The organism is Serratia sp. Sp408 (genome assembly GCF_057180665.1).
Map to the genome: position 1 here is coordinate 796,336 of NZ_JBXUFT010000001.1, position 57,671 is coordinate 854,006.

Genomic DNA, 57,671 nt, shown 5'->3' on the forward strand with positions numbered 1-57,671 from the left:
GGAACGTTGCAGGCGAAGAAGCAGTTCGTGAATACAAGAAAGGCGACGAAATCGCAGCTGTGGTTCTGCAAGTTGACGCAGAGCGCGAGCGTATCTCCCTGGGCGTGAAGCAACTGGCTGAAGATCCGTTCAATAACTACCTGTCTATGAACAAGAAAGGTACTATTGTTACTGGTAAAGTCACAGCAGTTGACGCTAAAGGTGCTACAGTTGAATTAGCAGGCGGCGTAGAAGGTTACCTGCGTGCATCTGAAGCCTCTCGCGACCGTGTTGAAGATGCAACTCTGGTTCTGAACGTAGGCGACGACGTTGAAGCCAAATTCACCGGTGTTGACCGTAAGAACCGCGTTGTAAGCCTGTCCGTACGTGCTAAGGACGAAGCTGACGAGAAAGATGCTATCGCTACTGTTAACAACAAGCAGGAAGAAAGCAACTTCTCCAACGCTATGGCTGAAGCCTTCAAAGCGGCTAAAGGCGAGTAATGACGGTGGGGCGGTCTCTGACCGCCCTGATACGGTAGTTTAGCTGCAAAGCTTGGAGGAACAATGACCAAGTCTGAACTTATTGAAAGACTTGCTGGCCAGCAATCTCATATCCCGGCGAAAGCCGTTGAGGATGCAGTGAAAGAGATGCTTGAGCATATGGCTGCGACATTGGCCGATGGCGAGCGCATCGAGATCCGCGGATTCGGCAGTTTTTCTCTTCACTACCGTGCTCCGCGCGTAGGTCGTAACCCAAAAACCGGTGATAAGGTTGATCTGGATGGCAAGTACGTCCCGCACTTTAAACCAGGTAAAGAGTTACGTGACCGCGCCAATATCTATGGCTAATGTCTGATTGACCATAGAGTTGTTGCTTGTAAAAAATATAAAACGGTGCCCTTGGGCGCCGTTTTTTTTCGCTGAAATTTATCCCTGCCTTATTGGTCGCCAATCGCGCACGCACCGTTGTTTATGCGACACGGCAAGCATTTCCCTGCTGCAAGCCACGCTAGCAGCTAACGGTTTGCGCAGCGCATTCCGTGATTGGTTTTATCCCCCTGCACATCAGCTCGTCCCGACGTAACATCCGGTTATAGCGACCTTTTGTCAGGGAGAAACCTATCAGACTGTCAATGGATATTGCCGCCGCCGCCGTAGTGGTCGGCATGTTGCCGATCTTGTTTATGTCGCAATTGCCCACCTGGCAAATGCTGTTGGGGTTGGCGACGCTGATGGTTGGCTTGTGGCGTCAAACCAGTAGCGCGTTATGCCAGACCATGGCGTGGGCGCTTTGTGGGCTGGTATTGGCGTGCTTGAGCGCAAACGTCGTCATGCAGCAGATCGCCACCCTCAGCGAAAAAACCGTCGAGGTAGTCGCTACCGTCAGCAGCGTGAGACTGACAGGCAGCGAACCGGCCAAAATTCAGTTCAGGATTGAACAGCACGATCGACGCTGGCTTTTCCCTGCGCTGTCATTCAATGCCCGTTTGAAAACGCCCGACTGGTGCGCCGGTCAGCGGTGGATGCTGAGGGTTGGTTTCAGACCGGTACACGCTAACCTCAATCAGGGGGGATTTGATAGCCAGCGTTGGGCCATTGCCCGCCGTCAGCCGCTGACCGGTTACATTCACGCTGCCAGGCCGCTTGATACGCAGTGTGGCTTGCGGCAACGTATCATCACGGCGGTAGAACGACGCATCGGTGCCCTGGAGCATCGCGGCACCATGCTGGCACTGGCCTTTGGCGAACGGGCGCAGGTTGCTCAACGGCTGCGTGAACGGTTGCAAAAAACCGGCATTGCTCACCTGATGGCAATTTCAGGCCTGCATATTTCTCTGGCCGCCATGATGATCTGGGGGCTGGCGCGTTTAGGGCAGGCTTTACTGCCCGCGCGCTGGATCGGCTACCGTTTGCCATTGCTGATTGGCACCGGGGTGGCGTTGGGATACGCCTGGCTGGCCGGTGGCCACCCGCCGGCGTTGCGTGCTGCGATCGCCTTGACGCTATGGGTCATATTACGCTTGCGCGGCATATGCTGCTCCTCCTGGCAGGTGTGGCTGTGGTGCATTTGTCTGATACTGCTGAGCGATCCGCTGGCGATACTATCCGACAGTTTTTGGCTATCGGCACTGGCGGTTGCCGCGTTGATTTTCTGGTTTGAATGGGCACCGCTACCTCGGCGTTTTAGCGCAGCCTGGTATTGGGCGCCGTTACGCTGGCTGCACATCCAACTGGGGATGACGCTATTATTGCTGCCAATGCAGTTTGGTCTGTTTCACGGGGTGTCCTGGACCTCGTTGCCGGCCAACCTATGGGCGGTACCGATCGTTTCGTTACTGTCGGTACCGCTGATTCTTACCGCCGTGGTGTTGAACAATGTGCCGATGCTGGGCGAGTATTTATGGTTGGCAGCCAATCAAACGCTGGTTTGGGCGCTTTGGCCGCTGCCCTGGTTGGAGCAGGGGTGGGTACGCATCAGTTCGGGGCTGATGCAGTTCAGCGTACTGGGGTGGCTGAGCGTGGCGGCCTGGCGTTTCGGCTGGTGGCGCAGCTACCCGACGGGGTGCGCTGCACTATTTCTCATATTCCTGGTGTGGCGCGAACGTCCACCGGAACACCGTTGGCGGCTTGATATGTTGGATGTGGGCCATGGTCTGGCGGTGGTAGTCGAGCGCAATGGCAAGGCAATCATATATGATAGCGGCAATCGGTGGAATACCGGCAGCGCGGCGCAGCGCATCATATTGCCGTATTTGCGCTGGCGAGGCTTGCAACTGGAACATATCTTTATCAGCCATAGCCATCTGGATCATATTGGCGGGCTGCCGGAGTTGCTGCAGGCGTTCCCGCAGGCCAGTGTCCACTCGCCCCTGAGCGAGGCGGGGCACTTGCCATGTATACAGGGGCAGCAGTGGCATTGGCAGGGGTTGCGCATTAAGGCGCTGTGGCCACCACGGCGGGTGAATTATGCCACCAATGATGACTCCTGCGTGATTCGCCTGGATGATGGGCAACACAGCGTTTTACTCACCGGCGATCTGGAAGCCAAAGGGGAAGCGGCGCTGCTGCGTCAGCGGGCCAATTTGCCCGCCACCTTACTGCAGGTGCCGCATCACGGCAGCAAAACGTCGTCAACGCCGTCTTTTTTACGGGCGGTGGCACCGAAAGCGGCGTTGGCTTCGGCTTCCCGCTATAATGTTTGGCGCTTACCCGCAGAAAAAATCATCAGTCGTTACCGGAAAAATAATATCAGTTGGCATGATACGTCGCGTGCCGGACAGCTCAGCGTACTTTTTTTCGACAATGATTGGCAAATTAATGGCTTTCGAGAGCAATTAATGCCCCGTTGGTACCATCAGCGGTTTGGCGTAGAGAGGGATAATGAGTAAAATAGGCCGCTATTTCTTCCAATGCTGGTATTTGCATGATGAATGATAAAGATCTCTCGACCACGCAGACCTTCCGTCGATTGTGGCCGATGATCACACCTTTCAAGTCAGGGCTGATTGTGGCCGCCATCGCGTTGATTCTGAACGCCGCCGGGGACACATTGATGTTGTCCCTGCTTAAACCTCTTTTGGATGATGGTTTTGGTAAAACCGACAGCAGCGTTTTACTCTGGATGCCGCTGGTGGTGATTGGCCTGATGCTGATGCGCGGCATAACCAGCTTCGTTTCCAGTTACTGCATCTCCTGGGTATCCGGCATGGTGGTGATGCAAATGCGCCGCCGTCTGTTCGGCCACATGATGCGCATGCCGGTGGCATTTTTCGATCAGCAATCGACCGGTACCTTGTTGTCGCGCATTACCTATGACTCCGAGCAGGTCGCCTCGTCATCATCCAGCGCGCTGGTGACCGTGGTGCGTGAAGGGGCCTCGATTATCGGCCTGTTCATCATGATGTTCTACTACAGCTGGCAGCTGTCGGTAATTCTGATTATCCTGGCGCCGATTGTGTCGTTTGCCATCCGAATGGTATCGAAGCGTTTTCGCAATATCAGCAAGAATATGCAAAATACCATGGGGCAGGTTACCACCAGCGCTGAACAAATGCTGAAAGGGCACAAAGAAGTGCTTATCTTCGGTGGCCAGCAGGTGGAGACCGAGCGCTTCAACTCCGTCAGCAACCGCATGCGTCAACAGGGCATGAAACTGGTTTCCGCCTCGTCGATTTCCGATCCGATCATTCAGCTGATTGCGTCGCTGGCGCTGGCGTTTGTGCTGTTTGCCGCCAGTTTCCCAAGCGTAATGGAAACGCTGACCGCCGGTACCATCACCGTGGTGTTCTCGTCGATGATTGCCCTGATGCGTCCGCTGAAATCGTTAACCAACGTCAACGCGCAGTTCCAGCGCGGTATGGCTGCCTGCCAGACGCTGTTCTCCATTCTGGATATGGAGCAGGAGAAAGATACCGGCACGCGCGAAGTACAACGTGCCAAAGGCGATATCGAATTCCGCAACGTAACCTTCTGCTATCCCGGCAAGGAAACGCCAGCGCTGCGTGATATCAACCTGAGCATCTCAGAAGGCAAAACGGTGGCGCTGGTGGGACGTTCCGGTTCGGGCAAATCGACCATCGCCAATCTCCTGACGCGTTTCTATGATATTCAGCAGGGCGAAATCCTGATGGATGGCCACGATCTGCGAGAATATACCCTGGCCTCGCTGCGCGATCAGGTGGCCCTGGTGTCGCAAAATGTGCATTTGTTCAATGACACCATCGCCAACAATATTGCGTATGCGCGCGAAGATCGTTACAGCCGTGAAGAAATCGAAAAGGCCGCGCGTATGGCCTATGCGATGGATTTCATTGAAAAAATGGACAATGGTCTGGATACGGTGATCGGCGAAAACGGCGTGATGCTCTCCGGTGGTCAGCGCCAGCGAATTGCCATTGCCCGCGCACTGCTGCGCGATTGCCCGATCCTGATCCTTGATGAAGCGACCTCGGCACTGGACACCGAATCCGAGCGTGCAATCCAGGCTGCGCTGGACGAGTTGCAAAAAGACCGTACTTCGCTGGTGATCGCACACCGTCTGTCTACCATCGAAAAAGCCGATGAAATTCTGGTGGTGGAAGACGGGCGTATCGTAGAGCGTGGCGAACATCATGAGTTGATCGCCAAACAAGGCGCCTATGCGCAGCTGCATCGTATGCAGTTTGGTGAATAATGATCGATCGCATCTGGTCAGGCAGTTCGCTGCTCTATCTTTTACTGTTGCCGCTCTCCTGGCTGTATGGCCTGGTGAGCGTACTGATACGGCTCAGTTATCGTGTTGGTTTGCGTAAAAGCTGGCGTGCGCCAGTGCCGGTGGTGGTGGTCGGTAATCTGACCGCCGGCGGTAATGGCAAGACGCCGATGGTGATCTGGCTGGTTGAACAATTGCAGTCGCGTGGCTATCGGGTAGGGGTGGTGTCTCGGGGTTATGGCGGGAAATCACCGGTCTACCCGCTGTTGCTGGATGCACAAACCACAACGCAACAGGCCGGTGACGAACCGGTGCTGATTTACCAGCGTACCGGCGCCCCGGTGGCGATTGCGCCGAAACGCGCCGCTGCGGTACAGGCTTTGCTACAACGACACCATCTCGATCTGGTGATCACCGATGACGGCTTGCAGCACTATGCGTTGCAGCGTGATTTTGAGCTGGTGGTGATTGACGGTGTGCGTCGGTTTGGCAACGGTTGGTGGTTGCCGGCTGGGCCAATGCGTGAGCGGGCCGGGCGGTTGGACACGGTAGATGCCCGTATCGCCAACGGCGGCGTGGCGCAGCCGGGTGAAATCGCCATGCGACTACAGGCGCGTGAAGCGGTAAATATGGTCAGCGGTCAGCGCCTGGCGGCAGAACAATTACCACGGGTGGTGGCGATGGCCGGCATCGGTCATCCACCGCGCTTCTTTGCCACGCTTGAAAACCTGCGGGTCAACGTCGAGCGGGAGGTGTCGTTTGCCGACCATCAGCAATATGACCTGGCACAACTGTCCGAGCTGACTCCTCAGGGGCAAACCCTGTTGATGACCGAGAAAGACGCGGTTAAATGTCGCAGTTTTGCGCAAGCGGATTGGTGGTACTTGCCCGTCGATGCGGTGTTGCCGAACGAGCAGGCAAATTCCCTGTTGCAGCGTATTGAAACCTTGCTGAAAAACTAACTTACAGCGCCAGCGCATCAAGTCCCAACGCTTGCGCGCAGGCCTGTACAGAACGCTGCTGCGTTTGCTGATATAACGTCAATTCATCGATCACTTGCGCACCCAGCGCCATCTCAAAGGCCGAGCGGCTCGACGCTGCATTATATTGTGCGTGCTGATTGTCTCCCAGATTTGATTGGAAGATGCCCGCCGCGCTGACCGGCAGAAAATCCTCGTATACCAGCGGTTGGAAACGCACATAATCTTGCGCGATCAGCTGTTCCAGCGAGCTGTGTTTATCAAGGCTGTCTTTGGCCGCCAACCCGCACTCGGTGGGGAAGTAGCGGAACCATGCCAGTTGCTGTTCGCGCAGGGTGGTATAATCGTCGGGAAACGATTGGAAGTTATCCTGTAATAACTGGTTATACCGATCGGCATTTTTTTCGCTCGGCGCCGCCTGCAAGGCATGGTTGGTGGCTTGCAGCAAACGGTCGTACAGCGCCCGGCCTTTCGGCGTCAGTGCGACGCCGCGTTGTTCAATTTCGCCAAAGCGTGCGGTGTGGTGGCCGGCAACCGTAGTGCCGTTGTGTTCGACAAATGCCACCGGCTCTTCAAGCGCCTTGAAGCTGGTTTGCCGTAACAGGATCGGGCATTTACGGCGAGGCGGGCCTTCAATCACCGCCTTCGGCGTAATGCCACGCTGCGGCATGCCGTCTTGCACCAGGTCGATATCCAGCGTACGCGGCGTCAGGTGGTTGATATGCGGGCCTTTAAAGGCCACCACGTCGGCGATTAAACGGTGTTGGTCGTGCAGTTGCCGATACTCGGCTGCGCTGACAGTCGCCTGGGAGTGCCAACGAAAGGTTTCCAGCGCCTGTTCGATAAACTCGCTTGCCTGTGTGCGGTCGAGACCGCCTTGCGCCTCGTGCAGGGTGATGAGCTCCAGCGCTCGCTCGGTGAAGATCTGCCGGCGGCCCAGCAGTCGTTCAGCCAGTGCGCGCAGTTCGGGCTGTTCAATCAATTCCAGACGCAGCAGTGAGGTAAATACGCGAAACGGACTGGTTTGCAGATCTTTTTCATGTACCGCACGAAATGCGGTGGAATGCACGGGGACACCAGCGACCGCCAGATCGTAATAACCGACCGGCGCCATGCCCATAACGTTAAACAGTCGCCTCAGGGTAGCCAATTCGTGGGCGGTACCAACCCGAATGGCGCCATGGCGTTCCATTGCCAGCCGCTCAATCTCACCGGTAATTTGCAGTTGATGCGCCAACTCGGCGTCATTACTCAACAGTTCCCGGTTGGTTTCGGCCACCAAATCAAGCAGAGCGCCGTATAACGGCACTTCCTTTTGATACATATCAGACATGGCATGCGAGAATTTGGCACGGATTTCATTCGGTGAGATGAACTGCTGGGCGGTCATGCGCATAGCTCCTTAATTCAGCATAATCTGAAATTATTATTTTCGGCGATCGTACTGGCCAGGCGGCCATCTGCCTTGTTTTCAACTCAAGTTTAGCTATCTGACCATGGTTTTGTTATAACCGGCTCAAACATATTAGATTTTTATGCGTTAGCTCTCATTTGCTGACGTTTGCGCGCTGCATATGGGTATCTGGAAGCGGAGAAGGCTTGCCGATGGGCAGTTTTTTATAAAAATAAAACCAATGTAATCATTGTGATAAAATTAAACTGTGGGTTAAATTAAAAATGGTTTGATAAACCACTTGTGCTTGTCGTTGTTTTATGAGTAAATGCAAGTCGGCCTGTGATACAGACCTATTTATGTTCGAGTTTAGATTTAGATGTTGAGTTATGCAGTTCCTTCAAAGTCGTTATCTTTCGATTCCGCTTCAAAGACGAACCTTCTAAGTATCTCCCATAAGTAATGTTTCTGAAAACGGCCACCATTGCCTTATGGCAGATTTTGTAAATATATTTAAAGGTAAAAGTAATGTCTAAGAAGACTGGTCAAGTTAAGTGGTTCAACGAGAGCAAAGGTTTTGGTTTCATTGAGCAACACGACGGCGGTAAAGACGTATTCGTACACTTCTCCGCAATCATGACCGACGGTTTCAAGACTCTGGCTGAAGGCCAGCGTGTCGAGTATACCATCCAGGACAGCCCGCGCGGGCCGGCTGCCGCCAACGTTGTTGCTCTGTAATCACAGTCAATAGCGTAAACGTTCTTAATACAACCGGGACACGGGCACTATTGCCACTCCCTGCGGAAGATATTAAGTACACCAAGCCCGCCGTAGTGCGGGTTTTTTAATTTTTTGCTCACGAGAGGTTTGTTACGAAAAACTTTAGGATGGGCTGGTAGCGTCCCGACAATAATAAAAATGACGTTGTCATGGATGCTCAAGTAAAAGGATAGAATCTATGTTTAAAAATACCGTGTTAAAAATGGGCCGAGTGAAATGGTATGACCAAGCCGAAGGCTATGGCGTTATTTCTCCGGTTGATGGTAGTGACGAAATTTATGTTAGCCGCCGTGCTATCGCCAATACCAAAAATAAATCGTTAAACGAAGGTCAGAACGTCGAGTTCTCGATCTACCGCAGCTCTCACGGGCTGTCCGCCGCAGACGTCATCGCGTTCTAAGGCACTCCTTCCTCGCCAGTGCCGGTGCCGCCACCCCCAAGCACTGGCGAAGAAAAATCCCCCAAATTCCACTATCATCAGGCGATTGCCAAATCACCTGGATGTCCGCATGCCAATACCACAAATTTCGCTCGCCGCTGCCCGCTCGCTGCATCTTGCCGCTCAGGGCCTGCTGGTTCCCAGCAAACGCAAAGCCAGACCTGACGATGTGATTGCCGCCATTCGGCGCATGGGATTATTGCAGATCGATACCATCAGCGTGGTCGCACGCAGCCCGTATCTGGTGCTGTTCAGTCGATTGGGCGCCTATTCTCCCGAGTGGCTGGAGCAGGCGTTAGCGGGGCGCCAGCTGTTTGAATATTGGGCGCACGAAGCCTGTTTCCTGCCGATTGAAGATTTTGCGTTATTGCGCCACCGCATGCTGGATCCGCAGGGTATGGGCTGGAAATATTCTCAAGCCTGGGTCGACAAACATCAGACTGCGATTGACGATTTGCTGGCATACGTGGCTGAGCAAGGCCCGGTGCGTTCAGCCGATTTCAACGCCGAAAAAAAGGGCAGCAACGGCTGGTGGGACTGGAAACCAGAAAAACGCCATCTGGAGATTTTATTTACCGCCGGCCGGCTGATGGTGGCCGAACGCCGTAATTTCCACCGCGTTTACGATCTTACCGAACGTCTGTTACCGGATTGGCACGATGCTACCCAGGCACTGCCCGCGGCGGCGGCACGTGAGGAGATGTTGACTCGTAGCTGCCGTTATCTGGGCATTTTCAAGCCGGAGTGGCTGGCGGATTACTATCGCCTGAAGCGAGTATCGCCGCAAAAACTACTGGATCGCCTGACGCGAGCTGACGAAATCATGCCGGTACAGGTCAGCGGGCTCGACGGCACATGCTATGTGCACCATTCGCTGGCGCAGCAATTGGCGCTGGCGCAACAGGGCAAATTGAAATCTAGCGTCACCACGTTACTGTCGCCCTTCGATCCGGTGGTGTGGGATCGCCGCCGCGCCCAGCAGCTGTTCAATTTTGAGTACCGGCTCGAATGCTATACGCCGAAAGAAAAACGGCAATATGGCTATTTCACGTTGCCGGTGCTGCAGCGTGGTGAATTGATTGGGCGTATTGATGCAAAAATGCACCGTCGCAAAGCGGAGTTTGAAGTCATCAGTTTTCATACCGAGCCACAGGTACGTATGGGGCGGCAGCGTTGTCAGGATGTTTTTCAGGCGATCGAGCGAATGGCCAAATGGCATGGCGCCACGCGGGTCACGCTGGGGGAGATACCGGCTTCGGTCCGTAGCGAATGGGGCAGCGGTTGGGACGTGGGATAACGAACGACGTTGTTATGGGGGGGTAAAACGAGTGACAGCGCCGTTCGTTACAAGCTGAGCCTCAGTTGCTGAAATTGGCAAACAGGGCGATGATTTTGTGAATACGTTTCATCATTTGCAGGTATAATATTAATTATGTGATGCGTGTCACATAATTTACACCGATGCGGTGCGTAATACAACCGTAAAACCCGCTTGGGGAAAAGAGCAGCAGTTGCATCACCGATGATTAACCTGCCGCTGGACGATATGCTATTCTGTTGCACTTTCCTGATGTCACATTCCCCGCATGGAGGAAGCATGGATCACCGTTTACTCGAAATCGTTGCCTGCCCGGTCTGCAACGGAAAGTTGTACTTCAATAAAGAAAATCAGGAGCTGGTGTGTAAGCTGGACGGTCTGGCCTATCCGTTACGCGACGGTATCCCGGTGCTGCTGGAAAATGAGGCGCGTACGCTGCCACTGGACGAGAAACACGCATGAGTTTTATCGCTATCATTCCTGCTCGTTATGCATCCAGCCGTTTGCCGGGCAAACCGTTGGCAGACATCCACGGTAAACCGATGGTGGTACACGTGATGGAGCGCGCGCGCGAGTCCGGCGCCGCTCGCGTGATTGTTGCCACCGATCATCCCGACGTTGCCCGCGCGGTAGAAGCTGCCGGCGGTGAAGTCTGCATGACCAGCCCGGATCACCATTCCGGCACCGAGCGTCTTGCAGAGGTGATCGAGCATTACGGTTTTGCCGACGATCAGATCATCGTCAACGTGCAGGGTGACGAGCCGCTGATCCCGTCGGTGATTGTTCGGCAGGTGGCCGAAAACCTGGCCAGCAGCAGCGCCGGCATGGCAACCCTGGCGGTACCGATCGAAACGGCGGAAGAGGCCTTTAATCCCAATGCGGTCAAGGTGGTAATGGACGAGAAAGGCTACGCGCTGTACTTTTCACGGGCCACCATCCCGTGGGATCGTGAGCGTTTTGCCCAGAGCAGGGAACAGATCGGCGACAGCCTGCTGCGACATATTGGTATTTATGCCTACCGCGCCGGGTTTGTACGCCGTTATGTCAGTTGGGCGCCGAGCCCGTTAGAACAGATCGAACTGTTGGAGCAGCTGCGAGTGCTGTGGTACGGCGAAAAGATCCACGTCGCGGTGGCCAAGGCCATTCCAAGCGTCGGCGTCGATACGCCGGACGATTTACAACGCGTGCGCGACAGCCTACGGCGTTAAGTCGCTATGCCCAGCGCCGTCGGTACGCCCGTGCCGGCGGCAGATCCCCCTGCGTTATCCCCGTTTTATTGATCTGCGTTGAGGAATTTTCCCGTTCATCGTTCGATGATGTAAGGCGTTCTCTACGATTTCGTGAGGTTTAGCCTAAGTGGAACAGTTACGTGCCGAACTGAGCAGAGTACTGGGTGAGCCAGTCAGCCGGCTGGAGCGTGTCAGTGAACAGCCGTATGCACACCTGTATTCGCTGTACGATCGGCAGGGGCATGCCATCCCATTGGTGGCGAAGAGCTTTGTCTGCGCGGGTATTGCCCAGCAGGAGGCCTACAAGCTGTCGATGCTGGCACGGGAAGGTGACGTGCGCCTGCCGGCGGTATTCGGCGTGATTTACACCCAACAGGCGCCATACTCTGAGGTGTTGCTGATTGAGCGCTTGCGCGGCGTTGCCGTTGAAGCGCCTAGCCGCACGCCGGATCGTTGGCATATGCTGATGGAGCAGATCGTCGACGGCATGCTGGCCTGGCATCGCATCGACAGCCACGGCTGCGTCGGCACCGTCGACAGCACACAGGAAAACGATTGGTTCTGTTGGTATCAGCAACGGATAGAAGTGCTGTGGTCCACCCTTAACAACCAGGATTCTCGCCTGCTTACCATGGCCGACCGCCGATTGCTGTACCGCACGCGTGAGTCATTGACCCATTTTTTCGTCGGATTTGACGACCCTTGCGTGCTGGTACACGGCAATCTGTCGCTGCGCAGCATGCTCAAGGATGCCAAAACCGATCAACTGTTGGCGATGATTAATCCCGGCATGATGCTGTGGGCGCCGCGAGAATATGACCTGTTCAGACTGTGCGAGGCGGGGATGCCCAGCCAGCTGCTGTTCCATTACCTACGGCGAGCGCCGGTGGCGGAATCCTTTCTGGCGCGGCGCTGGCTGTATGTCATCTGGGAAGCGATGGGGCGCATGATTCACACCGGTAAACTGGATCGGCCGCAGTTTGACGTTGCGTCGCAGCAGTTAATGCCGTGGCTGGCCGGCTGACGAGCCTTGATCCACCGCCGGCGCTGCATCCTGTCCCTTTAATCGCTGCCACAGGCTGCCGAGCGTTTCATACCAGGCGCGCTCGCTGTGTCCGAGGAACATGGCCGAAGGCATCACCCGATCCCAGATATTGAGCGGTGAGGCGATCGCCAACTGATTGGCCGGCGCCGGGATCGGTTGCAATCCCTGTGCTTCAAAGAAACGCATCGCACGCGGCAGATGATTGGCCGAAGTCACCAGAATAAACCGCTGCTTGCCAACCAGTTGCGCCACCTGCATCGCTTCCTGTTCGGTGTCGAGCGGCCGATCCAGCACCACTATATCGCTGCGTGGCACGCCAAGGCTGGCCGCAACCCGCGCCGCGGTTTCCGCATTGCTGAGGGTATTGGCGCCGCGCGCGCCGGTAAACACCATTTTTGCCCCCGGGTGGCTCAGGTAAAGCCGCACCCCTTCGGTAACGCGCGGTAAACTGTTGCCAATCAGATTGGAGCTCGGCGCCCATTGCGGATTGAAAGTATAACCTCCCCCCAAAACCACGATATAATTCACCGGGTCATTACCGTTATAGGTAACATATTCTGACTCAATAGGTCGCAGCAGTCGATCGGCCACCGGTTGCAGACTGAAAAGCAGTAAAAATAGCCAGCTCAGACTGAGAATCACTTTGGCGCTTTTTTGCCAACGGGTAAACCACAGCAGCAATAAGGCCAGAGCCATCAGCAGCAAGAGCGCGGGCAACGGCATCAAAATGGCGCCGATAAACTTTTTCAGGGTAAACAGCATCAGAAATCAGGTCCTTTTGGGCGAAAAAACGACATCCGGGCGCAATCAGGCCGCAAGAAGATTTATTCTATGCCAGTCTGTGCCAAAATAGCAGGTTTGAATGGGCGGGTGCGTTGCCCCACGCCAAAAGAACATCAGCGGAGCCGTTGTCCAATGCACGATCGCAATTTTGACGATATTGCTGAAAAGTTTGCGCGTAACATTTACGGCACCACCAAAGGGAAGATTCGCCAGGCGGTGGTGTGGCAGGATCTGACCACGTTGCTGGCGCAGTTGCCGCCGCGGCCATTGCGCATCCTTGACGCCGGCGGCGGCGAGGGCCATATGGCCTGCCAACTGGCAGAATTAGGACATCAGGTGTTGTTGTGCGATCTTTCTGGTGAGATGATCCAGCGCGCGGCGCAGTTGGCCGAGCAAAAAGGTGTGAGCCAGAACATGCAATTCATACAAAGTTCGGCTCAGGAGATCGGCCAACATTTGGAACAGCCGGTCGATCTGGTATTGTTCCATGCTGTGCTTGAATGGATTGCCGAGCCGCAGGCGGCATTAAAAGCGCTGTACGACTGCCTGCTGCCCGGCGGCGCGCTGTCGCTGATGTTTTTCAATGCCAACGGCCTATTGATGCGCAATGTGGTATTGGGTAACTTTCAGTTGGTCAACCCGGAAGTCAGACGCCGCCGCAAGCGCTCGTTGTCGCCACAATACCCGCACAGCCCGCCGCAGGTTTACGGCTGGCTGGAGAGCCTGGGAATGCGCATCGGCGGTAAGACCGGGGTGCGGGTGTTCCACGATTATCTGCAGAGCAGGCAATTGCAGACACAAAAATTTGAAGAATTACTGGCGCTTGAACAACACTATTGCCGGCAGGAGCCGTATGTGAGTTTGGGGCGCTATATTCACGTCATGGCGCATAAACCAAACCTGAAGGACGAACTATGAGTGAATTTTCCCAGACTGTACCCGAACTGGTCGCCTGGGCACGGAAAAATGATTTCTCTATTTCGCTCCCTACGGAGCGTCTCGCGTTTCTGCTCGCCATCGCCACCTTGAACGGCGAGCGACTGGACGGCGAGATGAGCGAAGGTGAGCTGGTTGATGCATTTCGCCATGTCAGCAAAGGGTTTGAACAGACGCATGAAACGGTAGCGATCCGCGCCAACAATGCGATAAACGACATGGTGCGCCAGCGCCTGTTGAACCGGTTTACCAGCGAACTGGCGGACGGCAACGCCATCTACCGCCTAACGCCGCTCGGTATCGGTATTACCGATTACTATATCCGTCAACGCGAGTTCTCTACCCTGCGTCTGTCGATGCAGCTGTCGATCGTGGCGCAGGAGCTGAAGCGCGCCGCCGACGCCGCCGAAGAAGGCGGAGATGATTTCCATTGGCACCGCAACGTGTTTGCACCGCTGAAATATTCGGTGGCTGAAATCTTTGACAGCATCGACATGACCCAGCGAGTGATGGATGAACAGCAGCAGGGGGTAAAGGAAGACATCGCCGCGCTGCTCAACCAGGATTGGCGCGCCGCGATCTCCAGTTGCGAAATGCTGCTGTCGGAAACCTCCGGCACGCTGCGCGAACTGCAGGATACGCTGGAAGCGGCAGGGGACAAGCTGCAGGCCAATCTGTTGCGCATTCAGGATGCCACGCTGGGGGAGATGGAGCTGGGCTTCGTCGACAAGCTGGTGTTTGACCTGCAAAGCAAGCTGGATCGTATTATCAGTTGGGGTCAGCAGGCGATCGATCTGTGGATCGGCTACGACCGCCATGTGCACAAGTTTATCCGTACCGCGATCGACATGGATAAAAACCGCGTATTCGCCCAGCGTCTGCGTCAATCGGTGCAAAACTATTTCGACAATCCGTGGACGCTGACGCATGCCAATGCCGACCGTCTGCTGGACATGCGCGATGAAGAGCTGGCACTGCGCAGCGATGAAGTGACCGGCGAACTGCCGCCGGATCTGGAGTTCGAAGAGTTCAGCGAGATCCGTGAACAGCTGGCTGCGATGATCGAACAGGCGCTGAAGGTTTATCAGGAACAACAGTTGCCGCTCAATTTAGGGGCGGTAATGCGCGATTATCTGGCGCAATATCCGCGTGCGCGTCATTTTGACGTAGCACGCTTAGTGGTCGACCAGGCAGTGCGCCTTGGTGTGGCTGAAGCTGATTTTTCAGGGTTGCCGGCGCAATGGCAGGCAATCAATGATTACGGAGCCAAGGTACAGGCCCATGTCATCGACAAATATTGAACACATCATGCCAGTGAAACTGGCCAAGGCATTGTCTAACGCGCTGTTCCCGGCGCTTGACAGCCAACTGCGTGCGGGTCGTCATATCGGCATCGATGAGCTGGACAACCACGCCTTCTTAATGGATTTTCAGGACGAGCTGGAAATATTTTACGGCCGCTACAGCGTGGAGCTGATCCGCGCGCCGGAAGGGTTCTTCTATCTGCGACCGCGCTCCACCACGCTGATCCCGCGTTCGGTACTGTCCGAGCTGGACATGATGGTGGGCAAGATACTCTGCTATCTCTACCTGAGCCCGGAGCGCCTGGCGCATGAAGGTATCTTCAGCCACCAGGAACTGTATGACGAACTACTGAGCCTGGCGGATGAAAACAAACTGTTGAAGTTCGTCAATCAGCGCTCAACCGGCTCTGACCTGGATCGCCAGAAACTGCACGAAAAAGTGCGCACCTCGCTGAACCGCCTGCGTCGTTTGGGCATGGTCTATTTCATGGGCGGCGACAGCAGCAAATTCCGTATCACCGAAGCGGTGTTCCGCTTTGGCGCGGACGTGCGCAGCGGAGACGATCCACGTGAGGCGCAGTTGCGCATGATCCGTGACGGTGAAGCGATGCCGGTGGAAAATAGCCTGCTGCTGAATGACGAGTCGGACAGCGAAGATCCATCGACGGACCACACCCCGGACAGTGCAGAGGATGAACAGGAATGATTGAACGCGGTAAATTTCGCTCACTGACGCTGATTAACTGGAACGGTTTCTTCGCCCGCACTTTTGATCTGGATGAATTGGTCACCACGCTTTCCGGTGGCAACGGCGCCGGTAAATCCACCACCATGGCGGCGTTTGTTACGGCATTAATCCCGGACCTGACGCTGCTGCACTTTCGCAATACCACCGAAGCTGGTGCCACCAGCGGTTCGCGCGACAAAGGCCTGCATGGCAAATTGCGTGCCGGGGTGTGTTATTCCACCCTCGACGTGGTTAACTCGCGTCACCAGCGGGTGGTGGTGGGGGTTCGTTTGCAACAGGTTGCCGGCCGCGATCGCAAGGTCGACATCAAGCCGTTCACCATCCAGGGGCTGCCGACGTCGGTCCAGCCGACCGAAATTCTGACCCAGACGGTGGGCGAGCGTCAGGCACGCGTACTGTCGCTACAAGAATTAAAAGAACGCGTCGAAGAGATGGAAGGGGTGCAGTTCAAACAGTTCAACTCGATCACCGACTATCACTCGCTGATGTTTGACCTGGGCGTGATCCCGAAACGTCTGCGTTCCTCGGCGGATCGCAGCAAATTCTATCGTCTGATCGAAGCCTCGCTGTACGGCGGGATTTCCAGCGCCATTACCCGCTCGCTGCGTGATTACCTGTTGCCGGAAAACAGCGGCGTGCGCAAGGCGTTTCAGGATATGGAAGCCGCATTGCGCGAAAACCGCATGACGCTGGAAGCGATTCGCGTCACCCAATCCGACCGTGACCTGTTTAAGCACCTGATTTCCGAAGCCACATCCTACGTGGCGGCGGACTATATGCGTCACGCCAATGAACGGCGCATCCATCTGGATGGCGCGTTGGTGCTGCGCAACGATTTGTTCGGTAGCCGCAAGCAGCTGGCCGCCGAGCAGTATCGCCACGTGGAAATGGCACGTGAGCTGGGTGAGCAAAGCGGTGCCGAATCGGATTTGGAAACCGACTACCAGGCGGCCAGCGATCACCTGAACCTGGTGCAGACCGCAATGCGCCAGCAGGAAAAGATCGCGCGTTACGAAGCCGACCTGGAAGAGCTGACCTACCGGCTGGAAGAACAGAACGAAGTGGTGGCGGAGGCCAGCGAACAGCAGGCGGAAAACGAAGCACGCGCCGAAGCGGCCGAGCTGGAAGTGGACGAGCTGAAAAGTCAGTTGGCCGATTACCAGCAGGCACTGGACGTGCAGCAAACGCGTGCCATCCAGTATCAGCAGGCGTTACAGGCGTTGGAGCGCGCGCGCGCGCTGTGCCAATTGCCGGAGCTGAGCGCCGAAAACGCCGAGCAGTGGCTGGAAACCTTCCAGGCTCGCGAGGAGGAGGCAACCGACGCCTTGCTGAAGCTGGAGCAGAAGCTGAGCGTGGCCGATGCCGCTCACAGCCAGTTTGAGCAGGCCTATCAGCTGGTGTGCAAGATCGCCGGCGAAGTCAGCCGCAGCGAAGCCTGGCAAACCGCGCGCGAGCTGTTGCGCGATTGGCCTTCACAGCAGCATCAGGCGGAACGCGTACAGCCGTTGCGCCTGCGCCTGAGCGAACTGGAACAGCGCCTGCGTTCGCAGCAGGACGCCGAGCGTTTGTTGCAGGAGTTCTGCAAACGCCAGGGGCGAGATTACCAGCCGGACGAGCTTGACGCCTTGCAGCAAGAGTTGGAGGAACGACTGGAGTCGCTGTCGCTGAACGTCAGCGAAGCCGGCGAACGGCGGATGGAAATGCGCCAGGAACTGGAGCAGATCCAACAGCGTATCAAAGAGTTGACCGTGCGCGCGCCGGTATGGCTGGCGGCGCAGGATTCACTGGGCCAGTTGAGCGAACAGAGCGGCGAGCCGCTGGAAAACAGCCAGCAGGTTACCGAGTACATGCAGCAGTTGCTGGAACGCGAACGTGAAACCACGGTTGAGCGTGATGAAGTGGCTGCCCGCAAACGCGAGATCGACGCACAAATCGAACGTCTCAGCCAGCCGAGCGGCGCGGAAGACCAGCGTCTGGTGACCCTGGCTGAACGCTTCGGTGGCGTATTGCTGTCTGAAATTTATGACGATGTAACCATCGACGATGCGCCGTACTTCTCGGCGCTGTACGGCCCGTCACGTCATGCGATCGTGGTACCGGATCTGTCGCTGGTTCGCGAGATGCTGGAAGGTCTGGAAGATTGCCCGGAAGATCTCTATCTGATCGAAGGGGATCCACAGTCGTTCGATGACAGCGTGTTTGCCGTTGAAGAACAGGAAAAAGCGGTGGTGGTGAAAATCGCCGACCGCCAATGGCGTTATTCCCGCTTCCCGGAAGTGCCACTGTTTGGCCGCGCGGCGCGTGAGCAGCGTCTGGAAGTGTTGCACGCAGAGCGCGAATCGTTGGCTGAACGTTATGCCAACCTGTCGTTCGACGTGCAGAAAACCCAGCGCTCTCACCAGGCATTCAGCCGGTTTATCGGCACACACCTGGCGGTGGCGTTTGACGCCGATCCGGAAGCGGAAATTCGCACGCTCAACGGCCGTCGCAACGAAATCGAACGTGCGCTGAATAATCATGAAGCGCAGAACCAGCAGCAGCGTCAGCAATACGAGCAGGCAAAAGAAGGCATTTCGGCGTTGAACCGTCTGACGCCGCTGGTTTCCTTGCTGAATGACGACACCTTGCCGGATCGGGTGGAAGAGCTGCACGAAGAGCTCGAGGAAGCGCAGGATGCTGCGCGTTATCTGCAACAGCATGGCGTATCGCTGACCAGGCTGGAACCGCTGGTATCGGTGTTGCAAAGCGATCCCGAACAGCACGAGCAGCTGCAGCAGGATTACCAGCAGGCGCAGAGCGTACAGCGTCAGGCCAAGCAACAGGCGTTTTCCCTGACTGAAGTGGTGCAGCGTCGTGCACACTTCAGCTACACCGATTCCGCCGGTATGCAAAATGCCAACAACGATCTTAACGACAAGTTGCGTCAGCGGCTGGAGCAGGCAGAAGCGGAGCGCAGCCGTGCCCGCGATCGGCTGCGCCAGTATCAGACCCAGTTTACCCAGTACAGTCAGGTGCTGGCGTCGCTGAAAAGTTCCTACGACGCCAAACGCGACATGCTGAAAGAGCTGAGCCAGGAACTGGTCGACATCGGCGTACAGGCCGATGCCAACGCCGAAGCGCGTGCGCGTCAGCGCCGTGACGAACTGCATGCTGCGCTGAGCAATAACCGCGCCCGTCGTAACCAGCTGGAAAAACAGCTGACCTTCTGCGAAGCGGAAATGGACAGCCTGCAGAAGAAACTGCGCAAGCTGGAACGCGATTATCATCAGTTGCGTGAGCAGGTGGTGACCGCCAAGGCCGGCTGGTGCGCAGTGATGCGCATGGTGAAAGACAACGGCGTCGAACGCCGTCTGCACCGTCGTGAACTGGCTTATATGGACGGCGACGAACTGCGCTCGATGTCGGATAAGGCGCTGGGTGCATTGCGTCTGGCGGTTGCGGACAACGAGCATCTGCGCGACGTGCTGCGCCTGTCGGAAGATCCGAAGCGGCCTGAACGTAAAATCCAGTTCTACATCGCGGTGTATCAGCACCTACGTGAGCGTATTCGTCAGGATATCATTCGTACCGACGATCCGGTCGAGGCCATCGAACAGATGGAAATCGAACTGGGCCGATTGACCGAAGAGCTGACGGCACGTGAACAAAAACTGGCGATCAGTTCCAAGAGTGTGGCGAACATCATTCGCAAAACCATTCAGCGCGAACAGAACCGTATCCGCATGCTCAACCAGGGCTTGCAGGCAGTATCCTTTGGTCAGGTGAAGAGCGTACGTTTGAATGTCAACGTGCGCGAAGCCCACGCCACGCTGCTGGATGTGCTGTCAGAGCAGCAGGAACAGCACCAGGATCTGTTCAATAGCAACCGGCTGACCTTCTCCGAAGCGCTGGCCAAGCTGTATCAGCGCCTGAACCCGCAAATTGATATGGGTCAGCGCACGCCGCAAACCATCGGCGAAGAGCTGCTGGATTACCGTAACTATCTGGAACTGGAAGTCGAAGTATTCCGTGGTTCCGACGGTTGGCTGCGGGCCGAAAGCGGCGCCTTGTCTACCGGTGAAGCGATCGGTACCGGCATGTCGATCCTGGTGATGGTGGTTCAGAGCTGGGAAGAAGAGTCGCGCCGCCTGCGCGGCAAGGATATTTCGCCGTGCCGTCTGTTGTTCCTGGATGAAGCCGCGCGTCTGGATGCCAAATCCATCGCTACGCTGTTCGAACTGTGCGACCGACTGGAAATGCAGCTGATCATCGCGGCGCCGGAAAATATCAGTCCGGAAAAAGGCACCACCTATAAACTGGTGCGTAAGGTGTTCCAGAATCAGGAACACGTCCACGTGGTCGGCCTGCGCGGCTTTGCCGCAGAACCGCTGGCGGTGGGGACCAACCCGGCGGAGGCGCCGCAGGCATAAGCCAAAAGCGTCCTTAAAAATCTGAAAATAGCCGCCTTGGGGTGGCTATTTTTTTTCGGGACGAGGATGATAGTGCGTTTTTGGCCGCCGACAACCATCGGCTAGCTTAATGAAATAAACAGTAATTCTGTGCTGTCTGAGAGCAAAGCAGCCTTTCTGTTTGTATACTTGGATTAAGCAGTAAACTTTGATGTATTTTTGTGAGCATACAGGGGGCAAGGGATGTTGCTTATAAAAGGAAGCACTGTACGACGTCTGGCGCTGAGTTGCGCAATTGCAGGTAGTTTTGCCGCGTCGTTACCCGCATGGGCCACCGTGCCGGCGTTTCCCGCCGCGTCCTCCAGCATGTCGGTCGCGCAAAGCCGTTCCGAACTGGTTGCGGCGTTGCCTGGCGGCGTGACACCGCACTACCTTTCAACCTTGGCGCCGTTGTATGCGGCCAATCAGATGCAGCCGATGTGGCAGGATCGCGAGGCGGTGCAGCAGTTCCAGCAACAATTGGCGGAACTGGCCATTTCTGGCATACAGCCGCAGTTTACCCAATGGGTCAGGCAACTGACCGATCCGGCCATCAGCGATATGGGCCGGGATATCGTCCTGTCCGACGCCATGCTCGGTTATCTGCAGTTTGTGTCGTCAATCGGCGCCAACGGCAACAACTGGTTATACAGTAATATTCCGTACAAACTGGCCACGCCGCCGGGTACCGTCATCAACCAGTGGCAGTTGGCGGTGCGGCAGGGCAAGGCGCAGGCGTACGTTGAGTCGCTGGCGCCACAGCACCCGCAATATGCCAAAATGCATCAAGCGCTGCGTGACATGTTGGCCGATAGCCGCCCCTGGCCGCGACTGGCTAATGGGCCGAGCCTGCGACCGGGCGAGATCAGCAACGATATCCCCGCGCTGCGTGAGATACTGCAGCGTACCGGCATGATGAGCGATATTCCCGCCGCCAGTCTGCCTGCGCAACAGCCGACGGTGGTTAATCGCGCTGCCGCACCGGTGGCGGATGACGATTTATCCGTTGATGAAGAAGCGCTGCGCGAGAACCGCGGCACGGTGGTCAGCCCGTCGGCGGCGCCGGTGGATAATATCACTGCGCCCACCGACGGCGCGCTATTGCAGCAGCCGCCAGCAGCGGCATCGATGGCTGACAATCTGTATTCCAGCGAACTGGTCGAGGGTGTGAAGCGCTTTCAGAAATGGCAGGGGCTGAGTACCGACGGGATCATCGGCGTGCGGACGCGCGAATGGCTGAACGTGTCGCCGCAAATGCGAGCGTCGCTGCTGGCATTGAACATTCAGCGGCTGCGTATCCTGCCAGGACGCGTCAGCAACGGCATCATGGTCAATATTCCCAACTATTCACTGGTCTATTACCAGAACGGCAATGAAGTGCTGTCGTCGCGGGTGATCGTTGGTCGCCCCAGCCGCAAGACGCCGATGATGAGCAGCGCATTGAATAATGTGGTGGTTAACCCGCCGTGGAACGTACCGACCACGCTGGTGCGTGAAGACATCGTGCCGAAAGCGATGCGTGACGCCAACTATTTCCGTAAACACGGCTATACCGTGCTTTCCGGCTGGAGCAACGATGCCGAAGTGATTGATCCGTCAATGATTGACTGGAATATGGTATCAGCGCGCAACTTCCCGTATCGCATTCGTCAGGCACCGGGCGCCACCAACTCGCTGGGTCGTTTCAAATTCAATATGCCCAGTTCGGATGCCATCTATCTGCACGATACGCCGAATCATAATCTGTTCCAAAAGGATATCCGTGCGCTCAGTTCCGGTTGCGTTCGGGTAAATAAGGCGTCCGATTTGGCCAATATGCTGTTGCAGGATGCCGGTTGGAACAATAGCCGCGTTTCTTCAACCCTGAAACAGGGAAATACCACCTATGTCAATGTACGTCAGCATATCCCGGTTAAATTGTATTATTTAACCGCCTGGGTATCTGATGACGGAAAGCCACAATTCCGTACAGATATTTACAATTACGATAATACGGTGAGATCCGGCGCACAAATTTTGGCTCAGGCCGAAAAATTAATGCAATAAATGCAGTAATTATAAATAAATAACGGTCAGAATATCGGACCATATGGCCGGCGCCCAGACTCTGGGGGCCGGTAAACCGCGGGACATCACGGGTTGACTCAGCCTGCGTAGGCGGTTATGGTTCGGGCAGTGCGCTTTTTTGTGCATATTTTTTTGATATTCTTGCCGGGTTTGACAGAAACATGGACAAAATAGATCATCACCGCCGTAAGTGGTTAACGTTAGGTACGGCTGCCATGGGTATAGCGCTGCTCCCAGGGCAAGCATTTGCCAGCCTTTCAACTTCTCGCCCACGTATTCTGGTAGTAAATAACCTGCATACCGGAGAATCGCTTAAAGCCGAATTCTTTGATGGCAAAGGTTATAATAAAGAAGAGCTGGCTCGTCTAAATCATCTTTTCCGCGATTACCGTGCAAATAAAGTGAAATCGATAGACCCGCGTCTGTTCGATCATTTATATCGTTTGCAGGGCCTGCTCGGAACCAGCAAACCGGTTCAGTTAGTCTCTGGTTATCGTTCTCTGGGGACCAATAATGAACTGCGATCGCACAGCCGCGGTGTGGCCAAGCACAGCTACCATACCAAAGGGCAGGCGATGGATTTCCATATCGAAGGTATCCAACTGAGTAATATCCGCAAGGCCGCGTTAAAAATGCGTGCGGGTGGTGTAGGATATTACCCACGTAGCAACTTTGTACACATTGATACCGGCCCGGCTCGGACCTGGTAATCATGCAGTACGCTGATTGACGCGCCGGCCGGCAGGTTCGGCGCCGTGGCTGTTGGAGCTTTATGAACTATAAAATTATTCCCGTTACCGCGTTTAGCCAGAACTGTACGTTGATCTGGTGTGATGAGACACGTCAGGCGGCGTTGGTCGATCCCGGCGGCGAAGCGGAAAAACTGCAGGCGGCGGTGGCGGAGGCCGGCGTGACGCTGACGCAAATCCTGCTGACGCATGGTCATCTTGACCACGTCGGCGCTGCGGCGGAGCTGGCTGAACACTATCAGGTGCCGATCTACGGCCCTGACAAGGAAGACGCCTTCTGGCTCGATGGCTTGCCGGCGCAAAGCCGCATGTTTGGGCTGGAAGAGTGTGTGCCGCTAACGCCAACCCGCTGGCTGGCGGAAGGCGATACGGTACAGGTTGGTGCCATGACGCTGAAGGTACTGCATTGCCCGGGGCATACGCCGGGGCATATCGTTTTCATCAACGATGAAGCTCGTCTGGCACTGGTGGGCGATGTGCTGTTCAACGGCGGAGTGGGGCGCACGGACTTCCCTCGCGGCGATCATCAGGCACTGATCAACGCTATCCATAGCAAATTACTGCCGCAGGGCGACGATATGGCGTTTATTCCCGGCCATGGCCCTATGTCGACCTTCGGTCAGGAGCGCCTGCATAACCCGTTCCTGCGCGAAGAACCGGCAGTCTGGTAATCTGCCAGCGGCAGAAAACCAAAGGGGCGCATTGGCGCCCCTTTTTCGTTCGTTACCGGCCGGTGATTACAGCACGGCGACGATGGCTTCACACAGTGGCGCCATATTGTCTGGCGTCATGCCTGCCACGTTGACGCGACCGGAGTTTACCGCATACACGCCAAACTCATCGCGCAGACGCAGCACCTGTTCTTTGGTCAGGCCGCTGAACGAGAACATGCCGTTCTGGTTGATGATAAAGCTGAAATCCTGCTCCGCTCCCTTTTCCTGCAGGGTATTGACGAACAGCTGGCGCATGCGATGGATGCGTTGACGCATGTCGGTCAGTTCCTGCTCCCAGATGGCGCGCAATGCCTCATTGCTCAGGATGGTCGCTACCACCGCGGCGCCGTGTGAAGGCGGGTTGGAGTAGTTGGCGCGAATCGCCGCTTTTACCTGGCTAAAGGCACGATCGGCGGTGTCGGCATCCGCAGCGACGACGGTGCAGGCGCCTACGCGTTCGTTATACAGGCCAAAGTTCTTCGAGTACGAGCTGGCGACGATCAGTTCCTGATGCTTGGCCGCGAAAATACGCAGGCCCTGAGCGTCTTCTTCCAAGCCGTTGGCAAAGCCCTGATAGGCGAAGTCGAACAGCGGCAACCAGCCACTTTTGGCGGAAAGCTCGGCCAACTGGCTCCATTGTTCCGGCGTTGGATCGATGCCGGTCGGGTTGTGGCAGCAGCCGTGGAATACCACTACGTCGCCAGCTTGCGCCTGTTTCAGGCTGTTAATCAGACCGTCAAAGTTCAGCGCATGGTTGTCGGCATCATAATAATCATATTCCAGCACTTCCAGGCCGGCAGCACTAAACACGTTTTTGTGGTTTGGCCAGCTTGGGTTGCTGATCCAGACGCGCTTGGCGCTGGTCTGGTTGGCGATGAAGTCACCGGCAACGCGCAGACCACCGGTGCCGCCTGGCGTTTGCGCGGTGCGGGCACGCTTGTCGCTGATGATGGCGCTGTCTTTGCCGAACAGCAGTTCCTGCGTGCAGGTGGCGAACGCCGGGATGCCTTCAATACCGAGATAATTTTTGGTGGTTTCGTTTTCCAGCAGGTACTGCTCGGCTTTTTTCACGCTGGTCAGCACTGGCGTTTTGCCAGTTTCGTCTTTATAGACGCCGATACCCAGGTTGATTTTGTTCGGACGGGCGTCCGCGCGGAAAATATCGGTCAAACCCAGAATGGGATCGGCTGGTGCAGCGGTGATCTTTTCAAACATGTCAGATGCTTCCATGGCTTAGAGTTAAGCAGTCAGAGGCATCAGGGTAGCGCCAGTTATGCGCTTTGCCAACCGTTTGCGAGAAAAACACCTCGATCTTGTGATGGGCGCATATTCAGCACAAAAAATGACGGAAAAAGGCCTTCAGGCAGGATAAAAATTTAAACGGTGGCAACAAACAAAAACAGGGCCGAAGCCCTGTTTGATTAACTTGTCCGGCAGCGAACCGCCGTTAAGCGAGTAACGAATTAGAACTGGTAAACCAGACCAACAGCAACAACGTCGTCGGTAGAGATGGCGTTGGCTTTGGTGAATTCGTTTTCGTCCAGCAGGTTGATTTTGTAATCAACGTAGGTAGACATGTTTTTGTTGAAGTAGTAAGTGGTACCTACAGAAACGTATTTAACCAGATCTGCATCGCCGCCATTGAAGGTTGCGTTGTTAGCAGAACGGCCAGCCAGTTGCTTGCCTTTGGACTGCAGGTAAGACACTTCTGGACGCAGACCGAAGTCGAACTGGTACTGTGCGGTGACTTCGAAGTTCTGGGTTTTGTCAGCGATGGTGTTGTACGCTTCGCCGTAAGGAGTCATGTTACGGGTTTCTGAGTACATGGCTGCCAGGTACACGTTGTTAGCGTCGTATTTCGCGCCCACGGTCCATGCATCAGCCTTGTCACCACGTGCGGTAGACTCACGGGTCTGGGCATCGGTACGGTCGGAAGATGCGTATGCCGCACCCACGCTCACGCCGGAATCCAGGATGTCATAAGTAGTAGACAGGCCCCAACCGTCGCCGTTTTGTTTTTTCAGCTCGCGACCGTCGTTTTCGTTTTTGCCCTGGTACTGAACGGCAAAGTTCCAGCCGTCAACCAGACCGAAGAAGTTGTTGTTACGATAAGTCGCAACGCCGTTGGTACGGCCGGTCATGTAGTTGTCGGTAATGGTGTAGGTGTCGCCGCCGAACTCTGGCAGCATATCGGTCCAGCCTTCCACGTCGTACAGAACGCCGTAGTTACGGCCGTAATCGAATGAACCGTAGTCAGCAAATTTCAGACCCGCGAAGCCCAGACGAGTCTTGGTGCCTTCGGTGCCTTGAGATTCAGCGTGGTTAGCCTGAACGTTGTATTCCCACTGGCCGTAACCGGTCAGTTGGTCAGTAATCTGAGTTTCACCTTTGAAGCCGAAACGAACGTAAGATTGGTCGCCGTCGTCGCCTTTGCTGTCAGAGAAGTAGTGCAGGCCGTCAACTTTACCGTACAGATCCAGCTTGTTGCCGTCTTTGTTATAGATCTCAGCTGCGTTTGCTGCACCAGCAGCCAACAGAGCTGGAATTACCACTGCAAGAATGTTGCGCTTCATCATTATTACCCTCATTGGTGTTATTCGGACACCTTGCCACTGCCGCCAATAATTCTTTTGGAACTATTGTTGATAGATTGGTGTCGTCCTGTGTCTGCACGCAGTGTTCCATTCACCGTCGGGTTAATCTAGAGCGAAAATGCTACTAATATCGCAATCAGGTTTCAATAGGAAACAATGTGTAACAAGATATTAATGAAAGGGAACTTTGTGACGCAGGTCAATAATAAAAAATGCGAAAGGCCAGCGAGGCTGGCCTTTGTTTTGTAACAAAATGGTGTCGAAACTGTTTAGCGTCGTTAATTAGAAGCTGGCGTTTCGTGGCGTGCGTGGGAATGGAATCACATCACGAACGTTCTGCACGCCGGTCACATAGGCGATTAAACGTTCAAATCCGAGGCCGAAACCGGAGTGCGGAACGGTGCCGTAACGGCGCAGATCGCGATACCACCAGTAGTCTTCCTTGTTCAGACCCATCTCTTCCAGACGCTGATCGAGCACATCAAGTCGCTCTTCACGCTGCGATCCGCCGATGATTTCGCCAATTCCCGGCGCCAGAACATCCATCGCCGCGACGGTTTTGCCATCTTCGTTCATACGCATATAGAAGGCTTTGATGTCCTTCGGATAATTCTTGACCACTACCGGGGCCTTAAAGTGTTTCTCGGCCAGATAACGCTCGTGTTCAGACGACAGGTCAATGCCCCAGGATACCGGGTTTTCAAAGGTTTGACCGGACGCCAGCAGGATCTCGACGGCGTCGGTATAGTCAACCTGGGCAAAATCAGAGGTAACAAAGCGTTTCAGACGTTCAACCGCGTCTTTATCTACCCGCTCGGCAAAGAACTGCATGTCATCGGCACGTTCATCAAGCACGGCCTGGAAGACATACTTCAGCATACTTTCCGCCAAGCCGGCAACGTCATCCAGCGAGGCGAAGGCCACTTCCGGCTCGACCATCCAGAACTCGGCCAGGTGACGGCTGGTGTTGGAATTTTCCGCACGGAAAGTCGGGCCGAAGGTGTAAACTTTTGATAACGCGCAGGCGTAGGTTTCGCCGTTCAACTGGCCGGAAACGGTCAGGAAGGCCTCTTTACCGAAGAAGTCCTGGCTGAAGTCGACAGCGCCCTTATCGTCGCGCGGCAGGTTTTCCAGATCCAGCGTGGAGACGCGGAACATTTCGCCGGCACCTTCGGTATCGGACGCGGTGATCAGCGGCGTGGATACCCAGAAATAGCCGTTTTCATGTAAGAAACGATGGATCGCCTGTGCCAGCGTATGACGGACGCGTGCGACTGCGCCGATCAGGTTGGTGCGTGGGCGCAGGTGGGCCACTTCGCGCAGATACTCAATGCTGTGACGTTTGGCAGCCATTGGATAGGTATCCGGATCGTCCACCCAACCAACCACCTTGATGGCGGTCGCTTGCAGCTCAAAGCTCTGGCCTTCGCCAGGGGAGGCCACCACCTTGCCGGTCACTTCAACCGAACAGCCTGTCGTCAGGTGCAGCACTTCATCCTGATAATTCGGCAGAGAATTATTAACGACGGCCTGTAACGGATCAAAGCAGGAGCCGTCATAAACGGCGAGGAAGGAGATACCAGCTTTAGAATCTCTCCGGGTACGTACCCAGCCGCGCACGGTGACTTCACTGTCAACCGCAGCACGACCTTGCAGCACGTCGCATACAGGCACTACGCTCATAGATTTCTCTCTTTAATTGATTTGATGAAGAAATAGCTTACCACCCAAGAAAATGGGGATGAGACTATGTTACTTGCCGCGGTGCAGAGCACAAGCAGAAATCACCGGATTGGTGCAACATTTCTTGCATCGCGGCATGGGTGTCGTTGCAGGGAATAAAGAAGCAGGAAAAAGCCGGCCTGAGGGGCTGCCGGCTGTAGTTCAACTGGCCTTTTTCACCAGCGGCAAGTCAAAGGCCTTGCGCAGCGCCTTGACAAACGCCTGGTCCTGGCAAATGGTCTTGCCCGGGCTGTCGGACAGCTTGGCGACCGGTTTGCCTTTGCACTCCACCAGTTTGATAACGATATTCAGCGGTTTGACGTCAGGAATATCGCAGGTGAGGCGGGTGCCGATGCCGAACACCAGATTGATGCGCTGATAAAAGTGGCGATACAACGCCAGCGCTTTGTTCAAATCCAGATTATCGGAAAACACCAGCGTTTTACTCATCGGATCGATGCCGAGTTTCTGGTAATGGGCGATGGCTTTTTCGCCCCATTCGAACGGATCGCCCGAGTCGTGACGCAGCCCCTGATAGCGTTCGGCAAACTGCGGGCCGAAATCGCGCAGGAAGGCATCCATGGTGATGCAGTCGGTGAGCGCAACGCCCAACTGATCCGGATATTCATCCAGCCATGCTTGCAGCGCGGCGCGTTGACTATTGGCCAGCACCGGACTGATCTGCTGATGCGCCTGGAACCATTCGTGTGCCTGGGTACCGACCGGCGTCAGGCCGAGCCGGTGCGCCAAGTCGTAGTTGCTGGTGCCGACGAGATAAGGAAATTCCTGTTTTAGCGTGCTGACTATTGCCTGCTGTACCCCTTGCGAGAAGCGCCGGCGGCTACCAAAGTCCATCAGTCGGAAGCGGGAAATATCCAGATCGCCTGCCAACTGCTTGAACTGTATCAACTTGGCGCGCAATTGTGCGACCGCATCGTCCGGCGTCACCTGCGGGGAGCGGTGACGGTGCACCACTTCGCTGATCACCGCCAGCAAGGGGACTTCCCACATGATCACTTCACGCCATGGTCCGGCAATGCGGATCTGCAGGTGCCCATCGTGGTCATCAATGCTGACCTGCTGCGGGTCATAGCGGAAGTTGCGCAGCCAGTTAAGGTAATCCTGGCGGAAAAACGGCAAACCGGACAGATACTGGTATTCGGCATCCGTTAGCGCCAACTGACTCATCAGCGCGACTTGCGCACGGATCTCGTCGGCATATTCACCCAGCAGCTCGTCTCCGCGGCAGCGGAACTCGGCCGCGACGGTGATCGCGGGATAGCGATGGAACACTGCTTGCTGCATATGAAGCTTGTAGGCATCAGTATCAAGCAGTGATGTCAAAATCGGGGAGGCGTATTGAGTCATAGCGCGTTACAGCATCCTCGTCAGGCGCGTGTCCAAATCTGGATATACCCATCATGTCTCAAGCGTTTTCTCTCTATATAGAGGAGAGCGGCGATCGTTGCGTTTACCCTGGTCACAGCCCGTGCCGTGCCCTTGAGGATCCGCCCGCTCGCTATTGCGATGCTGCTTGACGCCATGGGGTATGCTCACAAAAGAGCGAGGAGTATACCCGGATTATCCTGTTATTGAAGCGCCATCACACCATAAATTACCGCACAGGGTCGAGGATTAAACGTGCGCTTGCCGGGCACCACGACGCGGCAGCAAAAGTAAAAGCCAGATAAACCAATAAAGTGAGTAACTTAGTCGAATTAGCGATAGAAATTATAAGGTTAATTATTTTAAACAACTGATTTTATCCGCCGTACTGGCGTGGCATTTTTTGTGCCAAGACGCAACATCGCTGTAATGCTGTTGCAGGGGGCTCTGGTAGTGCCATCGCTGCGACATTAAATGCTGCATATTGCGCAAAGTGCCGATGACACCGCTAGCAGGGGGATGATGAATGATGATCCGCTTCTAATTTCTGCTTGCCATCGCGGGTCGTCTCTGGGTTTTTTTTGTGGCTGTGATACAGTTTATTCACAATCGGGCCTGCGGGGTTCCCGTACGTCGCTGCCGTCACGCCGAGCGACCAGGCGTCGGCCCGCCACCTGTAACTCACTGAGACGTCAAAGGGTTTGTATGACACAACAGCCACAGGCGAAGTATCGCCACGATTATCGCGCGCCGGATTACACCATTACCGACATTGATCTGGACTTTGAACTGCATGCGGAAACCACGCGCGTGACCGCCGTTAGTCAGCTCAAGCGCCAGGGGGCGGCCGGTGCGTCACTGGTACTGGACGGGGAAGATCTGACGCTGGTGAGCCTGCAGATCGATGGGCAGCCGTGGAGCGCCTACCGTATTCAGGATAACCAACTGCATATTGACGAGCTTCCAGAGCAATTCACCATGACTATCGTCAACGATATTCATCCGGCAAAAAACAGCGCGCTGGAAGGGTTGTATCTGTCTGGTGAGGCCTTGTGTACCCAGTGTGAAGCCGAAGGCTTCCGACACATTACCTATTATCTCGATCGCCCCGACGTGTTGGCGCGTTTTACCACCCGTATCGTGGCGGACAAACAGCGTTATCCTTTCCTGTTGTCCAACGGCAACCGTATCGATCAGGGCGAACTGGCTGACGGCCGCCACTGGGTAAAATGGCAGGATCCGTTCCCCAAACCGTGCTACCTGTTTGCGCTGGTGGCCGGTGATTTCGACGTGCTGCAGGACAATTTCATTACCCGTTCCGGCCGTCAGGTGGCGCTGGAACTGTTTGTCGATCGCGGTAATCTGGATCGCGCCGACTGGGCGATGACCTCGCTGAAAAACGCCATGAAATGGGACGAAACCCGTTTCGGGCTGGAATACGACCTCGACATCTATATGATCGTCGCGGTGGATTTCTTTAATATGGGTGCGATGGAAAACAAAGGGTTAAATATTTTTAACTCTAAATATGTGCTGGCCAAGGCCGAAACGGCCACCGATAAAGACTATTTGAACATTGAAGCGGTGATTGGCCACGAGTATTTCCATAACTGGACCGGCAACCGGGTAACCTGTCGCGACTGGTTCCAGCTCAGTCTGAAAGAGGGGCTGACGGTGTTCCGCGATCAGGAGTTCAGTTCGGATCTGGGGTCACGCGCGGTAAACCGTATCGACAACGTGCGGGTGATGCGCGGCGCGCAGTTTGCCGAAGACGCCAGCCCGATGGCACATGCCATTCGCCCGGACAAAGTGATCGAAATGAACAACTTCTACACCCTGACGGTGTATGAGAAAGGATCGGAAGTGATCCGCATGATGCATACCCTGTTGGGGGAGCAGAATTTCCAAAAGGGCATGCAGCTGTATTTTGAACGTCACGATGGCAGCGCGGCCACCTGCGATGATTTTGTGCAGGCGATGGAAGACGCCTCCAACGTCGATCTGTCGCTGTTCCGTCGTTGGTACAGCCAATCAGGCACGCCAACGCTGACGGTGCGCGACGAATATAACGCCGAGCATCAGCAGTATCGTTTGCACGTCAGCCAGCACACGGCACCGACCGCCGATCAACCTGAGAAGCTGCCGCTGCATATTCCGTTGAACATCGAACTGTATGACGCCCAAGGGCAGGTGATTGCGCTGCAAAAAGATGGCCTGCCGGTTAACAATGTGTTGAACGTGACCGAAGCGGAACAGACTTTTGTCTTTGATGGCGTCGAGCATCCGCCAGTGCCGTCGCTGCTGCGTGAGTTTTCGGCGCCGGTGAAGCTGGATTATACCTACAGCGACAAGCAGCTGACCTTCCTGATGCAGCATGCGCGTAACGATTTTGCCCGTTGGGATGCCGCGCAGAGCCTGCTGGCCACCTACATCAAACTGAACGTCGCCAAATATCAGCAGAAGCAGCCGCTCACCTTGCCGTTGCATGTGGCCGACGCGTTCCGCGCGGTATTGCTGGATGAAAAACTGGATCCGGCGCTGGCGGCGCAGATCCTGACCCTGCCGTCAGAAAGTGAAATTGCCGAGCTGTTTACGGTCATCGATCCGAGTGCGATCGCGGCGGTGCATGAGGCGATTACCCGTTGTCTGGCGCAAGAAATGACCGACGAATGGCTAGCGGTCTATCACCACAACAAGACCGACGGCTATCGCGTTGAACATGGCGACATTGCCAAACGCGCGTTGCGCAATACCTGTCTGCACTATCTGGCCTTTGCCGATGAGCAACAGGCTGACCGTCTGGTGGCCGAACAGTTCAAGCATGCCGATAACATGACCGACTCGCTGGCGGCGCTGGCAGCGGCGGTGGCGGCGCAGTTACCGTGTCGTGATGCGCTGATGGCCGCGTTCGACCAGCGTTGGCATCAGGATGGTCTGGTGATGGACAAATGGTTTGCGCTGCAGGCTACCAGCCCGGCCGCCGACGTACTCGCCACGGTGCGCAGCCTGCTGCAACACCGTTCATTCAGCCTGAGCAACCCGAACCGTACCCGTTCGCTGGTGGGCGCCTTTGCCGCAGCCAATCCATCAGCGTTCCACGCCGCAGACGGTAGCGGTTATCAGTTCCTGGTAGAAATCCTCAGCGATCTGAACACCCGCAATCCGCAGGTGGCAGCGCGTTTGATCGAACCACTGATTCGTCTCAAGCGTTACGATACCGGGCGCGAGGCGCTGATGCGCCAGGCGTTGGAGCAGTTGAAGGCGCTGCCAAATCTGTCTGGCGATCTGTTTGAGAAGATCAGCAAGGCGCTGGACGCCTAATCGACGCCATCAAACGGCCTGATTGAGCGTAAAAATGCCGTTCGGTTAACCCTGAACGGCATTTTTTATTGATGGCTATGGCCAATATTTCAATTCGCTGCGTGCCGCGGGAGCTGCTGCGCCGCTGGCGGCGACAGTACCCGCTCCAGTAGCTGCGCTTCAAGCTCCGCCAACTTTGCCGATCCTTTGCGGCGTGGACGTGGCAGATCGATGGTCAGATCCAGCCCAATGCGGCCTTCCTCAATCAACAGTACCCGGTCGGCCAGGGCGATCGCCTCGCTGACGTCGTGGGTCACCAGCAGCACGGTAAAGCCATGCTGTTGCCACAGACTTTCGATCAATCCCTGCATTTCAATACGCGTTAATGCATCAAGTGCGCCCAGCGGTTCATCCAGCAGCAGCAGACGCGGGCGGTGGATCAGCGCGCGTGCCAGCGCGACGCGTTGTTTCTGTCCGCCGGACAGCGCGGCCGGCCATTCATGAGCGCGATCGGCCAGGCCTACCGTTGCCAACGCCTGCTGCGCATCTGCGCGCCAGTTACCGTGCAAACCGAGCCCGACGTTATCGATGACCTTTTTCCACGGCAGTAGCCGGGCGTCCTGGAACATCAAGCGGGTATCATCCTTGGCGCTGCTGAGTGGGGCGTTGTTGCCGGTCAGCAGCTCGCCGCTGCTGGCTTTTTCCAGCCCGGCCAGCAAGCGTAGCAGCGTGCTTTTACCGCAGCCGCTGCGTCCTACCACCGCGACGAACTGCCCGGCGGTGATGCGCAGTTGCACATTTTCCAATACGGTGCGCTTGCCGTAACGCTTCTCGATGGATTGCAGAGTGACCGGCGTACCTTGTGGAATGCGGGTGGGCGTCGTCGTCATAATGCTTCTCCGTGTTTCAGTTGATAGGCCGGGTGCCAGCGCAACCAGACGCGTTCAAGCAACTGGGCGCTGAGGTCCGCCAGTTTGCCGAGCACGGCGTACAGCACGATCGCCACCACCACGATGTCGGTTTGCAGAAACTCGCGGGCGTTCATCGCCAGATAGCCAATACCTGAATTGGCGGAGATGGTTTCGGCGACGATCAGCGTCAACCACATAAAGCCGAGCGCAAAACGCACGCCAACCATGATTGACGGCAAGGCGCCGGGCAGTACCACCTGGGTGAACAGCCGAAAACCGCTGAGGCCGTAGCTGCGCGCCATTTCCAGCAGGCCGCGATCGATATTTTTAATGCCGTGATAGGTATTCAGGTAGATCGGGAACAGGGTGCCCAACGCGACCAGAAAAATCTTGGCGGACTCGTCAATGCCGAACCACAGGATCACCAGCGGGATCAAGGCCAGATGCGGCACGTTACGGATCATTTGCACCGAACTGTCCAATAGCCGCTCTCCCCAGCGCGACAGACCGGTAATAAAGCCCAGCAGCAGACCGAGACTGCCACCGATGCTAAAACCGATAAACGCGCGCCAGCTGCTGATGGTCAGGTGTTGCCACAGTTCGCCACTTTCGGTCAGCGACCAGAAGGCGCCGATCACGGCGCTGGGCGCCGGCAGAATGCGGTTCGACAGCCAGCCGACGTCGACCGAAAATTGCCACAATGCCACTAACGCTACCGGCAGCGCCCACGGGGCCAGGCGGTATAGCAGACGTTGTACGTTGTTTGTCATGGGACGCTCCTCAGCTCTGGGCCGCCTTCTGCGGCACGTAAATATTAGCGACCACTTCACCCTGCGCCTTGACCGCGCGCAATGGCGCTGGGGCTGCGTTGTTGGCCAAATCCAGATGCGGGAACAGCAGTTCACCGACGCGGTAGGCCTCTTCCAGGTGCGGATAGCCGGACAGAATAAAAGTATCGATACCCAGATCGGCATACTCCTGTATGCGCGCTGCGACCGTCGGGCCGTCGCCAACCAGTGCAGTGCCAGCCCCTCCGCGCACCAGACCGACACCGGCCCACAGATTGGGGCTGATTTCCAGATTGTCTTTTTTGCCGCCGTGCAGTTCTGCCATGCGGCGTTGGCCAACCGAGTCAAAGCGGGCAAAGGCTTGTTGCGCATCGGCAATGGTCTGATCGTCCAAATTGGCGATCAGTCGATCGGCAGCGCGCCAGGCCTCATCGGTGGTTTCACGCACGATGACGTGCAGCCGAATGCCGAAACGCACCTTGCGTCCTTTCGCCGCCGCTTTGGCGCGCACCTGCTCCAGCTTTTCCCTGACCTGTGCCGGCGGTTCGCCCCAGGTCAGATACAGTTCGACCTGATCGGCTGCCAGATCCTGCGCTGCCTCAGAGGATCCGCCGAAATACAGCGGTGGTCGCGGTTGCTGCACCGGTGGGAACAGCAGTTTGGCGCCTTTGACCTGAATATGCTTGCCCTGGTAATCAACGGTTTCACCTTCCAGCACCTTGCGCCAGATATGGGTGAATTCCGCCGAGGCTTCGTAACGCTGCTCGTGGTCGAGGTGCAGTCCTTCTGCTGCCAGCTCATCGGGATCGCCGCCGGTCACCAGATTGAACAGCGCGCGACCATGGGAAAGCCTGTCCAGCGTGGCGGCCTGCCGTGCCGCCAGGGTCGGCGAAATAATACCGGGGCGCAGCGCCACCAGAAACTTCAGGCGCTGGGTGACCGGGATCAGCGAAGCGGCCACCAGCCACGAATCCTCGCAGGAACGCCCGGTGGGGATCAGCACCCCGCCAAAGCCCAGTCGGTCCGCCGCTTGGGCGATCTGCTGCAGGTAACCGTAATCGACGCTGCGGGCACCTTCGGACGTCCCCAGATAATGGCCGTCTCCGTGGGTGGGCAAGAACCAGAAAACATTCAGACTCATGATTTATTCTCCTGTATCACTGGGCGCTGGGCTGCCAGACGCGTTGTGAAATATCGACCTTGACCGGAACCAGATGGTTGGCATAGAACAGATCGGCGGTTTGCTGTTGTGCTTTGATGATTTGCGGGCTGAGCGGGGCGATCGACGTTGGCGGGCGATGATCCAGGTAGGTGGCGATCACCGGTTCCGGCAGTCCCATCGCCTTGGACAGCAATGTGACGCTTTGCGCCCGATCGCTACGGGTGAGAGCATCGGCCTGCGTCAGCACGTTCAATATCTGTTGAATGAAGGCGCCATGGGCTTCGGCATAGGGGCGCGCTGCCAGATAGAACGAACCGGTCTGGTTGAGATTACTGCCGTCGGTCAGTACCTTCACGCCGCCTTGCAACAACGCGGCAGAATAATAAGGATCCCAAATCGCCCAGGCGTCCACGTTGCCTTGCTGGAAGGCTGCGCGGGCATCGGCCGGCGTCAGATACACCGGCTGAATATCAGTGAACTTCAGGCCGGCGCGCTGTAACGCCCGCAGCAGGAGATTGTGCGAGCTGGAGCCTTTTTGAAAGGCAACCTTGCGACCCTTCAGTTCGGCGACGTCTTTGATTGGACTGTTTTCCGGCACCAGGATCACTTCTGCCTTCGGTTTTGCCGGCTCGACGCCGACGTACAGCAGATCGGCGCCGGCGGCCTGGGCAAAGATCGGCGGTATATCGCCGGTGCTGCCCAAATCGATGCTGCCGACGTTCAGCGCTTCAAGCATTTGTGGGCCAGCGGGGAATTCTACCCAACTGATGTTGACCTTGGGGAAACGCTGCTCAAGCATCCGGTGGGTCTTGGCCAATACCAGACTCACCGAACCCTTTTGGTAGCCGATACGCAACTGCTGTGGTTCATGATGCGGTGCGGCCGCGACGCCGGTTGTCGCCAGCGCCAGCAGTCCGGCCAGGGTGCCGCCAAACCAGCGGCGTAAGGAAGAAAATCGCTTCATTATTACTCCTGATTATTGTATCGGCGTTATGCGGTTTGCCCGGTCAGCAACGTCGACTTGGCCTTGACCGTAGGCGGCTTGCGGCGGCCTAGCGCCAGATAAAAACTCTCCAGTGCTTCTTCCAGCCGCAGGGAAACGCTTTCCGCCAGCGTTGCTTCACTGCCGTTCAGTGCGATCTGGCTGTCATCGGCGAACACTCCGTGCAGCACTTCCTGTGCTTTCAGCGCCGCCAGTACCGGCTTGAGCGCATAGTCCACCGCCAGCATGTGACCAACCGAGCCGCCGGTAGCCAGTGGCAACACCACCTTGTGCTCAAGCGCACGTTCAGGCAGCAGATCCAGCAGGGTTTTCAACGCGCCGGAGAATGAGGCTTTGTACACCGGCGTGGCGATCAACAGGCCGTCAGCCTGCGCCAGCTGTTCGGCAAAAGCTTTTACTGCCGGGCTGGCGAAGTTGGCGTACAGCAGATCGTCGGCGTTAAAGTCATGCAGGTTATACGCGACGACGTCCACGCCCTGTTGTTGTAACCAATGCTGGCTGAGCGCCAGCAACGCCGCTGAACGTGATGGAATGCGTGGGCTGCCGGCCAGTGATATAACGCGCATGATCACTCCTTATAACTAAAAGTTAGGTTTAATTAATAAATGCTTGGTAAGAGTTCTAAAACTAACAGCAAAGACGCGCGTTGTTTAAATCTCATTTTTTGATTTTGTTATGCGCAAATGTGAATTGACGGCACAACCTACGGCGGCAAGGAAAACGGTTGCGTAAAAAAGACCTTTTTTGCGTTTAATCAATTCCAATTACCCAGGGGATCCCGGATAATACGCCCCCGGTTTGCAACGTTCCCCAACCGCAGGCAGGCGACGTGGGTAGGGTGGGCGAGCAACAAATACACAGCGTGAAGCATGCTGGTCATCACCGGGAAATCAGGAGCGTACATGTACTACCCCCTCATCAGGAAAGCGTTGTTCCAGCTCGATCCAGAGCGAGCGCATGAATTGACCTTTCGCCAGCTGCGTCGTGTAACCGGCAGTCCATTGGCGTTTCTGGTCCGCCAGTCGGTGCCGACCAAGCCGGTGAGCTGTATGGGGTTGTCGTTTAAAAATCCGTTAGGTTTGGCTGCCGGTCTGGATAAAGACGGCGAATGTATAGACGCCTTGGGCGCGATGGGATTTGGCTTTATCGAAGTCGGCACCGTAACGCCGCGCCCACAGTCAGGCAATGACAAGCCACGCCTGTTCCGCATCGTTGAGGCCGAAGGGTTGATCAACCGCATGGGGTTTAACAACCGCGGCGTGGATAACCTGGTTGAAAACGTCAAACGTTCGCACTTTGGCGGCATCCTGGGGATTAATATCGGCAAGAATAAAGATACGCCGGTTGAACAGGGCAAAGACGATTATCTGATCTGCATGGATAAAGTTTATCCGTATGCCGGTTATATTGCGATCAACATTTCTTCGCCAAATACACCAGGACTACGATCCTTGCAGTATGGTGAAGCGCTGGACGATCTTTTAGCCGCAGTTAAAAATAAACAGGCAGAATTACATGCGCGCCATCACAAATATGTGCCGGTGGCGGTAAAGATCGCGCCGGATCTTTCTGAAGAAGAATTGATCCAAATAGCGGACAGTTTGCTGCGCCATAATATAGACGGCGTTATTGCCACCAATACTACGCTGGATCGCAAACTGGTGCAGGGCTTGAATTACTGTGAGCAAATGGGGGGCTTGAGTGGCCGTCCTTTACAGTCGCGCAGTACCGAAGTGATCCGCCGATTGTCACAAGAGTTGCAAGGCAGGCTGCCTATTATCGGCGTCGGTGGGATTGATTCTCTGACCGCGGCACGAGAAAAAATAGCGGCCGGGGCAACGCTGGTGCAAATTTATTCCGGATTTATCTTTCATGGCCCACGTTTGATTAAAGATATCGTTACGTATATCTAATATTTTTCCTTTCATTTGTTGCCGGGGGTTTATTTCTTCCCCCGGCTCGTCTATATTTTGTTCGTTAGCATAAATATCGTTCGCAGATTTATCCGATGTTTAAGCGGCTTTTATGGTGATAAAATCACCTTATTGGGGTAAATACGGCGTTGGCTTGTGGCGAGAAGGGATAAACAATGAAGATAAAACCTGACGATAATTGGCGTTGGTATTTTGACGCCGAACACGATCGGCTGATGCTCGATTTGGCCAATGGGATGATCTTCCGTTCACGTTTCCCGGCCAAAATGCTTACCCCGGACGCATTCGCCGAATGCGCTTTTTGCGTTGACGACGCCGCGCTTTATTTCACCTATGAAGAACAGTGTAAGCAAATCAAGCTCAGCCATGAGCAACGGGCTGAACTGGTATTAAATGCGTTGGTGGCTTACCGTTTTCTAAAACCCCTGATGCCAAAGAGCTGGCATTTCGCCCAGCAGCATTTCCCGTTACAGCCGAAGAATGGCGAACTGGCGGCGGTCAAGGTGATGGAAAGCGGCGAAGATGCTCGCCTGTTGGTGGTGGAGGCCGGTGACAACGCCAGCCTGTGTCTGCTGGCGCAATATCAGCTGTCAGTGGCCGGCCGCACCATGGTGCTTGGCGATGCCATCAAGGTGATGCACGATCGTCTCAAACCCTGCTCGCAGGATAATGCAGCGGCGCCGGCCTACGATCGGGCGGTATGATTACGCCAGCTGGATATCGGTTTTAGGAATACAACTGCACGACAGTATGGTGCCGTTATTCGCCACCGCGCTTTTCTTCAGCGGTGCCACTTCGCCACCGATCAGCGTCAACCGGCAGCTGCCGCAGATACCTGCTCGGCAAGAATAGGGTATGTGCAACCCTTGCTGTTCCAGCTGTTCTAACAGAATTTGCTGATTATTCCCGGTGAACACCGTGCCCTGGTAGTCAATGGTCACCTGCTGCGCGTTGTCCTGCGGCGCCTGCACGCTTTCGACAACGGCGCCTGCGCCATACGGGCGTGGCGGCTTGCTTGATAACACCTCTACCGCATCGCCGACGCGAATTACGCCGCTGTTGCGCGCAATCATATTTTGACCGAAATCGACATCACCGTTATCCGCCGTGCGGAATTGTTGCAGCGTATTCAAGGGTTCGCCGCTGGGGTGCTTGCGACCACGCTCGATGCTGATGGTGGTCAATACGCAGCGACTGCACGGTTTGACCAGATCAAACATCACCTCGCCAATGCGGATCACCTGCCAGCCGTCTTCGGCCCACGGGCTGGCGCCGCTGACCACCAGGTTGGGGCGGAACTGCTCCAGTTTGATGCTGCCGGGGCAGCGTTGCTGCAGATCGTGGAATGAGGCTTCATTAACCAGCAGAAACGGATAGCCGTCGGCGAATGACAGCGGGATTTCCGGGTGCTTTTTAACCCGACGGCTAAGTTGCGGCCCCAGCCAGCGCAGCTGCACGTCGCGTTGAAAATAGCCGCTGAGCCACTGGTTGATCGCAGGCGGTGCGATGGACGCGGTAAAGTGGTTGCCCCAGACTTCGGTCGGTTGCCCATCGTCACTGAAATCGCTGAAACGAACGGTGGCGCTTGCGCCGTCCGGCGCAGCCAGGTAAAGACCGTCGGCTAACAAGGCCGGCGTGAACAACACCATCTGCGGATATTGGCGAGCGGTAATAAAGGTGCCATCGGGAGTGGTGACCATAAAACTGCGGTCAAACGCCAGGCCATGGCTGGCAACCTGCGCATGCGACAGCTGCAAGCCGCGCATGGATTTAACCGGATGTACATAAAGCCTGGATAGCGTGATCATCCTAATCTGCCTATTGTTAATTAGGGAAAAAGGCAACTTTATGACAAGCGATGGGGTTTAGCCATAGCCATTGTGCAACAAGCGGCACCTTGGCGAGCGCTGAAGCGCCGGCGCCTCCCGGCGCATTCCTCCCTGGGAGCGGCTAAACGCTGGCGTAATAGGCGCCCCCATCCCTGCCGCCTCAATGCAACGCGGATTATTTAGGGTATAATGCGCGACAATTTTCTTTTTGGTGATAAGTACGATATGAACTCTCTGTTTGCCAGCACGGCGCGTGGACTGGAAGAACTGTTAAAAAGCGAACTCGAACGGCTTGGCGCTCACGGCTGCAAAGTGGTGCAGGGTGGGGTACATTTTCAGGGTGACGATCGTCTTCTGTACCAAAGCTTACTGTGGAGCCGCCTGGCTTCGCGCATTCTGTTGCCGCTAAATGAATTCCGCGTGCACAGCGATCTGGATCTTTACCTTGGCGTTCAGGCGATCGACTGGACGGAAATCTTTGACGTTGAAAGCACCTTCGCCGTGCATTTTAGCGGCGTCAACGAAGAGATCCGCAATAGCCAGTACGGCGCATTAAAAGTGAAAGATGCCATTGTTGACAGCTTCACGCGCAAAATCGATCGTCGTCCGACGGTGGCGAAACAACAGCCGGATATCCGCATTAACGTGTTCCTGCAGCGCGATATGGCCAGCGTGGCGCTCGATCTGAGTGGCGAAGGCCTGCATCAGCGCGGTTACCGCGATCTCACCGGTCAGGCGCCGCTGAAGGAAAATCTCGCCGCTGCCATTGTGCAGCGCTCCGGTTGGCAGCCGGGAACGCCGATGCTCGATCCGATGTGTGGCTCCGGTACCTTGCTGATCGAAGCGGCGATGATCGCGGCGGATCGCGCTCCGGGTCTGCACCGCCAACATTGGGGATTCAGCGCCTGGCATGGCCACAACCCGGATCTGTGGCGCGAAGCGGTAAGCGAAGCCCAGGTACGTGCGCGCCGTGGTCTGCAAGAAACCACCTCACGCTTCTTCGGCTCGGATATTGACCGCCGGGTGATCGAGATGGCGCGCGCCAACGCGCGACGCGCCGGTGTCGCTGAATTGATCGCCTTTAACGTTAACGACGTCAGCAAAGTAACCAATCCGCTGCCGGAAGGCCCGTGTGGCACCGTGGTCAGCAACCCGCCTTACGGTGAGCGTCTGGAAAGCGAACCGGCGCTGATTGCCTTGCACAACATGCTGGGTCGCATTATGAAAAGCGCCTTTGGCGGTTGGCAACTGTCGCTGTTTAGCGCGTCGCCAGAGCTGTTGAGCTGCCTGCAATTGCGTGCCGAACGCCAGTTCAAGGCCAAAAACGGCCCGTTGGACTGCGTGCAGAAGAACTACCAGCTGGCGGCCAATCCGCAGGGCAGCGGCGGCGTACAGGTGGCGGAAGACTTCGCCAACCGCTTGCGCAAAAATCTCAAGAAACTGGACAAATGGGCGCGACAGCAGGGCATTGAATGCTATCGCCTGTATGACGCCGATTTGCCGGAATACAACGTGGCGGTAGATCGCTACGGCAGCAAAGTGGTGGTGCAGGAGTACGCGCCGCCAAAAACCGTCGATGCGCAGAAGGCGCGTCAGCGTCTGTTCGATGTGATTAACGCCACGCTGGCGGTGCTCGATTTGCCGTCCAACCAACTGGTGCTGAAAACCCGCGAGCGGCAGAAGGGCAAAAGCCAGTATGAAAAACTGGCGCAGAAAGGTGAGTTCCTGCTGGTGGAAGAGTACAACGCCAAGCTATGGGTCAACCTGACCGACTATCTTGATACCGGTCTGTTCCTCGATCACCGTATTGCCCGCCGCATGCTTGGCGAGATGAGCCAGGGCAAAGACTTCCTCAACCTGTTCGCCTATACCGGCACCGCCAGCGTGCACGCCGGCCTGGGCGGCGCGCGCAGCACCACCACGGTGGATATGTCGCGCACCTATCTGGAGTGGGCAGAGAAAAACCTGCGCGCCAACGGTCTGACCGGGCGACAGCACCGTTTGATACAGGCCGACTGCCTGTCCTGGTTACATAATGCCGACGAACAGTTCGACGTGATCTTTATCGATCCGCCGACGTTCTCCAACTCCAAACGGATGGAGAACACTTTTGACGTTCAGCGCGATCACCTGGCGCTGATGAAAGATTTGAAACGGTTACTGCGTCGCAACGGGACCATCATGTTCTCGAACAACAAGCGCGGTTTCCAGATGGATCAGGCCGGCTTGCAGGCGTTGGGACTGGTAGCGAAAGAAATTACCGCCCAGACGCTGTCGCAGGACTTTGCCCGCAACCGTCAGATTCACAACTGCTGGCTGGTAACCCATGCCGGCGAAGGAAAATAATTACTATGTCGTTAATTAGCATGTCCGGCGCCTGGCTGTCTTTCAGCGATGCGCCGCTTTTGGATAACACCGAAATTCACATTGAAGACAACGAACGCGTTTGTCTGGTCGGGCGCAACGGCGCCGGCAAATCAACCTTGCTGAAGATCCTTGGCAAGGAAATCCCGCTGGATGACGGCCGGGTGATTTACGAGCAGGATCTGATCGTGGCGCGTCTGCAACAGGATCCGCCGCGCAACATTGGTGGTACGGTGTTTGATTTCGTCGCCGAAGGGGTGGCGGAGCAGGCTGAACATCTGAAAGCCTATCATGCCATTTCACACCTGGTGGAAACCGATCCGAGCGAGAAAAACCTGACGCGTATGGCGCAGATTATGGAAATTCTCGATCATCAGGGGCTGTGGCAGCTCGATAGCCGCATCAGCGAAGTGCTGGCCCAACTGGGCCTGAATGGCGACGCGCAGCTTTCCTCGCTGTCCGGCGGCTGGCTGCGCAAGGCGGCGCTGGGCCGGGCGCTGGTGAGTTCCCCACGCGTGCTGTTGCTGGATGAGCCGACCAACCACCTGGACATTGAAACCATCGACTGGCTGGAAGGCTTCCTGAAGGAATTCCAGGGCAGCATCGTGTTCATTTCGCACGACCGCTCCTTTATTCGCAACATGGCAACGCGGATTGTCGATCTGGATCGCGGCAAACTGGTTTCCTGGCCGGGCGACTATGACCTCTATCTGACCAGTAAAGAAGAAGCGCTGCGGGTAGAAGAGCTGCAAAACGCCGAATTCGACCGCAAGCTGGCGCAGGAAGAAGTGTGGATCCGTCAGGGGATCAAGGCGCGTCGTACCCGCAACGAAGGGCGCGTGCGCGCACTGAAGGCGCTGCGCAACGAACGCTCTGCACGCCGTGAAGTGATGGGTACCGCCAAAATGCAGGTGGAAGAAGCGGTGCGTTCCGGCAAGATTGTGTTTGAAATGGAAGACGTCAATTATCAGGTTGGCGGCAAAGTGCTGGTGCGCAATTTTTCTGCGCAGGTGCAGCGCGGCGACAAAATTGCCCTGGTTGGCCCGAACGGCTGCGGTAAAACTACCTTGCTGAAACTGATGCTCGGTCAGCTGAAAGCCGACAGCGGCCGCGTGCACTGCGGCACCAAACTGGAAGTGGCCTACTTCGATCAACACCGCGCCGAACTGGATCCGGAGCGTACGGTGATGGACAACCTGGCCGAAGGCAAGCAGGAGGTAATGGTCAATGGTCGCTCGCGTCACGTGCTGGGCTATCTGCAAGACTTCCTGTTCCACCCGAAACGCGCAATGACGCCGGTGAAGGCGCTGTCCGGCGGCGAGCGCAATCGCCTGCTGCTGGCCCGCCTGTTCCTCAAACCAAGCAATCTGCTGATCCTCGATGAACCAACCAACGATTTGGACGTCGAAACGCTGGAACTGTTGGAAGAGCTGATTGACGGCTATCAGGGGACGGTGCTGCTGGTCAGCCACGATCGTCAGTTCGTCGATAACTCGGTTACCGAGTGCTGGATCTTCGAAGGTAACGGCACGATCAGCACCTTCGTCGGCGGTTATTACGATGCGCATCATCAGCGAGCGACCGCCAAGCCGATTCGTCAGGCCGCCCCGGTGAGTCAGAACAAACCGGTAGAGAAAAAAACCGAGCAACCGAAGAAGCCGGCTGCCAAACTGAGCTATAACCTGTTACGTGAGCTGGAACAATTGCCACAGCGCCTGGAACAGTTGGAAGCCGAGATTGAAGCATTGCAGGCGCAGGTTGGCGATGCGAACTTCTTCTCGCGACCACACGCCGAGACGCAGCAGGTATTGACCGATTTGGCGGCGGCGGAAGGGCGCCTGGAAGAGGCCTTCGCGCGCTGGGAAGAGCTGGAAGCGATGAAAAACGCCTGACAAATAAATGCGCCCGCACGCTGCTGCGGGCTATTTTTGTGCTATCGGCCTGAGGTCGGGGGAGGAATAGGGTGTGTTCCCAGCAGAATCATATGCAGCATAGCCATGCGAGCAACGGCGAGCCGCCGCAAGAGGGCCTGATGTTATGCCCGCAGTGCGACATGCTGGTGGCCTTGCCGCCGTTGACCTATGGCAGCAAGGCGGTGTGCCCGCGTTGCAAAACGACGCTCAGTGCCCGTTGGGAAGAGCCGCGCAAACGACCTATCGGCTACGCCCTCAGCGCCCTGTTTATGCTGCTGTTAGCCAATATATTTCCTTTCGTGAATATGCGCGTTGCCGGTATCGGCAACGAAATCAAACTGATCCAGATCCCGCAGGTGATGGTGGCCGAAGATTACGCCAGCATGGCCACGCTGTTTATGGTATTTGTCCAACTGATCCCGGCGTTTTGCATGCTGGCGATTATCTTGCTGTGCGCCAGAGTGCGGATGCCGTCGCGCCTCAAAATCTGGATGGCCAAGGTGCTATTCCAGTTCAAAACCTGGTGCATGGTGGAAATTTTCCTCGCCGGCGTGTTGGTGAGTTTCGTCAAACTGATGGCGTACGGCGATATCGGCGTTGGCACCAGTTTTGTGCCTTATTGCCTATTCTGTCTGTTGCAGGTGCGCGCCTTCCAGTGCGTCGATCGCCGCTGGCTGTGGCAGGATATCGAGCCGGCACCGCAGATAACGCGACCGGTGACCGTCGGTCAGGCAGGCATTGGCCAGGGATTACGCTCCTGTTCCTGCTGCACCGCGATTTTGCCGGCTGAACAGCTGCAATGCCCACGTTGCCATACCCATGGTCACGTCCGTCGGCAACACAGTCTGCAATGGACGTTGGCGCTGCTGTTTACCTCGCTTATCCTCTACGTACCGGCGATGCTGTTGCCGATCATGGTGACCGAGGCGCTGGGCAACAAAATGCCGTCGACGGTGATGGCTGGGGTGATCCTGCTGTGGGGCGAAGGTTCCTACCCGGTGGCGATGGTGATCTTCATCGCCAGTATCATGGTACCGACGCTGAAAATGGTTGCTATCGGCTGGCTGTGCTGGGATGCCAATCGCCAGGGTAAACCGCGGGCTGACAGCGAACGGATGCATCTGATTTATGAAGTGGTTGAGTTTGTTGGCCGCTGGTCAATGATCGACGTGTTTGTCATTGCCGTGTTGTCGGCATTGGTACGTATGGGACAATTGATGAGTATTTATCCTGCTACTGGCGCGCTGCTGTTCGCCATGGTGGTGATCCTCACTATGTTTGCTGCCATGACGTTTGATCCCCGTCTGACCTGGGATCGCGTAAATGAAACAATAAAGAAGGAGCCGCAAGGTGACGGAAAATAATCATAGCGTCGCGGATATTGAAAAGATCAAACGCTGGTCGCCGGTGTGGATTATTCCCATCGTCACGGCGCTGATCGGTGCATGGATCCTGTTTTACCACTTTAGCCACCAGGGACCGGTGGTAACGTTATACACCACTACCGCAGAGGGGCTGGAAGCCGGTAAAACCCGAATCAAAAGCCGCAGCGTCGACGTCGGTACGGTAGAAAGCGTGACGTTGAGCGAGGACTTGAGCAAGGTGCTGATTCAGGCTCGCTTGAACTCCGGCATGGAAAAACTGTTGCGACAGGATTCCGCCTTCTGGGTGGTGAAGCCGCAAATAGGCCGGGAAGGGGTTTCCGGCCTTGGCACTTTGTTATCCGGCGCCTATATCGAGTTGCAACCGGGTAGCAAAGGCAAAGAAGGTAAAGAGGAATACCAACTACTGGACGCACCGCCGTTGGCGTCGCCTGACGCTAAAGGGCTGCGTATCGTACTGGACAGCGACAAGTCCGGTCAGTTGAACGCCGGCGATCCGGTACTGTTCCGCGGTTATCGCGTCGGCTCGGTAGAAACCAGCTATTTCGATCCCAAACTGCGCGCCATGCGCTATCAGCTGTTTATTACCGCGCCTTACGATCAGCTGGTGACCAGCAACGTGCGCTTCTGGAAGGACAGCGGCGTGGCGTTCGACATGTCGGCGCAGGGCATGCGGGTTGAAATGGGCTCGCTGGCGACGCTGTTCAGCGGTGGCGTCAGCTTTGACGTACCGGATGGCTGGGAACGTGGCACCAAGGCACAGGAAAAGGCGGAATATCAGCTGTACGACAGCCAGCGCAGCATCCAGGATTCGCTGTACACCGTGCACAAAGATTACCTGTTGTTCTTCTCTGATTCGGTTCGTGGCCTGCAACCGGGCGCGCCGGTCGAATTCCGCGGCATCCGTCTGGGCACCGTGGCGCAGGTACCGTTCTATAAACCGGGGATGGAGCAGCGTCTTGACAGCGATTACCGCATACCGGTGCTGATCCGTATCGAACCGGATCGCTTCCAGAAGCAGCTCGGTAACAACTTCGACATGGAAAAACACCTGAAAGACGCCGAAGCGCGTGGTTTGCGTGCCGCGTTGAAATCCGCCAACCTGCTGACCGGCTCGCTGTATATCGATCTGGACTTCTATCCACAGCAAAGTGCCTGGAAAGGGCCGCGTGAACTGTTCGGTTATCCGCTGCTGCCAACTACCAGCGGTGGACTGGCGCAGATACAGCAAAAACTGATGCAGACGCTGGACAAGATCAATGCGATGCCGTTGAACCCAATGATTAATGAAGCGACCAAAACGCTGTCGGAAAGTCAACGCACCATGCGCGAGACGCAGCAGACCATGAAGTCGCTCAATGACATCATTGCCAGTAAGGCGATGAAAGAGCTGCCGCAGGATATGCAAAAAACATTGCAGGAACTGAATCGCAGCATGAAAGGTTTCCAGCCGGGCTCGCCAGCCTACAATAAGATGGTTGGCGACATGCAACGTCTGGATCAGGTATTGCGTGAGCTGCAGCCGGTGCTGCGTACCTTGAATGAAAAGAGCAATGCGTTGGTATTTGAAGCCGCGACGAGCGACGATCCTCAGCCGAAGAAGGCCAAAAAATGATGAAATGGATTCCCGTAGCCCTGGCGCTGTTACTCGGCGCCTGTAGCAGTACGCCACAGAAAACCTACTATCAACTGCCGGCTCTGGCGGCGCCGGCGCAGGTCAGCGCCACTACCGCATCGCGCCAGCTGTGGCTGGAGCACGTTAGCGTGGCGGATTATCTGGCGCAGAATGGCGTGGTGTATCAGACCAATGACGTACAGTACGTCATTGGCCAGAACAACCTGTGGGCCAGCCCGCTGGATCAGCAATTGCAGCAGTCGCTGGTCACCAATCTCAGCAACGCATTGCCGGGTTGGCTGGTGTCTTCACAACCGATGAACAGCGATCAGGATGTGCTGAACGTCACCATCACCGGTTTCCACGGGCGTTATGACGGCAAGGCCATTATCCGTGGCGAATGGGTGCTGAAACATCAGGATCGGGTGGTCAAGCGGCCGTTCAATCTGGAGCTGACGCAGCAGGAAGACGGCTACGATGCGTTGGTGCGCGCCTTGGCTACCGGCTGGCAGCAAGAAGCGCAGGCGATAGCCGCTCAGGCCGGACGCCTGTAGTGGGTATCCCCGAGGCCGGGCATTCCCGCCTGGTGCCGTACGGGGCGTATAACCTGTTCTAAAACAGTCTAACGGCATGCCGGTGAGAAAGATTGACGTCGTCTCACCGGCTTTTTTATCGCTATTTTTCAAATATTTAATCTGTTCTTCGCGTTATCAGCCACTTAGCATTTTCTGCGTGCGTAGCTCACAAATATGACATTGGCGTGAATTTTGCGCATTGATCTTCCCTGCGATTAGCGCTATTGCTTATGCGTGGCTGCACAAAAAAGCGGCCATTGTTTTCTTTCCAGCAGACCAAGAAATGAGGGAAACGAGGCATGAAGAGACAGAAGCGAGATCGTCTGGAACGGGCACAATCCCGTGGTTACCAAGCAGGTCTTTCAGGGCGTTCCAGGGAACTTTGTCCCTATCAATCATTGGATGCCCGGGCCAATTGGCTGGGAGGTTGGCGACAAGCCATGGAAGACAGGGCTGTGACCGCTTAAGCGGCTCTCTGTCATCAAGAGGAATGACCTCCGCCAATGCGCGGAGGTTTTCGTTTTTATCCCGTCGATTACGCTTGCCAGCGCTTGAGCAGAATGCTGGCATTCACCCCGCCAAAGCCAAAACCATTAGACAATGCATAGGTCATCGGCATTGGCTCTGCCTGTTTGGCAACCAGGTGCAAACCTGCCGCGGCCGGATCCGGCTGATCCAGGTTCAGGGTGGCCGGCGCTATCTGATCGCGTAACGCCAGCGCGGTAAAGATGGTTTCCAGACCGCCTGCGGCCCCCAGCAGGTGCCCGGTGGCTGATTTGGTCGAGGTTACCGCCACTGGATGATCGCCAAACAGGTGACGGATGGCGTTGATTTCACCCAGGTCGCCGACCGGCGTAGAGGTGGCATGCGCATTCAGGTGCTGGATCTGTTCCGGTTGTACGCCAGCCTGGCGGAGCGCGATTTTCATCGCACGGTAGGCGCCGTCGCCGTCTTCCGCGCCGGAGGTCATATGATAGGCGTCGGCGCTGGTACCATAACCGACGATCTCTGCCAGCGGCGTGGCACCGCGCGCCAGTGCGTGTTCCAGCGTTTCAATCACCAGCATGCCCGCGCCTTCACCCATCACGAAACCGCTACGTGCGCTGTCGAATGGCCGAGAAGCGATGGCGGCATCTTCGGCTGGCGCGCTGGACATGGCGCGTGCTGCGGCAAATCCACCCAGACTGACGGTATCGATGGCCGCTTCAGTACCGCCACACAGGGCGATATCGGCCTCGTCGTTGCGAATCATGCGCACCGCATCGCCAATGGCTTGTACCCCGGCGGCGCAGGCGGTGACCGGGGCGCCGATAGGTCCTTTGAAGTGGTGCTTGATCGAGATATGGCCAGCGGCCAGATTCACCAGGAACGACGGGATGGTGAACGGCGACAGCCGTTTTGCACCGCGACTGTCGGTGGTGCGCACCGCATTGGCAATGGCCGGGAAGCCACCGATGCCGGAGGCCACGACGGTGGCGGTACGCTCCTGTTTTTCATCAGTGTCGGCGACCCAACCGGCCTGGCGAATGGCTTCGTCGGCCGCGGCCATGGCAAACAGGATAAAGCGATCCATTTTCTTTTGATCCTTGGGCGCGACCGAGGCATCGGCATCAAATCCGGCCTCGCTATCCTGTTGCAGGGTTGGCACCTGACCGCCGACCTTGACCGGCAGCTCGGCCACAATCGCTTCGGGCAGTGGGCGGATGCCGCTCTGCCCGGCTAGCAAACGTTGCCATATGGCTTCGACGCCACTGCCCAGAGGGGAGACTGCGCCCATGCCGGTAATAACGATACGACGACTGTTCATATATTCTCCTGGGGTGATTCAATAAGTGTAGCTGATGATGATTGCTGCATTCGCGCGGCGCGCTGGCGCATGGCGGCACCGGCAGCGGGGCCTGCAGCCAGCGTGATATTCTGATGGGTTATCGGTTGTTGGCTAACGCTGTCGATTAACTGCATAGTGACAGGCAAACCGCTGCGCCGATCGACCAACTGGGCGGCGATGCCTTCTGGCGCCAGATGGCTGTTACCCCATTGCAGCAGCGTTGCCAAGACCGGGAACAGCTCAGCGCCGCGTTCGGTCAACAGGTACTGATAGCGCAACGGCCGCTGCTGATAAGCCTGTTTGCAAAGAATGCCGCTCTCAACCAGAAATTTGAGCCGGCGGGTGAGGATGGTCGGCGACAACCCGAGGCTCTGCTGGAATTCGTCAAACTTCGACAGCCCATGAAAGGCATCACGAATAATTAACATGCTCCACCATTCGCCAATGCGATCCAGCGATCGGGCGATTGGGCACTGTTGAGTATCGAAACGCGTCTTTTTCATTACCATCCTCAATTACTACAATAATTGTAGTCACTAGGTAGCACACATCAGCGCATGCAGTACGCCGGTAACGGTAATCAGGGAGAAAACTCACGACGGCCGTGACCGACCGTCGTGACTGCCGTTAGAAGGCAGTAGTGTCCTTGAACAGGCCCACTTTCAGATCGCTGGCGGTGTAGATCACTTCGCCATCGACCAGTACTTCACCGTCGGCCACACCCATAATCAGTTTACGGGTAATAACGCGCTTGAAGTTAATACGATAGGTGACTTTTTTGGCGGTTGGCAGCACCTGCCCGGTGAACTTGACTTCGCCCACGCCCAGCGCACGGCCTTTGCCTTCGCCGCCCAGCCAGCCCAGGTAGAACCCGACCAGCTGCCACATGGCATCCAGGCCCAGACAGCCAGGCATCACCGGATCGCCGATGAAATGGCAGGCGAAGAACCACAGGTCGGGATTGATATCCAGTTCTGCTTCCACGTAGCCTTTGCCGTGGGTACCACCGTCTTCTGACATTTTGACCACGCGGTCCATCATCAACATGTTACCTGCTGGCAACGGCGGGCCGCCGGCGCCAAACAGCTCGCCACGGCCGGATGCTTCGAGGTCTTCTTTCGTATAGGAGTCGCGTTTATCTACCATGTTCTCAGTAAGCCTTATTTTAATGAAGGACGCAGATTAGCTAACACGTGTACGCTGAACAAGTCCGATCAGCCCTGGTTGAACCAGTTGAGCCAGCGGAAAAGCCAGGGGCGGCGGCGTTCAGGTGCGTTCACCTGCGCAATCCGTTCCTGAATTGCAGCCAGCAAATTCGGCTGCTGTTCATCGGAGTAGGGGTAACCTGTCAATAATGGCAGGGCTTCCGCCGCGCTGTCCACCGCCCACAGATGGAACTGTCCGTCGCGAACCGCATCTACCACATCCTGGCGCAGACACAGGTGCCGCACGTTGGTGGTTGGCAGAATCACGCCCTGCTTGCCTGTCAGGCCACGGCGCAGACAGACCTCAAAGAAACCTTCGATCTTTTCGTTAACGCCGCCGATGGGCTGCACGTTACCGAATTGGTCGACCGAGCCGGTAACGGCAATCTGCTGGCTAATCGGTTGCATCGACAGTGCGCTGATCAAGGCACACAGCTCGGCCAGCGAGGCGCTGTCGCCATCGACTTCGCCGTAGGATTGTTCAAACACAATCGAGGCGGAGAAGGGCAGTTGCTGATCCAGTTCCAATTCGGAAATCAGGAACGCCTGCATAATCATCATGCCTTTGGCATGCAGATTGCCGCCAAGTTCAGCTTTTCGTTCAACGTCGGTAAATTCACCGTCGCCAAGGTGGACGACACAGCTGATACGCGACGGTTCGCCGAAACCGCGTGGGTGGCCTGGATAGTCTAAAACTGACAACCCATTAATCTGACCAATGACCTCCCCTTCGGTTTGAATCAGGATCTGGCCGAGTTCAATTTCGTCCTGCATGCGTTCTGCCAGATAGCTTTCGCGCCATTCACGGGCGGTCAACGCCGCTTCCAGCGCTTTGGCGGTGATCTGGCCCTGTTCGGCATACAGTGCCGCTTCCGACAGCTGTTGGCTCAGCCAGGTAGGCGATAACGGCAGGCTGCCCTGATCGCCGCTGTAACGCACCGCCTGCATCATTAACGGCGGCCAGGCGTCAGCCGCCAGTTGCGGCAATTGCTGCTCGCTAACCAGCGTATTGACGTAGCCACACCATTGCGCCATGTCATCGGTATCGGTCAGCTGCAGGTCGTCTTCGTATTCGCCATACACCGCCTGTTCGCAGACTTCCGGCTCCATATCGTGGAAATCCGCCAGCCCGTGACGATCGCCAACGACAATCAGCCGCAGATCCAGCGGCATCGGCGGGATACTGACTGGCAACGGTCGTGTTTCATCCGGCGAAACCCAATGGAATTGGCGCTGGGTGACCATCTGCTTTAAGCGCAGCCACAACAGCGGTTGTGCCAATAACGTGCGGGCAGACAGGATCAGTACACCGCCGTTAGCCTGGTGCACCAGGCCGGGTTCGAGGGAGACATCGTTCTGATAAAGGCGTACGCAACCGAACAGTTGCTCTGGTTCCACCCATTCGGCAAACAGGCAGGCACCGCTGGCGGCAAAGGGCTCATCGCCGCTGGTTGCCGGCTCTACGCGAACCTGGCCGCTTTGTACGATATAGTTGCTACCAGGGCTGCCAGGTTGCGGCTGCAGCTGCTTTACCGCATCGGCAATCAACGCCAGATATTCGCGTGTTTCCTGGGCTTTCAACAGCATGAAGCGTGGTTGAGAACGCGGGTGGCAAAATACCGTCAGCGCGTTTTCCAACCGGGGTTGAATAGCGGCAAAGGCGACGGGTGCCAACTGAGCGGCGGAATCGAATATCGCCTGATAAGGCGTAACGGCAGGCAACAAGGATTGCCATTCAAGTCGGTTATTGGTCAAAGTGTTAGATGCAATCGTCAAAAAGGGAAAGGGCGATTATACAAGAATAACGCCAGCTTGATACAAGCAGAGTGTCAGTTGCGGTCAGGGAGTTTGACATCGCGCGACGACTGTGCAAAAAACATACTAAACGGAGACGTAATTGGCGGGGAAATTTGGCGCAAAGCTGTTATGCTTATTAACGTTACGCGGTCACTGAAGAGCTCACGATGAAATATCAGCAACTGGAAAATCTAGAGAGCGGCTGGAAATGGAAGTACCTGGTGAAAAAGCACCGGGAAGGGGAAGCAATTACCCGCTACCTTGAAAACAGCGCTGCGCAGGAAGCCGTTGACGAGCTGCTGAAGCTGGAAAATGAACCGGTCAAGGTGCTGGCCTGGATCAATGCTCATATGAATCCGGCGCTGGACAATCGGATGAAGCAAACCATCCGCGCCCGGCGTAAACGTCATTTTAACGCAGAACATCAGCATACGCGTAAAAAATCTATCGATTTGGAATTTTTAGTTTGGCAGCGACTGGCGGCATTGGCTCGTCGGCGTGGCGTAACGCTGTCCGAAACCGTGGTGCAGCTGATTGAAGATGCTGAACGCAAAGAAAAATACGCCAGCCAAATGTCATTGTTGAAGCAGGATTTGAAAGCGATCCTGGGCAAGGACGAAGAATAATCACAAGATTGTGTTTGATAAATCAACCCGGCGAATGGCCGGGTTTTTTATTGCCGGTCAGACGCGTCAAAGCGAAAAAAAACCCCGCAGAGCGGGGTTTTTTATTAAGAAGCGGTAACTTAAGCCTGTGGCTGAGTTACAACGTCTTTGATACCTTTAACTTCGATTTCTACGCGACGGTTAGGCGCCAGGCATTCGATCTGTGCTTTGGTAGCACGACCGTTTTTGTAGCCACAGCTGTCGGTAACCTGGTCAGCTTCGCCCATGCCACGTGCAGAGATTTTGTCAGCAGGGATACCTTTAGATACCAGGTAATCTACTACGCTGCGAGCACGAGCTTCAGACAGTTTCTGGTTCGCTGCATCTTTACCAACTGGGTCAGTGTAGCCCAGAACAACTACGGAACCGTCTTTAGGATCCATAGAGCTCAGTTGGGTGTACAGCTGATCCAGAGCCTGCTGGCCTTCTGGTTTCAGAGAGGATTTACCGAAGTTGAACAGAACGTCAGACTTCAGAGTGAAACGCTTGGTTTCAACCACTGGAGCCGGAGCTGGTGCTGGTGCCGGAGCAACAACATCGTCCTGGCCGAAGCGGTAAGAAACGCCCAGGCTCAGCATGGTGTTGTCTGGACGCGCGCCAACGGTACCTGCGTCGCCGATGTTGCTAACGAACTGGTAATCCAGGCGAGTAGCCCAGTTTTTGGTCAGTGCGTATTCAACACCAACAGCAGCCAGCGGAGAAACGCCGGTGTCGTGGTTGCTCAGACGCTCGCCAGTACGGCCGTAGTTAGCTTTAGAGTCTGCACGCCAGATCATGCCACCCAGACGGGTGTAGATGTCCAGGTCGTCAGCAATTGGGTAGCTCAGTTTAGCTGCCAATTGAACGCCCTGCGCTTTGAAAGCACCGTTGTTCACGCTGCCTTTGTAAGGCATACGGCCAAGCCAGTCATAGCCCAGCTCGAAGCCCAGGTATTGGTTCGCTTGGTAACCCAAGAACGCACCAGCACCCAGTTGGCTTTCATGAGTAGGACCGTTGCCGATACCTTTCTCATAACCGTTGCCGTAGAAACCTACGTCGTGATACTGGGACCAGCCCAGTTTGGCACCGGTGTACCAGGTGTTATCTTTTGGGGCGGCTTGCGCTACGGTAGCGAAACCAGCCAGTGCCACTGCTAATGCGATAGCTGTCTTTTTCATTTTGCGCCTCGTTATCATCCAAATAGGCAATGAGCTTTAAAGCTAATTTTTAAGCCCTTGGTTAAATTCCTTCGCCAAGGTTTATGCCCTCGTTTGTTACTCTGCCAGTTTTTCTGGCGTTATAGAGCAACCTTGGCGATGTAAAGTCTACAACGTGGCGCGAAAGTTACAAGTGTGATGTGATAAAGCTCTAAAAAAAAACGCAGAATTGTACATATTTGCTAACATTTTCTGGTCATTTTTTAGCCATGCCTTGCTGCAAAATGCAGTGCGGAACCGCAGCCGCTCTCGTTTTGTGACTGATCTCTAGAAGGTTCCGCTGCTGAAGAAGAAAAATAATGAGAAAACTCCTAAATTCACTCAATGATACAAAGAAGAGTGAATTTTTAAGGTCGAACACTGTCCTTGGTTCGAGTTTGTGACGGGTTGAGGACGCATGATAAAGCCGTAGGCATTTCCCAACTCGGCCGCACGACGTAATTTTAGCCTATCTTCATCCGTCAGGTCGGGTAACCAACCTAAAACCACGCTGTAATTTCCCGTCAACAACGCTTTTTCCATGGCTTCGACCGTATTTAGCGGGCTGATTTGGCTCAGCTGCACCACTTTATCGATCGGCAAGCCCGACTGCTGTAGCCAGCGTTTGCTCAATTTCTGCTGTGGCGTCAGCCATAATAGCCAACGCGATTGCATGCCCAGTTGCTGCAATAAAGGCAGTAACAGTTGCGCTACTGCGGGTTGATGCTCGTTGTAAACAAGTTCACTGATAAGACCATTTTCGTTGTTCGCGCCGGAAACCGGGGCCGAGTGATTCATTGCACGCGCGCTGTGGCTGAAATGGGGTTGGTAGAGTGATTGAGTACGCATAAAGTATCCCGCCGTAGTGTTACTGTATGCATATACAGTACATGCGGTCAGTCAGAAGATCAACCCAATTTTTAGTAACACCTCGCAGATTTGCGATTATTTTTTGAGCTGGAGGCTTTTCTCATTGGCACCGTCGGGTTTAATGCGTATTTTTTCTAATTACTTGTTCCCGTTACTTTTATTCTATTGACACAGGCAATGGTTTGCCGCAAATGACCGAGGGATAACCTTATGCAAGGAACAACGAACGCCAGAGTAGCCCAGGCTAAAGCCTGTTTTTCCGCCCTGGGGAGAATAACCACCCGCTCACAGTTTGGCGGCTACGGGTTGCTGGTCGACGGCATCATGTTTGCCGTGGTCGCCGAAGGCGAAATGTATCTGCGTGCGACCAGCAGCCTCGAAAGCGTGTTCCGTGCGCGCGGCATGGCAAATATGGTGTATTCGAAGCGCGGTGCACCGATCGTCATGCGTTATTACTACGTCGACGAGGCGTTATGGCAACAGCGACAAGAACTGTTTGCCCTGGCGTGGCAGGCGATGCGTGAGGCGCGCAAAGAGGTTCAGGTAAAAAAGCAGAGCCATGAACGGTTGAAGGATTTGCCGAATATCGACGCCGCGCTGGAGCGTCTGCTCTGGCGTAGCGGGATCTGCGGCGTCTACGAGCTGCGCCTGCAAGGGGCGAAAGAAACGTTCCTCAGATTGCAGCGAGAACAACGCCGCCTGGGGCTGAAGGTGCTGTTATCACTGGCCGGCGCGCTGGCCGGCTACCATCACGCCGCCTTGCCGACAGAGCTGCGCAGCGAACTGCTGACATGGTTTAACGCTGTCATCATACCGCCGCGTCAGGACAGTCTTTGCCCGTAGCGTTACACATAAGCGTATCCATCAGTGGCTGCCGCCGATCTGCGCATTGAGCGCGGTCAGTTCCGGCAGCAGGGCAAGCACCAAGCCAATCTGTTGCAATACCAGTTGTTCTTTGCTTTCCGGCTCGGGTGTTAACTGAGTGATACGCACGGACAGCGACTCCAGCGCCTGCGTGATGCGTTTGCCATCCTGTGCTTCCTGCTGTAGCGCACCGTCGACGTAACACACCGCATCATTAAGCAGTTGCAGTACTTCGGCACTGGCGAGTCGTTCCCGGTGAGCGCCCAGCGCGGAGATATAGCTTAATAAGGTATGATTGAGGCACAGCAGCCGGAAGGCGGCTTCCTGGGTGGTTTTATCTGCTTTGGGATCGGCCGACATATTGGAGATGACCGATGCCAGCTCTGCATCGCTGTTATGGGCATCTCGCCGTGCGATCCGGTACTGCAGGCCGTTATCTTTGCCCTGGTGGTATTGCACCATAATGGCGTCCAGATAACGGCAATCGGCATTCAGCGTTTTGCTGACGATGGCCGGCAGTTGGCGGAACTGCCAGTCCGGCCAGATAAAGGTTACCGCCGCCCAGGCAATGGCACAGCCCAGTAGCGTGTCGTAGACGCGTGGCGCGGCCACTTCAAACCCTTCGCCGAGCAGATTAAAGCACAGCAATACCAGCAGGGTGATAAACATCGTTGCGTGGGCGTACTGCACGGTACGGAAGGCAAAA

General features: G+C 55.9%; 48 protein-coding genes (2 of these 48 only partly in view). 29 read left to right on the forward strand and 19 right to left on the reverse strand.

Translation table 11 applies throughout. The annotated features are described in order from the left end of the window. From rpsA to lpxK, 5 genes are all read left to right on the forward strand, one after another. Positions 1–482, forward strand: the end of a protein-coding gene (gene rpsA / locus AC2AXP_RS03795; protein WP_004964807.1) for a 30S ribosomal protein S1. The gene continues 1,192 nt to the left of window position 1, outside the view; the window shows 482 of its 1,674 coding nt (coding positions 1,193–1,674); its start codon lies off the left edge, out of view; its stop codon occupies positions 480–482. Positions 483–545: 63 nt separating this feature from the next. Further along, on the forward strand, positions 546–830 hold the full coding sequence (ihfB, locus tag AC2AXP_RS03800) for an integration host factor subunit beta (RefSeq protein ID WP_004964804.1): 285 nt from the start codon (positions 546–548) through the stop codon (positions 828–830). 284 nt (positions 831–1,114) lie between these two features. After that, positions 1,115–3,370, forward strand: a complete 2,256-nt coding sequence (locus tag AC2AXP_RS03805) for a ComEC family protein (protein ID WP_198772745.1) — start codon at positions 1,115–1,117, stop codon at positions 3,368–3,370. Between the two features lie 35 nt (positions 3,371–3,405). Beyond that, positions 3,406–5,154 carry a lipid A ABC transporter ATP-binding protein/permease MsbA gene (gene msbA / locus AC2AXP_RS03810; protein ID WP_004964799.1) on the forward strand — a complete coding sequence of 583 codons (1,749 nt, stop codon included), beginning with the start codon at positions 3,406–3,408 and terminating at the stop codon, positions 5,152–5,154. After that, on the forward strand, positions 5,154–6,134 hold the full coding sequence (gene lpxK / locus AC2AXP_RS03815; RefSeq protein WP_484381420.1) for a tetraacyldisaccharide 4'-kinase: 981 nt from the start codon (positions 5,154–5,156) through the stop codon (positions 6,132–6,134). Before msbA ends, lpxK begins: the two co-directional genes overlap by 1 nt. Position 6,135: 1 nt before the next feature. On the opposite strand, the gene hglS is transcribed toward lpxK, so the two are convergent. Next, positions 6,136–7,542: a 2-oxoadipate dioxygenase/decarboxylase HglS gene (gene hglS / locus AC2AXP_RS03820; RefSeq protein ID WP_039992258.1), complete on the reverse strand. Its 1,407-nt coding sequence runs from the start codon at positions 7,540–7,542 to the stop codon at positions 6,136–6,138. A 531-nt stretch (positions 7,543–8,073) separates the two neighbouring features. On the opposite strand from hglS, the gene cspE reads away from it, so the two are divergent. The 6 genes from cspE to AC2AXP_RS03850 all read left to right on the forward strand — a co-directional run bounded on the left by cspE (position 8,074) and on the right by AC2AXP_RS03850 (position 12,335). Next, positions 8,074–8,283, forward strand: coding sequence for a transcription antiterminator/RNA stability regulator CspE (gene cspE, locus AC2AXP_RS03825; protein ID WP_004928244.1), 210 nt, complete (start codon positions 8,074–8,076; stop codon positions 8,281–8,283). A gap of 220 nt (positions 8,284–8,503) precedes the next feature. Then, the gene (locus AC2AXP_RS03830; protein WP_004964790.1) at positions 8,504–8,725 is read left to right on the forward strand and encodes a cold-shock protein; all 222 of its coding nucleotides are present in this window, start codon (positions 8,504–8,506) and stop codon (positions 8,723–8,725) included. 109 nt (positions 8,726–8,834) lie between these two features. Continuing rightward, positions 8,835–10,061, forward strand: coding sequence for a winged helix-turn-helix domain-containing protein (locus tag AC2AXP_RS03835; RefSeq protein ID WP_004964787.1), 1,227 nt, complete (start codon positions 8,835–8,837; stop codon positions 10,059–10,061). A gap of 300 nt (positions 10,062–10,361) precedes the next feature. Continuing rightward, a complete protein-coding gene (locus tag AC2AXP_RS03840; RefSeq protein WP_039992255.1) occupies positions 10,362–10,544 on the forward strand; it encodes a Trm112 family protein in 183 nt (60 codons plus the stop codon). Continuing rightward, the gene (kdsB, locus tag AC2AXP_RS03845) at positions 10,541–11,290 is read left to right on the forward strand and encodes a 3-deoxy-manno-octulosonate cytidylyltransferase (protein WP_004964780.1); all 750 of its coding nucleotides are present in this window, start codon (positions 10,541–10,543) and stop codon (positions 11,288–11,290) included. The genes AC2AXP_RS03840 and kdsB overlap by 4 nt, the downstream gene beginning before the upstream one ends. Positions 11,291–11,438: 148 nt before the next feature. Next, complete coding sequence (locus AC2AXP_RS03850; RefSeq protein ID WP_004964779.1) at positions 11,439–12,335, forward strand: YcbJ family phosphotransferase; 897 nt, start codon at positions 11,439–11,441, stop codon at positions 12,333–12,335. Here the strand turns inward: AC2AXP_RS03850 and elyC are convergent. Then, the gene (gene elyC / locus AC2AXP_RS03855) at positions 12,312–13,118 is read right to left on the reverse strand and encodes an envelope biogenesis factor ElyC (RefSeq protein ID WP_004964774.1); all 807 of its coding nucleotides are present in this window, start codon (positions 13,116–13,118) and stop codon (positions 12,312–12,314) included. The two genes, AC2AXP_RS03850 and elyC, sit on opposite strands and share 24 nt — an antisense overlap. A 153-nt stretch (positions 13,119–13,271) precedes the next feature. Between elyC and cmoM the strand changes: the two genes are divergently transcribed. The 7 genes from cmoM (at position 13,272) to AC2AXP_RS03890 (ending at position 24,041) form a co-directional block, all read left to right on the forward strand. Then, positions 13,272–14,057, forward strand: coding sequence for a tRNA uridine 5-oxyacetic acid(34) methyltransferase CmoM (gene cmoM / locus AC2AXP_RS03860; RefSeq protein WP_004964771.1), 786 nt, complete (start codon positions 13,272–13,274; stop codon positions 14,055–14,057). Further along, entirely contained in the window at positions 14,054–15,376 is a 1,323-nt protein-coding gene (gene mukF / locus AC2AXP_RS03865; protein WP_004964768.1) for a chromosome partition protein MukF, read from the forward strand. Before cmoM ends, mukF begins: the two co-directional genes overlap by 4 nt. Next, the gene (gene mukE, locus AC2AXP_RS03870; protein WP_039992254.1) at positions 15,357–16,085 is read left to right on the forward strand and encodes a chromosome partition protein MukE; all 729 of its coding nucleotides are present in this window, start codon (positions 15,357–15,359) and stop codon (positions 16,083–16,085) included. The genes mukF and mukE overlap by 20 nt, the downstream gene beginning before the upstream one ends. After that, a complete protein-coding gene (gene mukB, locus AC2AXP_RS03875; RefSeq protein ID WP_484381421.1) occupies positions 16,082–20,536 on the forward strand; it encodes a chromosome partition protein MukB in 4,455 nt (1,484 codons plus the stop codon). The genes mukE and mukB overlap by 4 nt, the downstream gene beginning before the upstream one ends. Positions 20,537–20,758: 222 nt before the next feature. Next, complete coding sequence (ldtD, locus tag AC2AXP_RS03880) at positions 20,759–22,600, forward strand: L,D-transpeptidase (protein WP_039992253.1); 1,842 nt, start codon at positions 20,759–20,761, stop codon at positions 22,598–22,600. A 182-nt stretch (positions 22,601–22,782) separates the two neighbouring features. Further along, the gene (gene mepK / locus AC2AXP_RS03885; protein ID WP_004964757.1) at positions 22,783–23,331 is read left to right on the forward strand and encodes a peptidoglycan L,D-endopeptidase MepK; all 549 of its coding nucleotides are present in this window, start codon (positions 22,783–22,785) and stop codon (positions 23,329–23,331) included. Between the two features lie 62 nt (positions 23,332–23,393). Beyond that, positions 23,394–24,041 carry an MBL fold metallo-hydrolase gene (locus tag AC2AXP_RS03890; protein WP_371901493.1) on the forward strand — a complete coding sequence of 216 codons (648 nt, stop codon included), beginning with the start codon at positions 23,394–23,396 and terminating at the stop codon, positions 24,039–24,041. Between the two features lie 66 nt (positions 24,042–24,107). Here AC2AXP_RS03890 and AC2AXP_RS03895 read toward each other — a convergent pair whose 3' ends face one another. The 4 genes from AC2AXP_RS03895 to pncB form a co-directional block, all read right to left on the reverse strand. Continuing rightward, positions 24,108–25,298, reverse strand: coding sequence for an amino acid aminotransferase (locus AC2AXP_RS03895; protein WP_273867406.1), 1,191 nt, complete (start codon positions 25,296–25,298; stop codon positions 24,108–24,110). A 248-nt stretch (positions 25,299–25,546) separates the two neighbouring features. Then, entirely contained in the window at positions 25,547–26,659 is a 1,113-nt protein-coding gene (ompC, locus tag AC2AXP_RS03900; protein WP_039992251.1) for a porin OmpC, read from the reverse strand. Positions 26,660–26,959: 300 nt separating this feature from the next. Next, positions 26,960–28,360, reverse strand: a complete 1,401-nt coding sequence (gene asnS / locus AC2AXP_RS03905; protein ID WP_004964750.1) for an asparagine--tRNA ligase — start codon at positions 28,358–28,360, stop codon at positions 26,960–26,962. 201 nt (positions 28,361–28,561) lie between these two features. Continuing rightward, positions 28,562–29,767 carry a nicotinate phosphoribosyltransferase gene (gene pncB / locus AC2AXP_RS03910; protein WP_004964747.1) on the reverse strand — a complete coding sequence of 402 codons (1,206 nt, stop codon included), beginning with the start codon at positions 29,765–29,767 and terminating at the stop codon, positions 28,562–28,564. A 723-nt stretch (positions 29,768–30,490) separates the two neighbouring features. Between pncB and pepN the strand changes: the two genes are divergently transcribed. Continuing rightward, on the forward strand, positions 30,491–33,106 hold the full coding sequence (gene pepN / locus AC2AXP_RS03915) for an aminopeptidase N (protein ID WP_484381422.1): 2,616 nt from the start codon (positions 30,491–30,493) through the stop codon (positions 33,104–33,106). 89 nt (positions 33,107–33,195) lie between these two features. On the opposite strand, the gene ssuB is transcribed toward pepN, so the two are convergent. From ssuB to ssuE, 5 genes are read right to left on the reverse strand one after another with little or no spacing between them, the layout of a single operon-like run. Continuing rightward, entirely contained in the window at positions 33,196–33,975 is a 780-nt protein-coding gene (ssuB, locus tag AC2AXP_RS03920; protein WP_004964738.1) for an aliphatic sulfonates ABC transporter ATP-binding protein, read from the reverse strand. Further along, complete coding sequence (ssuC, locus tag AC2AXP_RS03925) at positions 33,972–34,766, reverse strand: aliphatic sulfonate ABC transporter permease SsuC (protein WP_484381423.1); 795 nt, start codon at positions 34,764–34,766, stop codon at positions 33,972–33,974. Before ssuC ends, ssuB begins: the two co-directional genes overlap by 4 nt. 10 nt (positions 34,767–34,776) lie before the next feature. Next, positions 34,777–35,925, reverse strand: a complete 1,149-nt coding sequence (gene ssuD, locus AC2AXP_RS03930; RefSeq protein WP_004964733.1) for an FMNH2-dependent alkanesulfonate monooxygenase — start codon at positions 35,923–35,925, stop codon at positions 34,777–34,779. Between the two features lie 16 nt (positions 35,926–35,941). Continuing rightward, positions 35,942–36,910, reverse strand: a complete 969-nt coding sequence (locus tag AC2AXP_RS03935) for a sulfonate ABC transporter substrate-binding protein (RefSeq protein ID WP_004964730.1) — start codon at positions 36,908–36,910, stop codon at positions 35,942–35,944. Between the two features lie 26 nt (positions 36,911–36,936). After that, positions 36,937–37,515, reverse strand: coding sequence for an NADPH-dependent FMN reductase (gene ssuE, locus AC2AXP_RS03940; RefSeq protein ID WP_039992250.1), 579 nt, complete (start codon positions 37,513–37,515; stop codon positions 36,937–36,939). Between the two features lie 336 nt (positions 37,516–37,851). Here ssuE and pyrD point away from each other — a divergent pair, with 336 nt between their 5' ends. Further along, the gene (gene pyrD, locus AC2AXP_RS03945) at positions 37,852–38,862 is read left to right on the forward strand and encodes a quinone-dependent dihydroorotate dehydrogenase (RefSeq protein WP_484381424.1); all 1,011 of its coding nucleotides are present in this window, start codon (positions 37,852–37,854) and stop codon (positions 38,860–38,862) included. A 176-nt stretch (positions 38,863–39,038) separates the two neighbouring features. Next, a complete protein-coding gene (locus AC2AXP_RS03950) occupies positions 39,039–39,587 on the forward strand; it encodes a cell division protein ZapC (protein ID WP_004964723.1) in 549 nt (182 codons plus the stop codon). On the opposite strand, the gene AC2AXP_RS03955 is transcribed toward AC2AXP_RS03950, so the two are convergent. Next, positions 39,588–40,691, reverse strand: coding sequence for a YcbX family protein (locus AC2AXP_RS03955; RefSeq protein WP_484381425.1), 1,104 nt, complete (start codon positions 40,689–40,691; stop codon positions 39,588–39,590). A 246-nt stretch (positions 40,692–40,937) separates the two neighbouring features. On the opposite strand from AC2AXP_RS03955, the gene rlmKL reads away from it, so the two are divergent. The 6 genes from rlmKL (at position 40,938) to rmf (ending at position 49,028) form a co-directional block, all read left to right on the forward strand. After that, positions 40,938–43,058: a bifunctional 23S rRNA (guanine(2069)-N(7))-methyltransferase RlmK/23S rRNA (guanine(2445)-N(2))-methyltransferase RlmL gene (gene rlmKL, locus AC2AXP_RS03960; RefSeq protein ID WP_088499919.1), complete on the forward strand. Its 2,121-nt coding sequence runs from the start codon at positions 40,938–40,940 to the stop codon at positions 43,056–43,058. 5 nt (positions 43,059–43,063) lie between these two features. After that, the gene (locus AC2AXP_RS03965) at positions 43,064–44,968 is read left to right on the forward strand and encodes an ABC transporter ATP-binding protein (RefSeq protein ID WP_004964714.1); all 1,905 of its coding nucleotides are present in this window, start codon (positions 43,064–43,066) and stop codon (positions 44,966–44,968) included. Positions 44,969–45,060: 92 nt separating this feature from the next. Then, the gene (gene pqiA / locus AC2AXP_RS03970; RefSeq protein WP_004964711.1) at positions 45,061–46,353 is read left to right on the forward strand and encodes a membrane integrity-associated transporter subunit PqiA; all 1,293 of its coding nucleotides are present in this window, start codon (positions 45,061–45,063) and stop codon (positions 46,351–46,353) included. Then, positions 46,340–47,986, forward strand: coding sequence for an intermembrane transport protein PqiB (pqiB, locus tag AC2AXP_RS03975; RefSeq protein WP_273867424.1), 1,647 nt, complete (start codon positions 46,340–46,342; stop codon positions 47,984–47,986). The genes pqiA and pqiB overlap by 14 nt, the downstream gene beginning before the upstream one ends. Next, positions 47,983–48,540 (forward strand): membrane integrity-associated transporter subunit PqiC, encoded by a 558-nt coding sequence (gene pqiC, locus AC2AXP_RS03980; RefSeq protein ID WP_004964706.1) that lies wholly within the window; start codon positions 47,983–47,985, stop codon positions 48,538–48,540. Before pqiB ends, pqiC begins: the two co-directional genes overlap by 4 nt. A gap of 320 nt (positions 48,541–48,860) precedes the next feature. After that, positions 48,861–49,028, forward strand: a complete 168-nt coding sequence (gene rmf / locus AC2AXP_RS03985; RefSeq protein ID WP_004964703.1) for a ribosome modulation factor — start codon at positions 48,861–48,863, stop codon at positions 49,026–49,028. Positions 49,029–49,096: 68 nt separating this feature from the next. On the opposite strand, the gene fabF is transcribed toward rmf, so the two are convergent. The 4 genes from fabF to AC2AXP_RS04005 all read right to left on the reverse strand — a co-directional run bounded on the left by fabF (position 49,097) and on the right by AC2AXP_RS04005 (position 53,349). Beyond that, entirely contained in the window at positions 49,097–50,368 is a 1,272-nt protein-coding gene (fabF, locus tag AC2AXP_RS03990) for a beta-ketoacyl-ACP synthase II (protein ID WP_004964701.1), read from the reverse strand. Then, entirely contained in the window at positions 50,365–50,892 is a 528-nt protein-coding gene (locus AC2AXP_RS03995) for a winged helix-turn-helix transcriptional regulator (RefSeq protein WP_039992245.1), read from the reverse strand. Before AC2AXP_RS03995 ends, fabF begins: the two co-directional genes overlap by 4 nt. A gap of 124 nt (positions 50,893–51,016) precedes the next feature. Then, complete coding sequence (gene fabA / locus AC2AXP_RS04000; RefSeq protein WP_004964696.1) at positions 51,017–51,535, reverse strand: bifunctional 3-hydroxydecanoyl-ACP dehydratase/trans-2-decenoyl-ACP isomerase; 519 nt, start codon at positions 51,533–51,535, stop codon at positions 51,017–51,019. 68 nt (positions 51,536–51,603) lie between these two features. Next, positions 51,604–53,349: an AAA family ATPase gene (locus AC2AXP_RS04005; protein ID WP_182646451.1), complete on the reverse strand. Its 1,746-nt coding sequence runs from the start codon at positions 53,347–53,349 to the stop codon at positions 51,604–51,606. Between the two features lie 209 nt (positions 53,350–53,558). Between AC2AXP_RS04005 and matP the strand changes: the two genes are divergently transcribed. Then, complete coding sequence (gene matP, locus AC2AXP_RS04010) at positions 53,559–54,017, forward strand: macrodomain Ter protein MatP (protein ID WP_198772736.1); 459 nt, start codon at positions 53,559–53,561, stop codon at positions 54,015–54,017. 119 nt (positions 54,018–54,136) lie between these two features. Here the strand turns inward: matP and ompA are convergent, their stop codons facing one another. Both ompA and sulA read right to left on the reverse strand, forming a co-directional pair. Then, positions 54,137–55,213 (reverse strand): porin OmpA, encoded by a 1,077-nt coding sequence (gene ompA / locus AC2AXP_RS04015; protein WP_039992242.1) that lies wholly within the window; start codon positions 55,211–55,213, stop codon positions 54,137–54,139. A gap of 360 nt (positions 55,214–55,573) precedes the next feature. Then, positions 55,574–56,080: an SOS-induced cell division inhibitor SulA gene (gene sulA / locus AC2AXP_RS04020; RefSeq protein WP_039992241.1), complete on the reverse strand. Its 507-nt coding sequence runs from the start codon at positions 56,078–56,080 to the stop codon at positions 55,574–55,576. 231 nt (positions 56,081–56,311) lie between these two features. Here sulA and AC2AXP_RS04025 point away from each other — a divergent pair, with 231 nt between their 5' ends. Next, positions 56,312–56,944 carry a TfoX/Sxy family DNA transformation protein gene (locus AC2AXP_RS04025; protein ID WP_484381426.1) on the forward strand — a complete coding sequence of 211 codons (633 nt, stop codon included), beginning with the start codon at positions 56,312–56,314 and terminating at the stop codon, positions 56,942–56,944. Between the two features lie 21 nt (positions 56,945–56,965). On the opposite strand, the gene yccS is transcribed toward AC2AXP_RS04025, so the two are convergent. Further along, on the reverse strand, positions 56,966–57,671 hold the final stretch of the coding sequence (gene yccS / locus AC2AXP_RS04030) for a YccS family putative transporter (protein WP_004964678.1). 1,430 nt of this gene lie beyond the right edge of the window; only the last 706 of its 2,136 coding nucleotides appear in the window; its start codon lies off the right edge, out of view — the gene reads right to left on this strand; it ends in the stop codon at positions 56,966–56,968.

Coding starts and splice junctions, on each gene's coding strand:
- ihfB (WP_004964804.1), top strand. CDS start 546: ATGACCAAGTCTGAACTTATTGAAAGACTTGCTGGCCAGCAATCTCAT.
- AC2AXP_RS03805 (WP_198772745.1), top strand. CDS start 1,115: ATGGATATTGCCGCCGCCGCCGTAGTGGTCGGCATGTTGCCGATCTTG.
- msbA (WP_004964799.1), top strand. CDS start 3,406: ATGATGAATGATAAAGATCTCTCGACCACGCAGACCTTCCGTCGATTG.
- lpxK (WP_484381420.1), top strand. CDS start 5,154: ATGATCGATCGCATCTGGTCAGGCAGTTCGCTGCTCTATCTTTTACTG.
- hglS (WP_039992258.1), bottom strand. CDS start 7,542: ATGACCGCCCAGCAGTTCATCTCACCGAATGAAATCCGTGCCAAATTC.
- cspE (WP_004928244.1), top strand. CDS start 8,074: ATGTCTAAGAAGACTGGTCAAGTTAAGTGGTTCAACGAGAGCAAAGGT.
- AC2AXP_RS03830 (WP_004964790.1), top strand. CDS start 8,504: ATGTTTAAAAATACCGTGTTAAAAATGGGCCGAGTGAAATGGTATGAC.
- AC2AXP_RS03835 (WP_004964787.1), top strand. CDS start 8,835: ATGCCAATACCACAAATTTCGCTCGCCGCTGCCCGCTCGCTGCATCTT.
- AC2AXP_RS03840 (WP_039992255.1), top strand. CDS start 10,362: ATGGATCACCGTTTACTCGAAATCGTTGCCTGCCCGGTCTGCAACGGA.
- kdsB (WP_004964780.1), top strand. CDS start 10,541: ATGAGTTTTATCGCTATCATTCCTGCTCGTTATGCATCCAGCCGTTTG.
- elyC (WP_004964774.1), bottom strand. CDS start 13,118: ATGCTGTTTACCCTGAAAAAGTTTATCGGCGCCATTTTGATGCCGTTG.
- cmoM (WP_004964771.1), top strand. CDS start 13,272: ATGCACGATCGCAATTTTGACGATATTGCTGAAAAGTTTGCGCGTAAC.
- mukF (WP_004964768.1), top strand. CDS start 14,054: ATGAGTGAATTTTCCCAGACTGTACCCGAACTGGTCGCCTGGGCACGG.
- mukE (WP_039992254.1), top strand. CDS start 15,357: ATGTCATCGACAAATATTGAACACATCATGCCAGTGAAACTGGCCAAG.
- mukB (WP_484381421.1), top strand. CDS start 16,082: ATGATTGAACGCGGTAAATTTCGCTCACTGACGCTGATTAACTGGAAC.
- ldtD (WP_039992253.1), top strand. CDS start 20,759: ATGTTGCTTATAAAAGGAAGCACTGTACGACGTCTGGCGCTGAGTTGC.
- mepK (WP_004964757.1), top strand. CDS start 22,783: ATGGACAAAATAGATCATCACCGCCGTAAGTGGTTAACGTTAGGTACG.
- AC2AXP_RS03890 (WP_371901493.1), top strand. CDS start 23,394: ATGAACTATAAAATTATTCCCGTTACCGCGTTTAGCCAGAACTGTACG.
- AC2AXP_RS03895 (WP_273867406.1), bottom strand. CDS start 25,298: ATGTTTGAAAAGATCACCGCTGCACCAGCCGATCCCATTCTGGGTTTG.
- ompC (WP_039992251.1), bottom strand. CDS start 26,659: ATGATGAAGCGCAACATTCTTGCAGTGGTAATTCCAGCTCTGTTGGCT.
- asnS (WP_004964750.1), bottom strand. CDS start 28,360: ATGAGCGTAGTGCCTGTATGCGACGTGCTGCAAGGTCGTGCTGCGGTT.
- pncB (WP_004964747.1), bottom strand. CDS start 29,767: ATGACTCAATACGCCTCCCCGATTTTGACATCACTGCTTGATACTGAT.
- pepN (WP_484381422.1), top strand. CDS start 30,491: ATGACACAACAGCCACAGGCGAAGTATCGCCACGATTATCGCGCGCCG.
- ssuB (WP_004964738.1), bottom strand. CDS start 33,975: ATGACGACGACGCCCACCCGCATTCCACAAGGTACGCCGGTCACTCTG.
- ssuC (WP_484381423.1), bottom strand. CDS start 34,766: ATGACAAACAACGTACAACGTCTGCTATACCGCCTGGCCCCGTGGGCG.
- ssuD (WP_004964733.1), bottom strand. CDS start 35,925: ATGAGTCTGAATGTTTTCTGGTTCTTGCCCACCCACGGAGACGGCCAT.
- AC2AXP_RS03935 (WP_004964730.1), bottom strand. CDS start 36,910: ATGAAGCGATTTTCTTCCTTACGCCGCTGGTTTGGCGGCACCCTGGCC.
- ssuE (WP_039992250.1), bottom strand. CDS start 37,515: ATGCGCGTTATATCACTGGCCGGCAGCCCACGCATTCCATCACGTTCA.
- pyrD (WP_484381424.1), top strand. CDS start 37,852: ATGTACTACCCCCTCATCAGGAAAGCGTTGTTCCAGCTCGATCCAGAG.
- AC2AXP_RS03950 (WP_004964723.1), top strand. CDS start 39,039: ATGAAGATAAAACCTGACGATAATTGGCGTTGGTATTTTGACGCCGAA.
- AC2AXP_RS03955 (WP_484381425.1), bottom strand. CDS start 40,691: ATGATCACGCTATCCAGGCTTTATGTACATCCGGTTAAATCCATGCGC.
- rlmKL (WP_088499919.1), top strand. CDS start 40,938: ATGAACTCTCTGTTTGCCAGCACGGCGCGTGGACTGGAAGAACTGTTA.
- AC2AXP_RS03965 (WP_004964714.1), top strand. CDS start 43,064: ATGTCGTTAATTAGCATGTCCGGCGCCTGGCTGTCTTTCAGCGATGCG.
- pqiA (WP_004964711.1), top strand. CDS start 45,061: ATGCAGCATAGCCATGCGAGCAACGGCGAGCCGCCGCAAGAGGGCCTG.
- pqiC (WP_004964706.1), top strand. CDS start 47,983: ATGATGAAATGGATTCCCGTAGCCCTGGCGCTGTTACTCGGCGCCTGT.
- rmf (WP_004964703.1), top strand. CDS start 48,861: ATGAAGAGACAGAAGCGAGATCGTCTGGAACGGGCACAATCCCGTGGT.
- fabF (WP_004964701.1), bottom strand. CDS start 50,368: ATGAACAGTCGTCGTATCGTTATTACCGGCATGGGCGCAGTCTCCCCT.
- AC2AXP_RS03995 (WP_039992245.1), bottom strand. CDS start 50,892: ATGAAAAAGACGCGTTTCGATACTCAACAGTGCCCAATCGCCCGATCG.
- fabA (WP_004964696.1), bottom strand. CDS start 51,535: ATGGTAGATAAACGCGACTCCTATACGAAAGAAGACCTCGAAGCATCC.
- matP (WP_198772736.1), top strand. CDS start 53,559: ATGAAATATCAGCAACTGGAAAATCTAGAGAGCGGCTGGAAATGGAAG.
- ompA (WP_039992242.1), bottom strand. CDS start 55,213: ATGAAAAAGACAGCTATCGCATTAGCAGTGGCACTGGCTGGTTTCGCT.
- sulA (WP_039992241.1), bottom strand. CDS start 56,080: ATGCGTACTCAATCACTCTACCAACCCCATTTCAGCCACAGCGCGCGT.
- AC2AXP_RS04025 (WP_484381426.1), top strand. CDS start 56,312: ATGCAAGGAACAACGAACGCCAGAGTAGCCCAGGCTAAAGCCTGTTTT.